This window comes from Reinekea marinisedimentorum, assembly GCF_004341165.1.
Classification (GTDB): Bacteria; Pseudomonadota; Gammaproteobacteria; order Pseudomonadales; family Natronospirillaceae; genus Reinekea; species Reinekea marinisedimentorum.
Window position 1 is genome coordinate 115,343 of sequence record NZ_SLZR01000003.1, and the last position, 57,671, is coordinate 173,013.

Below are 57,671 nucleotides of genomic sequence, written 5' to 3' on the forward strand. Positions count from 1 at the left end.
TCCATCAACTCATTGGTGGAGCTGCTGAAGGGTTGGGCAAAGGTTCTGATTGTGGCCGGTATTGCCATTCTGGTGTTGGTGGGGTTAAAGAACGACTTCCTTTCGATGATTTTTCAGCCCACTGAAAATGCCGTCAGCCACGCTGCGAAACTGATTGCCTGGTCTTTTCTGCTGATTGTCTCCAGTACGGTCTTGATTGCCATTGTTGATGTGCCTTTTCAGATACACAGCCATAAGAAGAAACTCCGCATGACCATGCAGGAGATTAAAGATGAATACAAAAATACTGAGGGTAAGCCCGAGGTAAAAGCCAAGGTTCGTCAGCTGCAGCGCGAGATGGCGAATCGCCGAATGATGAAAGATGTGCCGGAAGCCGATGTCATCATCACCAACCCAACTCACTATGCCGTTGCCCTGAAATACAAACCCAATGAAATGCCGGCCCCGATCATGGTGGCCAAGGGTGCTGACAATATTGCCTTTAAAATCCGGGAGATCGGTGAAGAATACAATGTGCCGGTATTACAGATTCCGTCGCTGGCGCGGTCTATTTACCACAACACTGAAATTGGTGCGGCAATCCCGGAAGGGCTTTATATCGCCGTAGCGCAGGTGCTTGCCTATATTTACCAGGTCGATCAATGGAAGCGTGGCCGGTCGAAAGAGCCGCCTAAGAAGCCTAACTATCCGATCCCTGAAGATCTGAGAGCGGATGAATAGGCGTGGCGCCGTAAGCAGGCCCTAATGAAAGACTTTGTTCAGTAGCCATGCCAGCGCAAACAGTGGTGGCTGGTGCACCAGATAAAATACAAAGGCGTGCCGGCTCAGCCAATTAATCATCGGATTAAAAACCGATAGTGGCAGGGCTTTTATGCCCCAGCACTTTTTATAGCCAACATAAATACCAATGTAGACCATGCCCAACCAGGGAATCAGCCGGGTTAAATCGACGGTGCCACGCGGCAGGTGCAGCACGGTTCGGTACTTCAAATACAGGAAGTGCAGGTTAAACCAGTCTGTCAGGTTGAACAGAACAAAGATGCTCACGCCAATAATCGCGGCAATAACGGGAAGCCTTAACAGCGGCAGGCTGAGCACAGACGCGACAAAAATGAAGTGCAGTACACCGAACCATACCCAGGTTTTAGGGTACATAAAGTAAGTTGAAAGGGTAATGAACAGGGCACCCGCGGCAATTTTCCCCAGCCGGATCGCAAACTTACGCCATTGTATTACCGGCGTATGGGCGGAATACAGGCCGGCACCGATGGCAATAAAAAACAATGTAACGATGACAAAGCGGTACCAGCTGAAGAAGCCGCCGTTTAATTTGAAGGTAATGAAGTCGAAAACGCTCAGGTCATAGCAGAAGTGGAAGACAGCCATTAAAAGCACGGCGATGCCGCGAAATTGATCAATAAGCTGCAGTCGGGTCTTTGGCTGGTTTTGCATCATGGCATGCCTGGCGGAAATCAGCGGGCTATTGTACTGGGTTTCGTGTGACAGTTGGTAGCTGCAGGGTGAACATGGTTTTAAAAAGACTGCAATGGCTGTGCAGGCTCGGTTGCCATGGTGGTGATTGATCGTGCAGGGATGTAATGAATCTGGTGATGCGGCTCGTTATTGTTCCAGGCCAGTTGATGAATCATAACCGAGGCATCGGTTTGCCACTGGGTTTTCAGTATCAGCCTGTCGGCAGCCAATTCATTAACCATCGGCGCGTTACTTTGCAGAGCGTTGTCAGGCGCGCGGTGAAGTTGCTGGTTCATGCTGGCGGGTCCGTATTGGCTGGTCATCAGGCTGACTATGGTCTGATACTGGCGCAGCGCCCGGGCAAAATCGAGCCGGTTTTGTGGTTTGAAGATAAACCGGCCTTTGGTCAACCGGTTATCTGAAAACTGGTAAACAATTCGGGCGGTATCGATACCGTTAATATTAACACTGTAGATGAGGTAATCAGCTTCGCCAAACGGCGTAAGATTGCTGCGTGTTTCCAGCTGTTTGATCTCGGTGGCGGTCATTCCCCAGTTGGCCACACCAAAGTCGGCTGAATAGGTTAGAGCGCTGGCCAAAAGGGCACTGAGGAAAACCAGTGGCTTGAGTATCAGCCACTGGTGAAGAGGTTTAGTTGAACATATCCAGTAATTCATCGCCACTCAACTGATTGAAGTCTTTTTTCTGCTTTTCTTTCTTTTCAGGCTTTATGTCGGCAGTCTGGTGGGTTTCTTCAGCCTTTTTCAGGCGTTCACGAATTTTATTTTGGCCTGAAGTGGTGTCTTTCAGGTTATTTTCTTCCAGATAGCGCTGATAAGCCGACTTCTGCTTCTTTTTGTGCTTTGCCAGGCGGTTATGGCTTGGAATTTTTCCAAGTTCCCCTTCTTTGATGAAGTCTTTCTTGGAGCCGGTTTTTATACCAGCTTTGCCTTTCATACGGCGGGATTTTTTTGAACGGGACATGGAGTGCCTATATTTCTGTATTTGAAAGTGCTTATTATAGCCAGATTCAATCAACAATCATCGGGGTTTAGTATGGAATATCGTCAGTTAGGGCGAACCAATCTGAAAGTTTCTAAGTTATGTCTGGGTACCATGACCTTTGGCGAGCAAAATACGGAAGCAGAAGCGCACGAGCAAATGGACTATGCGCTTGCCAATGGCATTAACTTCTTTGATGCCGCAGAGATGTACCCTGTTCCGCCAAAGCCTGAGACTCAGGGCCTGACGGAGCAATATATTGGTAGTTGGTTTGCCAAAACCGGCAACCGCGATAAGGTTGTTATGGCAACCAAGGTTGCTTCCAGCGGTATGAATCATATTCGCCCGAATGCCGATTTGCGTGCTGATGAGATCGTTGGCGCCGTTGAAAAAAGCCTGAAACGGCTGCAGACAGACTATATCGATCTTTACCAGATACACTGGCCAAGCCGCCCAACCAATTTCTTTGGCAAGCTGGGCTATGTTTACCCGGATGGAGATAACGGCGTTGCCATTGATGAAACGCTGGAGGCCTGTACCCGCCTGGTGCAATCCGGGAAGGTGCGCCATATTGGCGTTTCTAATGAAACCCCGTGGGGTGTTGCTGAATATTTACGCCTTTCCCGAGAACAGGATTTGGCCAGAGTCGCCTCCATTCAAAACCCTTACAACCTGCTTAACCGCACCTTCGAAATAGGCCTGGCAGAGTTCGCCCGTCAGGAACAGGTGGGGCTGTTGGCGTATTCGCCACTGGGAATGGGCTTGTTGACCGGAAAGTACCGACATGGCGCACGCCCGGCAAATGCGCGATTAACGCTCTTTACCCGCTTTCAGCGCTATATGACGGATCTGGCCGCGGAGGTGACCGAGCAATACCTGCAGCTGGCAGAGCAACATGAGCTCAACCCGGCACAGATGGCGTTGGCGTTTGTCAGTGACCGGCCGTTTGTCAGCAGTAACATCTTCGGTGCCACCACCATGGAGCAACTGAAATTGAACATCGCCAGTGCCGAGCTGAAGTTGAGTGATGAGGTGTTACAAGGGATTGAGGCCATCCATATGGCGCAGCCGAACCCGTGCCCTTAGTTGTTGTTCAGTTTTAAGCCTATGGTGTCACCGTCGATCCTGACCACATCCATAGTCAGTTCCGGGCTGTCGAAAGGCAGCCCAAGCACCTTGGTTTTCACAGACATTCCAATCTGCCATTCAATATTGCCCTGCAATGGCAGCTGAATACCTATGCCACCGTCAGAGATATCCCAGGTTTTTGTTTTGGTTTGCCGGCCATCTTCCAGTGTGACCTGTAATTCCATGGCAATGGCGGTACGCAGGTGCTTTCGTTTTTCATGAGTCATAGTTTAAATCTGTTTCCTGATCCCTTTGTTTACCACTGATCTCTGAGGTGACGGAGTTCAGTAAATCTGGCTTTTCGGTTTGGCGCGCATTTCGTCATTGAACACACTTCTTCTGAGTCTAGACGCAAAAACAGGTTGTATGCCATTTCCTGGTGCCAGGTCTGGACTGATCGGCTATCCGGGGTTTGCTTTGCAACGTTTAAGAGGGTGGTTTTTGCTTCTTCCAACTGCGGGCAATAGTGCAGGGTAAACTTAAGGTTGGTTTCAATGTAGTCGTGCCCGGTATATATCCGGCAGCCGGGTGTCAGCCACTTGTGCAGTTTTTCAATGCTGTCATAGAGTTCATCGACATTGCCGGATTTAATATTGCCGACGCCCGCATTAAACAGCGTATCCCCCGCAATAATAAAATCGCTCTCTGGTGCCTGCTTATTTAAATACAAATAAACGCCATGACCCGCAATATGGCCCGGCGTCAGTAAGTGGGTTATGGCTTGCTGGCCTATAAAAAGCTGTTGCTCATCCTCCAGCCAATGGTCCGCATCGACCTTGCCTTTACAGGTAACCGGTGCATATACCGGGGCCTGCGTTGCCGCTTTCAGTTTGGCAACATCTTTAATATGATCCCCATGTTCATGGGTAATCCAGATTTGTGTGATCTTCAGGTTGTTGCGTTCGGCAACATCGACGAGAAAGGCAGCGTCGAAGGGATCAACTGCTGCGGCTTCACCGGTCTGCTCGCTGTATACCAGATGGTTGTAGTTGGCGAAGGAGCCTGGCACAAAGGTTCGAATGACGTCCATAAGCTATCCGTGTATTGTGTTTATCATGTAATTTGTAATTGAGTTTAGAGGTTCTGTAACTAATGTTGAAGATGCTGGCAATTATCTCGCCTGCTAAAAAGCTGGATTTTGAAACTGAATCGCCCGTAAGCGATGCAACCGACTTTCGTTTTGCCGAAGAAGCACAAGCGCTGATTGCTCATCTGCGTGACTACAGTACAGATGAGATTAAAAAACTGATGAAGCTGAGTGATGCACTGGCAAGCCTGAACGCAGAGCGTTACGCCAGCTGGCACCCGGTGATGACCGAGCAGAACAGTAAGCAGGCGCTGTTTGCGTTTAAGGGCGATGTCTATACCGGTATGAGTGCCGATACCTTTACCCAACAGCAGATTACCGATGCTCAAAGTAAGCTGCGAATCCTTTCTGGCCTTTATGGTTTATTGCGCCCGCTGGACCGCATTCAGCCTTATCGCCTGGAGATGGGTACAAAATTAAAGACTGAGCAGGGTAGTAACCTGTATCAGTTCTGGGGCTCTAAGCTGACAGACCAGTTGAATCTGGATATCGACGAGGTTCAGGCAGACATGTTGATTAACCTGGCCTCTAATGAGTATTTCAGTGCGGTTCAGGCCGACAGGGTGAAGGTTCCTGTTATTACGCCGGTCTTCAAAGACGAGAAGAATGGCGAATACAAGATTCGTTCATTTTTTGCAAAGAAAGCGCGTGGCATGATGGTTCGTTATATATTGGATGAATCGCCAACCAGTGAAGAAGCACTGAAGAAGTTCAATTACGGGGGGTATCAGTTTGAGCCGGCTGAATCCAATGCAACGACCTGGGTGTTTAAGCGGCCAGAAAAAGCCTGATAACCCTGCGGCGGCCATTTCAGACAGGTAAATAGTTAAAGTCCTTAGGAGCGATACATGCATTCTGTTTTTAAACGCTGGCAGGAAGCAGCAGCACTTACTCTGGTGATCACCCTTGCCGGCTGTGCGCAGCTTTCACCGCAGTTGTTGACCTTTGAATCTACAGTCGGGGCTGAAGAGGTTGTGAATGCACCGGTTACCATGACCGTTGCGGTTGTTGATGATCGTGCAGAACAAGCGATTGGCTACCGTGGAGGCATCTATTCCGATACCTCGGTTATAGAATCCAAACAGCCACTGGCAGAGCAGATAAAAAAGATAGCATCCGAAGCCTTCAGGGCGGGCGGGGCGGAAATTACCAATGTCTTTCCGCAGTTTGATGTGCAGATTTCAATCGACGAGTTCAGTTATGTTTCTGAAGATGTTAAGACCGGTATAAAACGCTCTACCGGAGCGGCCAGGTTAGGCATTCTGGTAACCAGTGGGCAGGGAACATTCAGGAATAGCTTCAAAACCAGCGAATACATTGAAACGCTGGGTTACCCCAGTGAAGAGAAAAACGAAGAACTGCTGAAGAATATCTTTAATTCGGTTATGGAGCGCATGTTGAGCGACCCCGAATTAGAATTGTTTTTATCAGAGTATTAGTGGCGCATGGCCCACTAACGTTAACAAAAAAAGCCGGTTAACAAATAACCGGCTTTTTTTGGTTTTAAACCCCACTAGCCCCGGGCTTTGCTGGCCTGCAGGTCGTCCAGATTATTTTCTTCAAAATAACTCGCCATAAAGTCGACAAAGGCACGGCTCTTCGCTGAGAGATAGCGGTTTTCCGGGTAGACCACGTGGATGGTTCGAACCGGGAAGTTAATTTCCGGTAGAATCTGCACCAGCCTGCCGGAATCCAGATGTTCACGAATGAGATACAGTGGCAGAGCGGCGATACCCATGCCATTCAGCGCAGCTTCGCACAGAGTATCCAGATCGTTCACGGTAAAGCGGCGCTCTTTGTTTGCCAGCCCGGCTTCTTTGATGAAGCGTTTAATCCAGCGGGGTTCGGCGAAATCTATTCCGGATACCATCAGAATATGGTGGTTAACCAGCTCACTGAGTTCCTGTGGTGTTGAGTGAGCCTCAAGGTACTCTTTAGAGGCCGTCAAAATAACCTTTTGTCTGGCAACCGGGCGGGCGACCAGGCGGCTGTCCTGCAGAGAGCCGAGGTGAATGGCCAGATCGATACCTTCACGGACCAGATCGAGGCCCTTATCGGCCAGTGTCAGATCAAAGTTCACGTTCGGGTACTGCTGCAGAAATTCAGCAAATATCTTCATCATCATGGCCCGGCCGAAGGTCGGTGTTGCTGATATTTTCAGCGTTCCCTGCGGCGAGGTTTCCAGATCCTTCACCATATGTTCGGCTTCTTCCAGATCTTCAAGCAAGCGACTGCAGCGGTTATAGAACAGCTGGCCGGCTTCGGTTGGACTGACAGAGCGGGTTGTTCGGTTTAACAGCCGCACTCCCAGGCGATCTTCTAAGAGGCTGATCTGCTTACTGACCGCAGATGGCGTTAAACCCAATTGGTGGGCAGCGTTAGTGAAGTTATTGGCTTTAACCACTGTGGTGAAGATGATGAGGGAATCCAGGCGTGCCATTAATCCATTCCTGTTAGATGGTCTTTGATGAATCTGATCTATAAAACGTCTTCGAATGATAATGTCTATATTGGCGTTAATCTATAGGAATTGTTGAAAAATATTTAATAATCGAAAAGCAGAGTCTGTGTCTGTTTGAGCAGACGCCTGCAACGCCGGAATGTGTGCAAAATGAGGATCTTAGTTACAAAACGACACTAAACTGAGCTGTAGCAAATGAGTAGCGGGCCGCTAACACTCTTAACCATTATTGAGGCTTGCTGGAGTGCATGGTTGTTGGAGCATGCGGCGTATCTGAAGCGGCCTGGAGGAAAAACATGCACTCAAGTTCCATTGGATCTAATTCCAGCTTTGAAAGCTACAGCTATCAGTACCGCAGCCGTTCTGAGTCTACCAGTCAGCAGGTGTCGCAAAAGCGCGATGTGGCTGAAGCCAAAGAGGTAGAAAAAACCGAAGCAAGCTCGTCACGCGCCGAAAATTTCAATGTATCTCAGCTGGTCGATACCCTCTACAGCTTTACCTCATCACGGGTCACTGAAGCTCAGGCTAATGGTGCCAGTGAGGAGGAGATTTCAGCGCTTTGGGATGACGCACTGTCTGGCATAGAGAAGGGTTTTGGAGAAGCGAAAGATATTCTCGAAGACATGGATTTGCTGGACGAAGATCTGGAAATGAAAATCAACTCTGCCTATGGCCAGATTGTCGATAAAATTGAGCAGCAAAAATCCGGTGAAGCGGATGTTGCAGCCATGGTTAGCGACGCGATTGTTGATGAGACAGCGCCTGAAAGCACTGAGCCTGCGCAAGCTGCCGCAACACCGGTTGCCGCGGACAGCGATGACAATAACGGTATGCAGGCACTGAACGTCAATGAGCGACTGATTGATAAATTGTCTGACTTGCCCGTTGTTAATGGGCAGACGCTCAGCCGTGGCGGTCGGCTGGATATAAGCAGCAGCTACTATCAGAGCCAGACCTTCTCGCTGGATATTAAAACTAGCGAGGGCGATACCATTCAAATTCGCTCAGCGACAGAAGATTCCGGTTATTTCGAAAGTTTATCGCGAGGTCGTTCACTTTCTACCCAATGGACAACAGAATCTTCCAGTGGCTATAGCCTTTATATAGAAGGTGACCTGAACGAGCAGGAATTGGCCGATCTCGATGCACTGCTGGCAGATGTCAACAGCCTGGCAAATGAGTTCTATAACGGCAGCCTGGATACCGCCTTTGAAATGGCTTCTTCTATAGGCATCGATGGCAGCAGTTTAAGCAGCATGAACCTTTCAATGAGGGAGGTTGAGTCTTACGGCACGACAATGTACGAGTCGAATTCACCAAGATCATCGAGAGTGCCTCAGGGCCTTGAGCCGCTCAAAGAGTATGCTGAAAAGCTGATTGAACAGCAGCAGCAATGGCAGGAACGGTTGAATTCACGTGAAGGGTTATTGTCTGCGCTGATGAACCATCCGCGTGCCCAAAATGATTTGGGCGATTTCGCGAAACAAGTATTGGCGTGAACCCGTTCTCATTTTATGGATAATAAGCCGATCTTTCTGCGGCTTATTACCCATGTTTATTCTTTATTTTACCTCCGGATGTCACCTTTGCGATTTAGCTGAACAGCAGATCGCGCAATTCAATGGCACTCATCCCAATGCAATTTCCTACCGGAAAGTCGAAATTTCTGAAGACGACAGCCTCGTTAAAGAGTACGGCAGCAGGATCCCGGTTATTCAGCACCCGGCTATCCAGGCCACTCTGGATTGGCCTTTTAATCAACCGGATCTGGAAAATTTGCTAAAGCAAATTAAGCTAAAAGTAGAATGATGGTATTAAAAGCCCGCAGGCATCGTTAGCGCCTGAATTTTTTAAAAGGAATCTGCTGTGAAAAATCTGATTTTACTCCTGGTTGTTGTTGGTTTCGCTGGTTGCGCTTCGCTGCCACCCAAAACAGCGGCCATTCATGATGCACTGGTGACTGAATCTGCACTGAGACAGGCAACAGAAAGCTGTGCTTTTGTCGATTATGAAACCAAGCGCCTGGCCGAGCGCTCTCACGTTGAATGGTTGCAGCGTAACGAGGAATATATTGGTGCCGCCGATTGGGGTTTGCTGGAGCTGACCTGGGAAGATGTTCCAGAGGGTGTAGAAGATCAGCGTGCGGTATTGGCCATGCAAATGCTGGAGCTGATCCAGCAAGATGGCACATCCCAAAAGGCCAGCTGGCTCGGTGACAGCGCAGGTAAAAACGATTGCGAAAGCCTGTACGAAAAGGTGAATAAAGGTAAGCTGGACTTAAACGCAGATAAAGACAATGCCGCCTATTACAATGAAATGAGCGCTAAGCGCAAAGACTTATCGAAAGATGCCGACGCAGCCCGCAGTATTAATAATAAGTACCGTGGTTATGGTCGATCGCTCATTATTGCTGAAAAGGCGCTTAAGGCCCAAAGCTGTTCATCACCTAAGGTCTCTATGATCAGAAATTCCTGGCCGCTGGAGGTTTACGATGCTGTCTGCAGCGATTCAGAATATAAACTGGTGCAATGTGAGTGGGGCCGCTGCGTGGTCAAACAATAACCGGGGAGTATTCGTTTGAGGCTGAAAATTTGGTCAGCTGTTGTTTTTCTGCTCATTAGCCTGCCATTGGCAGGCTCTTATCTTTTCAATAAAACCCACGTTGGCTGGTTGATTGAATCGGTTCCGGACTCTATCGCCTATAAAGATAACTGGCAGACAATAATCAATAACCTCACTGAAGTAGAGCATCCGGCGGTGATTCACCTGTTGCCGGAGAATTGCCTGTGCCGGGTGTTGTCGGCAAAGCACGCCGGGCAAATCACTGTTCAGGCGCAGTCCGCCGGTTTTAATGTGTTTCAGCTGAACAGTGGTGACAGCAGCTTAGGGCAGCGGGTTTCCGCACCGGATATCAACACGCCATTCAGCCCGGCTATTGCAATAACAAGGGACGACGGCACTCTGGCTTATGTTGGCGCTTACAGTGATGGAATACGCTGTAACACCGGAACCAGCATGGTTGATCAGTTTCTGGAAAGCCCGGCCTCGCTGCCAGCCCGCACGGTGGTTGGCCTGGATGTGCAAACCTGCCGTTGCCTGAATTCTGCCGGCCATCTGTGACTGGTTGAATTTAAGCTACACTAGGGGCTACTGCTGTGTTGTTGTACAGCCTTTTAGCAATTAAGTGAGTTACCTGATGTCTGAAATTCTAAAAAATGTAGACAGCCGCACCAATCTGGTTGGGCAAAACCGGTTAGAGCTGTTGATGTTCAAACTGGCCGGCCGACAGATATTTGCCATCAACGTATTCAAGGTGCAGGAAGTTCTGACATTGCCGCAGCTGACTTTAATGCCGCACCGCAATGCCTCGGTTATCGGGGTTGTGCACTTGCGCGGGCGTTCTCTGCCGGTCATTGATTTAAGTCTGGCTATTGGTATGCGGCCTATTCAGTATGATGAAAACTCAACCATTATTGTTACCGAATACAATTCAACGGTTCAGGCCTTTCTGGTTGGCTCTGTCGACAGAATTGTCAATTTAAACTGGGAGCAGATAATGCCGCCGCCAAGCGGCGCCGGGCACCGGCACTACCTGACGGCTATCACTCAGTTGGAAGAAAAGATCATCGAAATTATCGATGTTGAGAAGGTACTGTCCGAAATTTCACCACTGAGCACTGAGCTGCCCGACCACATTTTAGAAGACGATTTTGTCGATAAACTGCACGGTAAAGAAGTCATTATGGTGGATGACTCTTTAACCGCTCATACGCAGGCCAAGGCTATTTTTGACAAGCTTGGCCTTAAGGTTCATCAGGCGATGGATGGTGAAGCCGGTTTAAGGTTGTTGAAAAAACTGGCGGAGCAAACCAGTGGGCCAATAACCGACAGGATATTACTGGTGGTGACCGATGCTGAAATGCCAAAGATGGATGGCTACAGGCTGACCACAGAGATCCGCTCTGATCCGGAGCTTAAAGATTTATATATCGTGTTGCATACGTCGCTGAGCGGAGCTTTTAACCAGGCGATGGTTGAAAAGGTTGGCTGTGATCAGTTCCTTTCCAAGTTCAAGCCCGAAGAGCTGGCAAGAATTGTCAAAGATCGGGTAGAGCAGGAGAGCTGAATTTTTTGCAGCGCCTCGTTTATGAATTAGATACTATTATCCGAAAACGAGGCTGCTTATGTCACCCATATACATTCAACAACTTTTTATCTATCCCATCAAATCCATGGGCGGTGTTGCGGTTCCTGCAATCGAATTTACTGAGTTCGGGCCAAAAAATGACCGCCGCTACATGCTGGTCGATTCCAAACACAGGTTCCTGACCCAACGTTCTCACCCGATCCTCGCCCAGTTTAAGCTGTCTGCAAAAGACGGGGGCTGGGTGGTTAAATTTGATAACAGAGAATCGCCGGTCATCTACCCAGAGCAGTGCTCTGACGATGTGTTTGAGACCAAAGTTTGGAAGACTCCTATTCAGGTACGAGAAAAATGCCAGGATATTTCCGGCTGGTTTTCTGAGCAGCTGGATGAGCTGGTCAAACTGGTTGAGTTTGATGATCTTGAATCCCGCTATCAGCAGATAGACGGGCACAAAGCACCGCTGGCTTTTGCCGATGGTTATCCTTTGCTGATATGCAACTCTGATTCCCTAACGGCTCTGTCTAAGCGAGTGAACTGCAACCTTTCTATGCGTCGTTTTCGCCCCAACGTTGTCGTTTCAATGCAGGCAAATGCCGAGTTTATTATCTCGTCCTTTACCACGGATGGCGGCGAATTGTTATTAGGCCCGCCTTGCGTACGCTGTAATATTCCGGCAATCGACCCTGAAACCTCGGTCTATCAAGCAGAATTGCACAAGCAAATGAAAGCCGAACTGCTGCGCGATGGCAGAGTGGTTTTTGGTGTGAATGCAGCAGCCAGTCACCTTAAAAAGCTAAGCGTCGGTGACGAGCTGACTCCGGTTATTGGTTAGCCGCGATAAGTTCATTCGGTGCAGTCCAGGCGGTAAGGTTCCAGCCTGTGTTTCTGGTTAAGGCGTATATCTGGCTGTACGCCAACACTGATTTAACGTAGTTGCGTGTCTCATCAAACGGAATGCTTTCAATCCAGATAACCATTTCGTGCGGAAATCTATCCTGCCACGCTTCTACACGGCTGGGCCCTGCATTATAAGCCGCGGTTGCGTAAACCGGGTGTTGAAACTCATCCAGCAGTTCGCGCAAATAATGGGTGCCAATGACTATGTTGGTGTAAGGGTCGAAGAGGTCTTCCGTACCGCTATAAGTCAGGCTGAATTTCTGTGAGGTGGCTTTTGCCGTGGCTGGCATAATTTGCATTAAACCCAGCGCACCTGCAGGGCTGACAGCCATGCTGTCAAACCGGCTTTCCTGGCGCATAACGCCATACACCCAATACTGCGGCAGCTGTAAGCTGTCGGCGTTGAACTCGACAATCGGTCCAAAGGCATCCGGGTAGCGTAAGTGGATGAGGTCGTAGCGACCGCTCCAGCCGGCAGACTGTGAAGCCTTGGCGTACCAGCCCCAACTTAACGCCAGTTCTCCGGCTGCGTGCTGGGTCTGGTCATTCTGATTTCTGACCCAAAGATTCCATTCAACCTGTGCGCGTAAAGTCTCCCCACTTAAATAGAGCGCCTTGGCACGCTTCAGAGAAGGTATTTTATTCAGGCTGGCAATATCGACCTCTGAATAGTTGTTAGATACCTCCAGCGTTGGCTGTGTACCTAATACCCCTGCGGCCAGGTAGCCGTAATAGAGGCGCTTTTTACTCAGCTCAATCAGCGGGTTATCGGGCTGCAGGGCTCCGCTGTTCTTATAGCGGGCAAAACCATACCAGTACTGCCATTGCGATGATGTTTTCAGGCTGGGGTGCAACTGATCATAAAGCTGTTCAACGCGCTGGTAGTCTTTGTCGCTCAGGGCAATCTGCAGTCGCCAGTGCTGCATTGTTTCGTCCGATTTTTCCGGGTCGGCAATGGTCAGCCAGTAGTCTGCCTCGGGCAGGGCCAGCTTGGCCATTGCGATGCCCAGGTACTCGGAAGCCTCCTGTACCTCGGCTGAGCCGATGTTTGGCGTTGCCTTAACAATCTGCAGCCACAGGTTTGAGGCAGAGCGAGGATCCTGATAGGCCATTCGGTTGACCGCTGCCAGCGCGAGCTCACGTTTTTGCCTGGAGTTGGGATCATAGTTTTTGTTGAGGATGTTTTTCGGCTCGTTATACACCTCAATTAAAAATTGACTGAGTGCCTGATAGTTTTCACTGGTGTAATACTGATCCAAATAGCGCAGCAGTGAGCCATTGCGCTGATAAAAAGCCAGAATCTGCCGGTGCCAGACTTTTTCTTCTTTGTCTGCCTGCTCATCTAACCAGGCGATAAAGAAAGGATCGCATTGCTCCGGTTGTGAATTGCCGGTGTCCCACAGCGTTTCAATTTTCTCTGCCGGGATGGATTTATTGAGTTGTTGCCGAGCCGCGAGGTAATAGCAGGAAAGGGCGGCGTCACTGCTGTTTTCAAAGGATTGTTCAATATGCTGCCAGTCTTCCCTCCGAATCAGCTCCTGCTGCCATGCCGGTAGAAACAGCCAGGCCGCGGCCGCGTTTTGTTTGCCATCAAGGAAGCTTTCAACCTTCTTTGTGGATACGGTTTCGATGTTCTTTTCTAGCCACATTCCGTAGATATGTGGATATAGGACATGACCTTGCCATTGCTTCAGCGCTTTTTCGCTGAGTTCATGGCCTTTGATGATCTCCTGTATGTCCTGAAAAGACTGTTCTGAGGTATAGGCAACAGGCTGAGCTGAGACCAGCAGTAAAAACAGAGTGCTTGCTAATAATTTCATTGGATGACGATGTTCGGTGACAAATATAGCTAAAGGCTAATAGTGGCCCGGAGGAAAGCAAGTAACTAAAGGTAGTAAGTGGCTAAATAGTCATAATTTACATTCAGACAGGCCGGATGAGTGTCCGGTGCCCGGAAGAGCCGGGTAAGGGCAAGGCCGGTGCCTTGCCCTTAGCGATTATCCGCGTTTGAACAGCCGGCGGAGCCAATTGAAGAAGCGACCGATGTCGCGGTCGATAAAGATCAGCATGCAGGGTGTCAGCACCAGTGTCAGTACCGTTGCAAAGGTGAGGCCGCCGGCAATGGCCGTTGACAGCTGTGTCCACCATTGTGCAGAAGGCGCGCCGACCGACATTTCCCTGCCCGGAATATCAATGGTCAACTGCATCACCATGGGCACCAAGCCAAGAATGGTGGTGATGGTCGTCAGCAGAACCGGCCGGGCCCGCTGGGCACAGGTGACCAGTGCCGCTTCAATCGGCTCAATGCCCTGGTTTCGGATAACATTGTAGGTATCAATCAAAACAATGTTGTTGTTCACCACTATTCCGGCCAGAGCGATAATGCCTACGCCACTCATAACAATGCCGAAAGGGTGGCCTGTGACCACAATGCCCACCAGAACACCAAAGGTGGATAAACCAACGGCAGAGAGGATCAGCGCGGTCTGCTTCAGGCTGTTAAATTGCGTAACCAGAATTATGATCATGACAAACAGTGCCACAAAGAAGGCCTGCATCAGGAAGAGCCCGGTTTCCTGCTGATCTTCCTGATCACCGACAAAACGGAAGCTGACATCTGCCGGCAACTCGTTGTTTTCATACATCTGCATCAGCTGCTTTTGTATATCGGCGATTACAAAGCCAACCTGCTCACCCGGCAAGAGGTTTGCCTCAACATCCAGTGTCAGCTTGCCATCTGTGCGGAAAATATCACCCTGCTGGTTTTGCGCCTTGCGCTCAATAAAGTTGCTGATTGGTACCTGCTGCCCCTGAACCGTTACGGTCAGACGGTCAATCTGATCCAGATCGCGGCCATTGAAGGGGTAGCGCGCGCGGATATCCACTTCATCATCAGCGTCATCGGGGCGGTAGGAGCCGATCTTCAGACCATTGGTAATCATTTGTATGGAGGAGCCAACGACTGAGATGTTGGTGCCAAACCGCGTTGCTTTTTCCCGGTCGACCTTGATTTCCCATTCCAGGCCATCCAGAGGACGGTTGTCTGCAACCTCTTTAAAACGTTCGTCTTTCTTCAGCAGGGAAACTACGGTTTCAACGGCGTCATACAGGTGTTCTGTGCTGTCTGAAATAAACTGCAGTTGAATATCGATGCCGGTTGTCGGCCCCATCTGCGCCTGCTTGGTTTCAACCACAATACCGCTGAGATCGGTCGTGGCATCAACGGCATTATTCAGGATGACCTCTGTGGGTGGCCGTTGCGGTGTCCAGTCGTCAAACTCGATAAAGAGAATGCCGATGGTGTCGGCTCGGTAGCTCATCATGCCGGATGATGACGCAGCCGTGGTCACCGTGGTGGTCACGGTTTTAATGTAATCCACATCCAGAATTCTGGACTCGACCCGTTTAACCAGCGTATCCCGCTCGGCCAGCGATAGATTGCCCCGCGCCCGAACAACGATTGAGCCGAAATCGGCGTCAACCTGCGGGAAGAACTCAACCCCTGGCTTGCGGGCCATAAAGGCAACCAGAATTATGAAAATGAGTACGGTTACCAGCACAATTGAGAGCCAGGAGCGCTTCAGAAGCCAGCCAATAAAGGCTACATAGCCACCCAGCAGACCGGGTATTTTATGGAATTCCCGATGTTCAATTGCGTCGATCGAGATCTGCTGTTTTTGGGTCACCGGTAGCGGTTTGCCAAACAGGAAGCCGAACGCGGGTATGGCGATCAGCGCCATTATCAGAGACGCAGACAGCGTAATTAATACTGTTTTTGGCAGGTAACCCATAAACTCGCCGGCAATGCCAGGCCAGAACAGCAGCGGCATAAATACCGCCAGCGTGGTGGCGGTGGAAGAGATGATCGGCCATGCCATGCGCGTGGCTGCCTCACGGTAGGCGGTTTTACGGTCTGCGCCTTCCGACATTCGGCGGTCTGCGTATTCAATAACAACGATAGCGCCATCTACCAGCATGCCGACTGACAGGATCAGCGCGAACAGCACCACGATATTCAGTGTAATGCCGAGGATCGACAGGGTAAGAATGGTCGCCAAAAAAGAAGACGGGATGGCAATGCCGACCAGCACGGCGCTGCGGAAGCCCAAAGCCCAGACAATCACCACAAATACCAGCAGGGTGGCCAGCATGACGGAGTTAAACAGGTCGCTCAGTTGCTGCTTAATGCTGACCGAGTTGTCTTGAGTATAGGCGATACTGATGCCTTCCGGCCAACCCGGAGAGGCCTGTTCAACAACCTCTTTTACTGCGTCGATGGTCTCAATAATGTTCTTGCCGACCCTTTTAGATACCTCCAGCGTTACTGCCGGCTGGCCGTTCACGCGGGAGAAGGTTTCCGCATCCTTATAGGTTCGTTGGGCGACGGCAATGTCTCTGAAATGGACGATGGTATCGCCATCGGTTTTCACCGGCAGGCTCAGGATATCTTCTTCGGTTTCAATTAATCCGGGAACTTTAAAGGCAAATCGACCGGCACCGGTATCCAGATTGCCGGCTGTAATCAGCTGGTTGTTGCTGGCCACCAGGCTGTACAGTTCGGCGTGAGAAATGTTGTAGCTGGCCATCAGCGCCGGGTCGATGATGATTTCTGCCACCTCGTCCCGCAGGCCGTTGATCGGCGCTTCCAGTACGCCGGGCAGAGCTTCGATACGCTCCTGTAAATCTTCAGCCACCCGGAACAGTATCCGTTCGTCGACATCACCGGCTAAAGAGATATTAATAACCGGGAATTCAGCGAGGTTAATTTCCTGGACTATGGGTTCATCGGCTTCGGTTGGCAGGCTGCCCTGAGCAGTGTCGACGGCCTCGCGTACGTCCACCAGAGCATCATCGATGTCGATGTCTACCTCGAACTCCAGTGTGATGGCGGCATGGCCTTCACTGGCGGTACTGACGATTTCTTTCACCCCGTCAATGCTGCTCAGCTCTTGCTCCAGTGGTCGTACCAGTAGCCGGTCTGAGTCTTCAGGTGAGATACCCTCCAGACTGGCACCCACATAGACGTAGGGTACGGTGATATCGGGCTGAGCCTCTTTGGGTATGGAAATGAGCGCTGAAATACCGGAGAGCAATACCAGTAAAAAGACCAGCAGAACGGTTCTTGATCGGCTCAGTGAGCCTTTGATGACTGAAACCACTGTGAAGGCTCCTTACAGACCGACGGCTTTTGACTGATCAAAATCGACAAGCGTGGGTGCTGTTTCGTCGTTTAAATTAACGAAGCCCTGACCAACCACGATAATGCGGGATTTCTGCGGCAAGCCCTGAACCCATACACCATCGGTACCTGAGCGGATGATGTCCACCTCGTAGAATTGAACGCGATTCTCGGCATCCAGTGTTTTCAAGCCCATCAGGCCATCTTCATTGATATAAAGCAGAGCAGGGCTGATGTAATGACCGGTCGAGTTTTCAAGTGTCACCTTGGCAACCGAGGTAACGCCGGAAATCTTCTTGCTGACTGCAGCAATCTTCATTTCGATGACAAAGGTGCGGGTGACCGGGTTTGCGACCGAGCCGATATAACTGACTACACCGGGGACTTTGTCGCCATTGATCAGTTCAACCGTACCGCGTTGGTTCAGCTTTAACTTGAGGATGTCCTTTTCGGAAACCGAGCCTTCAAACACCAGTTGTGAATAGTCGTAAACTTCGGCAACGGTATCGCCAACGCCGATATAGCTGCCTACTTCAAGATCACTGTTTTCTATCTGGCCGGTAATCGGTGAGCGTATGACGGTGTTTTCCAATTGAATCTGCAGCGAAGAGAGCGTTGCCTTGGCCTGCTGAAGCGCCGCATATAGGGCTGAAATTTGGGTTTCGTTGATTAAGCCTTTTCGCTTCAGTTCCAGTGCTGCTTCGTATTCCAGATTGGCCTGATTTTCAAAAGCTTCTGCCTGATTGATCTGAGCAGGAATGTTTTTGGTGTCCAGCCGTGCGATAATGCCGCCTTGCGTTACCGTGTCACCTTGCGATTTCAGTACGGCAACAACCTTTCCGGCACCCTCGCTAATAACGGTAATGTTACGCAAAGCTCTGGTGGTGCCATTAATCGTTAACTGCTGCTGAACCTCTCTGGCAATGCTGTCGACTGCCTGAACGGTTGGGATCAATGACTTTGCTTTAGGCTGCTGAGGTATTTGCTCAGGGGTTGTTTCTTCATGGCCAGACATCATCCATGCAGCAAAAGCGATTGTTATGATGACCGCAATGAGCGGCCCGGCAAATCTGGATTTAGACACGATTGAGACCTCTGTATAAACTTGCAGGCTTTCAGTGAATATTAAACGTGGCGTTATAATGCCACATGTGAAGTTAAATTTATGAGTCTAATTATTTTTGATGGTGTCCATTTTGCGATGGGCGCAGCAGCATTGCTTGATCAATGTTCATTTACGGTAGAAAAGGGCGAGCGGATCGCTTTGGTTGGCAGAAACGGCGTTGGCAAATCAACGCTGATGCGACTGATTCAGGGCGACTACGAGCCGGATGCCGGTGTTATCAAGTACGCTCAGGGCATGCGCATCGGACATTTGCAGCAGTCCTTACCGGAGGGCGATCAGCGCACAGTGCTGGAGGTTGTTCTGGATGGTGTGCCTGTAGTTGGCAGTGCCATTTATGAGTATCAGCGCATTGTGCTGCAATCCAACCCCGATATTCAGCGCATGGAGCAGCTGCAGAAAATCATTGAAGACGGCGATGGCTGGCACTATCAAACCCGCGCCGAGACCGTTATCAGCCGCTTGGGTCTGGATCAGAATAAGGTTTTCGGTGAGCTTTCCGGCGGTTGGCGTCGGCGCGTTTTGCTGGCTCAGGCCCTGGTGGATGAGCCCGATCTGCTCATTCTCGATGAGCCGACCAACCATCTGGATATTAAAATGGTTGAATGGCTGGAAGAGCTGCTGCTCGACTTCAACGGCACGCTGTTGTTTGTTTCCCACGACCGGTCATTTATCGATCATGTTGCCACCAAAATTATGGATCTGGATCGCGGCAAGATCGTGGCTTTCAGTGCCCCCTACGAAAAATACCTCACTGAAAAAGAACACGCACTGGAGGTGGAAACCGCCCAGCGTGCTCAGGAAGATAAGGTTCTCGCCCGTGAAGAAGCCTGGATCCGTCAGGGCATTAAAGCCCGCCGTACCCGTAATGAGGGGCGCGTGCGTGCGTTAAAAAGTATGCGTACCGAACTGGCAGGCCGGCGTACCCTGCAGGGTTCTGCCAAATTCGATATTAATCAGGATGAAGTCAGTGGCAAGCTGGTTGCTGAATTGACTGATGTCGCCTTTTCCTATGGCGACAGCCCAATTATTCGTGAGTTTTCGGATGTGGTTATGCGGGGTGATAAGATCGCGCTGATCGGCCCGAACGGGATTGGTAAATCGACGTTACTGAAAATTCTGCTGGGTGAATTAGAACCGCAGTCCGGGGTTTTGCGTCAGGGTACTAAGCTGAATGTCGCCTATTTCGATCAGGCCCGCATGGCGCTGGACCCGGAAAAGACGCTTATCGACAGCGTAGCCGAAGGCCGCGAATTCATCACCATCGGCGGTAAATCACGCCATGTCATTAGCTATCTGGAAGACTTTTTGTTCCAGCCTGAGCGTTGCCGGATGAAGGTCCGACAGTTGAGCGGTGGTGAAACCAACCGGCTGCTGCTGGCCCGGCTATTCAGTCAGCCGGCGAACCTGCTGGTGCTCGACGAACCGACCAACGACTTAGACATGGACACGTTGGAGCTGTTGATCGACCGGATCTCAGATTTCTCCGGTACGGTATTGCTGGTCAGCCATGACCGCTACTTTATTGATCAATTGGCAACCAAAACCTGGGCCTTTGAAGGGAATGGTGCCATCCGCATCTACCCCGGCGGTTATGAAGACTGGACCAATCAGGGGGGCAAATGGCCGGAAGAGGGTCAGGTCAACAATACGAAAAAAGAAAAACCAGTTGATAAAAAGGTGAATCAATCTCCATCCAAAACAAAAAAGTTAAGCTATAAAGACCAGCGTGAGTTTGATCAAATGCCGGAGAAAATAGAACAGCTGGAATCTGAAGTGATGACACTGGAAGAGCAGGTCTCCGATGCGAGCTTTTACAGCCAGCCACCGGAAGTGACCGGGCCGGTTCTGGAACGCTTGCTGGAAGTGCAGGAACAACTGAATAAAACCTACGACCGCTGGGTCGAGCTTGAAGGTTTACAGGAATAAAATAAAAGGGCGGGGGCCAAAACCACTATATGAGCATTACTTATCTTTTTAAATTTTTGGAAGATGGCTCTGAACTGAAAATTGAAACGGCGTCAGCGTCCGAGCAAAAGATCGAGCGCATCAACAGTTCGCCGGCTGAATGGACAAAGCTGGAGTACTGCCAGTGCTCAAATTGCCCGCTGAAGCGCAGTGAAGTAACCCATTGCCCCGCGGCATTGGATATTCAACCAATTGTCGAACATTTTCGAGAGCTACCGGGCTTTAAGAAGGTATCGGTGACGGTGATTTCGCACGAGCGTGAGTATCACAAAACAACCGGTCTTGAAGAGGGGTTACGTTCATTGATGGGGCTGATTATGGCGAACAGCGATTGCCCGATTCTGGCTAATCTGAAGCCGATGGCCTTTACCCACCTGCCGTTTGCCAGTCAGGATGAGTTTATTATTCGCAGTGCCGGCACTTATTTATTGCGTCAGTACTTTAATATGCGCGATAAAAAAGAGGCCGATTGGGAGTTAAGCGGCCTGGTGTCATTAAACCGGGAGTTACAGCTGGTGAATCAGGCCATCTGGCAGCGCGTGCACAGCGCCTGTCATGGCGATTCGAACCTGAAGGCGCTGCTCAGTTTCTTTACGCTGTCTTCCAGTGTTTCTTATTCTCTGCAAACCCAGCTGAACAAGCTGAAAAGCCACTTTCTGAACGAAACCGAGTCACTGGAGCTGTTCGAGACGAATATCACCGAGGAATCTAAATGGCGTCCATAATTGCCGTTTTATCGATATTGGTTGTCGCGGGTGCCTTCATGTGGATGCAGCCCTCCAAAAGGGATAAGCGCCTTGCAAAGCTTCGCTCCGGAGCGCTGACACAGGGTTTTCTCGTTGGCAGCGTTAAGTTACCGGATACCACGGAGCATGGCCGGGTAAATAACCGTTTTGAGATTCAGACGATCTATCAGATTGCTTTGAAACTGGAAGCCCAGAGCCAGCTTGAATTCACGGCCCTGCGTAGCACCGGTGAGAGCGGAATTTATCTGCCGGATGGCTGGGCATGGAATAAGCGCAGTAACGTGCCAGAGAGCATCTACACCGCGCTTTCAACCTTCTTAGCAGGCCTGCCGGAATCCGTAACGGCACTGGTTGTCAGTAAAACGGCAATTGGCCTGGTGTGGGATGAGAAAGACCCTCAGCTCACGCTGGAGCAAATAAAGTCGATGCTGCACAGCGTTGCCGGGTTGTGTGATTTAGAACCCCACAGCAGCTGATCACTGGTCAGTTACTTTAAATCCCTTCTAACGCCTCATTCCTGAGGCGTTTTTGCTGCTCAAATACCTTGCGAAAACAGTGTTCATCCGACCTTAGTCGAGTTGACATCACCCTGATTGGGTCTAATGTATTCAACAATCAAACGATTGTTTGAAACTTGTGTTTGATGATGATTTGAACTCATTAATCGATTACAGAGAGGGTCGATTAATGAAAGGCCTCGCGGCAAAACATCTTCAAATGGGTGCTCACATAAAGATAAGAATTGGAGACCATTTCATGATTTATCAGGGCGATGGAATCACTGTAAAAGAGCGTGATGACGGGCTTGCCGAACTGACATTTGACCTAAAGGGTGAGTCAGTTAATAAATTCAACCAGGCAACACTTCAGGAATTAAAGGAAGTAACGACTGAGCTGGCTTCCAGCAAGGTTAAAGGCTTACTGGTCACCAGTGCCAAAGAGGGCTTTATTGTCGGTGCAGACATTACCGAATTTCTGGGTTGGTTTGATCAGGAAGAAGAACAGATTGTTGCGGATATTCTCGATGCAAATGCGATATTCAGCGCATTTGAAGATTTGCCTTTCCCGACCGTCGTGGCCATCAACGGTATATGCCTTGGTGGTGGCTTTGAGATGGCGCTGGCCTGCGATTACCGGGTAATGTCTAAAACCGCAAAGGTTGGTTTACCCGAAGTTAAGCTTGGCATCTATCCGGGTTTTGGTGGCACGGTTCGTCTGTCCAGGGTGACAGGTGCCGATAATGCCATTGAGTGGATCGCATCCGGCTCGGAAAAATCGGCAGATCAGGCATTTAAAGATGGCGCAGTCGATGCGGTATCTGAGCTTGAAGCGGTTAATGAAGATGCATATCAGCTGCTTAAAAAAATCACATCCGGAGAGCTTGAATACGAACAAAAAAGAGCCGAGAAAAAGGCCAAACTAAAGCTCAGCCCAATTGAAAGCATGATGGCTTTTGAAACGGCCAAAGGTTTTGTTGCTGCCAAAGCCGGTAAGCACTACCCATCACCGGTTGAAGCTATCAAGTCTATGCAGAAGCATGCGAACTTTGAGCGGGACAAAGCGATTGCAGTCGAGGCTAAAGGCTTTGCGAAAATGGCCAAAACGCCGGTTGCAAAAAACCTTATCGGTCTGTTTTTGAACGACCAGAAAATTAAAAGAATTGCTAAACACCATACCAAAGACGCACCTGAAGTGAATCAGGCAGCGGTTCTTGGAGCCGGCATTATGGGCGGCGGTATTGCCTATCAAAGTGCGTACAAAGGTACGCCTATTTTAATGAAAGATATCAATGAAGACGGTATTCAACTCGGTTTAAAAGAAGCCTCTAAATTGTTGGTAAAGGCTGTGGAGCGGGGCAAGATTGATACCGCAAAAATGGCCGAAACGCTGTGTAAAATTCGCCCGGCTTTATCCTATGGCGAGTTTGAAAATGTCGATGTCTGTGTCGAAGCGGTTGTTGAAAACCCGGCCGTAAAAAAATCCGTGCTGGCCGAAGCAGAACAGCAACTTAAAGAAGGTGCGGTGCTGGCTTCCAATACCTCAACAATTTCTATTACAGAGCTTGCGACAGCACTGCAAAAACCAGAAAACTTTTGTGGTATGCACTTCTTCAATCCGGTTCACAGAATGCCGTTGGTTGAAGTGATTCGTGGCGAGAAAACCTCAGACAGAACAGTCGCAGCTGTGGTTTCGTATGCCCAGAAAATGGGGAAAACCCCAATCGTTGTCAACGACTGCCCTGGCTTTCTGGTGAACAGAATTCTGTTCCCTTATTTTGGAGGTTTTGCCGCACTGTTGAATGACGGTGTTGATTTTGAACGTATTGATAAGTTGATGGAAAAATTTGGCTGGCCTATGGGCCCGGCTTACCTGATGGATGTTGTAGGTATCGATACCGGCATTCATGCACAGAAAGTGATGGCGGCCGGCTTCCCGGACCGTATGACGCACGGCTATAAAACAGCTATGGATGTCATGTTTGAGCAGCAACGTTTCGGTCAGAAAAACGGTAAAGGTTTTTATCAGTATTCTGTCGATAAAAAAGGAAAGCCCAAGAAAGAAACGGACAGTGAAGCTCACGCATTGGTTCGTCAGGTTGCACAAAACTCCGTAGAAGTTTCCGATCAGGATATCGTCAATCGTCTGATGATTCCTATGTGTCTGGAAACCGTCCGTTGCCTGGAAGATGGCATTGTGGCGTCACCTGCTGAAGCCGATTTGGGGCTGATTTACGGCCTTGGTTTTCCACCATTCCTGGGCGGCGCATTAAAGTATATCGATGACACCGGTATTTCAGAATTTGTAGATCTGTGCAAACAGTTTGAGCATCTGGGCGCGTTGTATCAGCCGACAGAAAAATTGCTCGAAATGTCAGAAACAAACTCAACATTTTATGCGCAGTAGGAGAGGGTAATTATGAGTCTTAAAGATAACGATGCAGTCATTGTCGATTTTGCCCGTACGCCTATGGGGCGCAGTAAAGACGGTAGTTTCCGTTTTACCCGAGCGGAAAATCTGAGTGCCAACCTGGTTAACGGTTTGCTTGCGCGCAATGACGCTCTGCGGCCGGCAGATATTGAAGATATTATCTGGGGTTGCGTGAATCAAACCATGGAGCAGGGTTGGAATATTGCCCGCATGATGCAGTTGCTGACGGTCATTCCACATACAACGCCGGCGCAAACCGTCTCGCGTTTGTGTGGCTCTTCCATGTCTGCGTTGCACACGGCGACGGCAAACATTCAATCCGACAACGGTGATGTATTTTTGATCGGTGGTGTTGAGCATATGGGTCACGTAAGCATGATGCACGGAGTCGACCCTAACCCGGCGCTGTCAAAAAATGCGGCTAAGGCATCCGGAATGATGGGGGTGACTGCCGAGCTGCTGGCAAAAATGCATGGCATTTCCCGCGAGCAACAGGATGAATTTGGCGCTCGCTCTCATCAACTGGCACACAAGGCTACTCTGGAAGGAAATTTTGAATCTGAAATTATGCCAATGACCGGGCATGACGCGAACGGTGTGCCTTACCGGATGGTGCATGATGAAACCATCCGGCCGGAAACAACGGTAGAAGGTCTTGCTGGCCTGAGGCCGGTGTTTGACCCTAAAGCCGGCACCGTCACTGCAGGAACATCCAGCCAGATAACGGATGGTGCTTCGGCAATGCTGGTGATGTCTTACCGGAAGGCGAAGGACCTTGGCTTGAAGCCCAGGGCGGTTGTGCGCTCAATGGGGCTGGCCGGAGTGGAGCCGTCTATCATGGGCTATGGGCCCGTTCCGGCATCGCAGAAAGCACTGAAAAAGCTCGGCATGAGCATTCAGGATATTGACTACGTTGAGCTGAACGAGGCCTTTGCTGCTCAGGCGTTGCCCGTATTGAAAGACCTGAAACTGCTCGGACGTATGGATGAAAACGTCAACATTCACGGCGGTGCGATTGCTTTAGGCCATCCGTTTGGTTGTTCAGGTGCACGCATTACCGGAACATTGCTGAACGTACTGGAACAAAAAGATGCACAGTTTGGTTTGGCAACCATGTGTATTGGTTTAGGCCAGGGCATCAGTACGGTTATTGAAAGAATTTAAGTTGACATTGCTAAGCGGCTTCGGCCGCTTAATAAGGCTGTTTTTTAATCAGCCTGGCTTCTGCTTCGCTCTGTTTGTTTTCCGGATGGGTAACGTACAAATCAGAAATTTCACGTGATACCTGTTTGATCTGTTCTGTCTTTTCATCAAAAGTAAGATCAGACTTAATCAACAGTTCCTTAGCGTGTTTGAAAAAGTTTGCCGCATTACTGATTTCACCCTGGCTCCTGGCGATGGCGCCTTGGTGCCGATAGGCTTTCACTTCTAAAAGTAAGGCATTCTGGCTGAGTCGTTTGCTGTGAGTGCTGGCCGCGCCTGGGTCTATTTTTCCTGTGTTATGAAGTTCTCGCACCAGCTTTAAAGCGCGCGCGAAATGTTTTTTAACCAGGAAAATCTGTTGATCAGACGCTGGAATTTCCGGCTCTTTTGGTGTGGCTGCCAGCACCTGAACTTCCTGTTCAATAGCTCGAATATTAAGCAGATCGCTGCGCAATTCTTCACTGTCGGGCTTCAGTTTAATGCCTTGCTCGGCTGTGGCGGACATTTCTTTCAGCATCGATTCAAGCAGGCTGGTATTTCTGTCGTAAATAAGCAGTGTATGAATCAGCTCATCCAGATCGATTATTTTTCGGTGATGCAGCCTGGCTTTTCTGTTGAGCTCTTGTAAAGCAAGCTCTCGATCAGCGGCAAACTTCGATAAATACAGTGCGCCAGCCATAACTGCCAGTATCGCTAAAACGCCCAGAAAAGCCCAAAAGGACATAAATAATTCCTTTCACTACATTATTACTTGACGGATCAATTTAATTCTTTATAACCGTTGCCGCTTGCGGAAAGCGCAAAGCTGGGTTAATTATATTAAAAAGACATCATAAGCGGAAATGTAGCGCATGGGAAAATCACTGGTGATTGTGGAGTCGCCCGCCAAGGCGAAAACCATCAATAAATACTTAGGCTCAGACTTTATTGTGAAGTCGTCTGTGGGCCACATAAGAGACCTTCCAACCAGTGGTCAGAGTAAACCTGTTGATGCTAAAGCTCGGGCTAAGCAGGCTGCTCTCACAAGGAAAATGTCTGCTGAAGAAAAGGTTGTTTATAAAAAGAACAAGGCTCAGGAACAGCTTGTAGCCAGAATGGGTATCGACCCGGATCACGACTGGGCTGCCAATTACCAGATATTGCCTGGTAAGGAAAAGGTGGTCGATGAACTGCGCCGACTGGCCAAAGATGCCGACTGCATCTATCTCGCGACCGATTTGGACCGCGAGGGGGAAGCCATTGCATGGCATTTAAAAGAAGCGATCGGCATGGAGGATCAACGCTATAAGCGTGTGGTCTTCAACGAAATTACCAAAAAGGCGATCCAGGAGGCCTTTGAAAAACCCGGTATTCTGGAAATCGATCGCGTAAACGCTCAACAGGCTCGCCGTTTCCTTGATCGGGTTGTGGGCTTTATGGTCTCCCCTCTGCTTTGGGCTAAGGTTGCCCGGGGCCTGAGTGCGGGCCGTGTTCAGTCGGTGGCGGTGAAGCTGATTGTCGAGCGCGAGCGTGAAATTAGAGCCTTTATCCCGGAAGAGTACTGGGATTTGCATGCAGATACCCAAAAGGGCAGCAACGAAGTTCAGTTCGAGGTTACCCGGTACAAGGGCGAAAAATACCGTCCGACATCTGAAGCCGAATCCAACGAGCATGTGGCGCGGTTATCGAACGGTGTCTATCAGATCACCAATCGTGAAGATAAACCGACCAGCTCCAAGCCCGCTGCGCCATTTATTACCTCTACCTTGCAACAGGCAGCCAGCACGCGTTTAGGCTTCAGCGTTAAGAAAACCATGATGATGGCCCAGCGTTTGTACGAGGCGGGTCACATCACCTATATGCGTACCGACTCAACCAACTTAAGTGCTGAGGCGGTTGAAAGTGCCCGTACATTTATTGGCGAGAACTACGGTGCCAAGTATTTGCCGGATAATCCTGTCAGCTATGGTAGCCGGGAAGGTGCTCAAGAGGCGCACGAAGCCATCAGGCCGTCGAACGTCGAAATTTCGAGTACGGCATTGTCTGGAATGGAAAGAGACGCTCAGCGGCTTTATGAGCTGATCTGGCAGCGCTTCGTTGCCTGTCAGATGGTGGCGGCTAAGTACAAGAGCAGTACGCTGACGATCGATACTAACGGCTATGAATTGAAAGCGAAGGGTCGCGTTCTGGTCTTTGACGGCTTTACCCGCGTGATGCGACCGGGTAAGCGAGATGACATTGTTGAGTTGCCAGACCTGAAAGTGGGTGATGCGATGGAGCTCAAGCAGTTGAATCCAAAGCAGCACTTTACCAAACCCATTGCTCGCTTTACGGAAGCTTCGCTGGTTAAAGAGCTTGAAAAACTGGGCATCGGCCGGCCATCTACCTATGCCAGCATTATCTCGACCATTCAGGATCGGGGCTACGTTAAGCTGGAAAGCCGTCGTTTTTATGCCGAGAAAATGGGTGAGATTGTCACCGAACGCCTGGACAGCTCCTTCCATAACCTGATGGCCTATGAATTCACGGCTCAGCTGGAAGAGTACCTCGATGAGATTGCTAACGGTCATCGTAACTGGAAAGACGTACTGAATACCTTCTATACGGATTTCACGGCCAAGCTCGATAAGGCCGGAGAAGATGAAACTCACGGCGGTATGAAGCCTAATGAGCCGACCCTGACCGATATCGAGTGTCCGACTTGTTCGCGACCGATGATGATCAGAACCGGTACAACGGGCGTCTTCCTGGGCTGTTCAGGTTATAGCCTGCCGCCTAAAGAGCGCTGTAAGGGTACGCTGAACCTGGTTTCCGGTGACGAGGCCATTTCCGAAGACGACGACGAAGCTGAAGTGAACCAGCTGCGTCAGAAAGAGCGCTGTGATATTTGCGGTGCGGCTATGAACAGCTACCTGATTGATGAAGGTCGAAAGCTGCACATCTGCGGTAATAACCCTGAATGTTCCGGTTTCAAACTGGAGACCGGTTCGTTCAAGATTAAAGGTTACGACGGCCCTGTACTTGAATGCGATAAGTGCGGCGCTGATATGCAGTTGAAGAGCGGCCGCTTTGGTAAGTACTTCGGCTGTACTTCTGAAAGCTGTAAAAACACCCGTAAGTTGCTGCGCAATGGCGAAGCTGCGCCACCGAAGATGGACCCCATCCCAATGCCGGAGCTTCAGTGCCTTAAGGTAGAGGATACCTACGTTCTGCGTGACGGCGCTGCCGGAATGTTCTTGGCGGCCAGTCAGTTTCCTAAGAACAGAGAAACCCGACCGCCTTTGGTTCAGGAGCTGCTGCCGCATAAGGCTGAGCTGCCAGAGAAATATCACTACCTTTGTGATGCGCCGGTTGCTGATGATGAGGGCAGGCCTTCTGTGATTCGCTTCAGCCGTAAAACCAAAGAGCAGTATGTAATGAGTGAAGTCGACGGCAAAGCCTCAGGCTGGAGCGCTTACTTTGAGAATGGTAAGTGGGCTGTGAAGACCAAGGCCAAAGCTAAGCCGAAAAAAGCCACTAAGAAGAAGTAGTGGCGCGCTTTTCAAAACAATAAAAAACCGGCCTGAGCCGGTTTTTTTATGCCTGAAGATTAAGTTATTCCTTAACCTCGCGTGTAGGCTCGCCCGAGTAAAGCTGACGAGGACGGCCGATACGGTATGGCCCGGAGATCATTTCTTTCCAGTGCGCAATCCAGCCAGGAGTACGACCTACAGCAAACAGAACGGTAAACATGGAGGTAGGAATGCCAAGCGCCTTGAAGATAATGCCGGAGTAGAAATCGACGTTTGGATAGAGTTTTTTCTCTACGAAGTAAGGATCTTCCAGTGCGATTTGTTCCAGACGGCGGGCAACATTCAACAGCGGGTCGTCGGTAATGCCCAGTTCAGACAAAACTTCATCCGCAGTTTCTTTCATTACCTTGGCGCGAGGGTCGTAGTTTTTGTAAACACGGTGACCAAAGCCCATCAGGCGGAACGGGTCGTTCTTGTCTTTGGCGCGGGCAATGTATTCATCAATATTGCTGACATCGCCTATTTCCTCGAGCATGTTCAGTACGGCCTCGTTTGCACCGCCGTGAGCGGGGCCCCAGAGCGCAGCAATGCCAGAGGCAATACAGGCGAATGGGTTAGCACCGGAAGAGCCTGCAAGGCGCACGGTGGAGGTTGAGGCGTTTTGCTCGTGATCAGCATGCAAAATGAAAATCTTATCCATTGCGCGAGCCAGGGTAGGGCTGACGTAATATTTTTCACAAGGGTTACTGAACATCATGTGCAGGAAGTTACCACCGTAGGACAAATCATTCCGCGGGTAGGTGAAAGGCTGACCAATAGAATACTTATAGGCCATTGCCGCAAGCGTCGGCATCTTTGAAATCAGACGGGTCGCTGCAATTTCCCGGTGACGATCATTCGTGATGTCGAGGGAGTCGTGGTAGAAGGCAGACAGCGCACCTACAACACCGACCATAATAGCCATGGGGTGTGAGTCGCGACGGAAGCCTTTGAAGAAGTCGTGCATTTGTTCATGCACCATGGTGTGGCGCATGACGGTGCGATGAAAATCACGCTTCTCTATGTCGTTCGGAAGTTCTCCGTTAAGTAATAAATAGCAGACATCCAGATAGTCCCGCTTCTCAGCCAGTTCATCGATAGGGTAACCGCGATGAAGTAGCACACCTTTGGCACCATCAATATATGTGATGCTGGACTCGCATGAAGCTGTAGACATAAAGCCGGGGTCATATGTGAAGTAGCCTTCAGAAACAAGGCTGCGAACATCAATTACATCGGGTCCCATAGAGCCAGAGTAAATTGGCAGTTCGATTGGTTCTTGTCCTTCAATGACCAGCTTGGCGGTTTTATCAGCCATGAGGTCTCCTCTCTTTTAACGGTTTGTGCGTCGATATTGACGCTAGTTATTGAAAACTAGACATGGGCACTTTTTGGATTTTTACGTTTTATTTAAGTGCAATCTGAAAATCACTATAGGGTTTTAGGCTTGAATGTCAATTTAGTTGGGCGGTTTGAATTACTCAACAAATAGTCTGTTAGTCTAAAGTATTATTTTTTATGTCTCTTGTGGAAACCCTCGGAATATCGGGCTTTCAGGGAGTTTGGGGTGGCCCTTATACGACCTTGTTATGAATTGTAATAAGTATTTGTGCTGCCTATAATCTTTTTGGCATATAGCTGAAGGCTCGAAGGTTTTCAGTTATCGACTGAGCTTTCTTTAAAGCTATCAATAAGAACAACAGAGACTACGCCCGTGAAAAATAATCGCCCCGTAAACCTCGATCTGCGAACTATCCGTTTGCCCGTCTCAGCAGTTGCTTCCATCATCCACAGAATAACCGGCGTCGGTTTGTTCGTAGCGCTCGCTTTTTTAATGTGGGCTCTGAATTTGAGTTTAAGTTCAGAAGCTGGCTTTGAAAAGGTCGTGAGTGCCATGAATCACCCGCTGGCCAAGTTAGTTACGTGGGGAATCGTTTCTTTTTTTGCTTATCACCTAATCGCCGGAATAAAGCATTTGTTCATGGATATCGGTTACTTTGAGGAAAAAGAGTCAGGAGCGCTGGCTTCTAAATTCGTTTTGATTGCATCTGTAATCTGCATTTTATTGCTGGGAGTCTGGGTATGGTAAAAAGTATTACAAGCTTCTCACGAAGCGGGCTGTTGGATTGGTTGATGCAGCGTGTATCTGCCGTACTTTTGGGCAGCTACGTTATTTTTATGTTGGCTTATTTTCTTTTTAATGCCGATATCAGCTACCAGGAATGGCGCGGTCTGTTTTCTAACTTCTGGTTCAAAATCTATACGCTTTCCATCTTGCTGGCATTGGTCGGACACATTTGGGTAGGCATGTGGACGGTCGCTACTGATTATGTGAAAAATGCCTGGGCCAGATTTTTGGTACTTGCGGTTATTGCCCTGGCGAACTTCATCTATTTTGTGATCGGTTTTTCAGCAGTGTGGGGTGCATAAAAAATGACAAAAAATAAAACAATGAGCTTTGATGCAATTGTCATTGGTGGCGGTGGAGCCGGTTTGCGCGCAGCGCTGGAACTGGCTAAATCGGGTTTAAACACCGCGGTTGTCTCAAAGGTTTTTCCAACTCGGTCACACACAGTTTCTGCACAAGGCGGTATCACCTGTGCGATTGCCAGTGACGATCCAAATGACGACTGGCGCTGGCACATGTACGACACCGTTAAAGGGTCGGACTATATTGGTGATCAGGATGCCATCGAATATATGTGTTCTGTCGGTCCTCAGGCCGTATTTGAACTCGATCACATGGGGCTGCCATTTTCACGAACTAGCGAAGGGCGCATCTATCAGCGACCTTTCGGCGGCCAATCCAAAAACTTCGGCGAGGGTGGTCAGGCGGCAAGAACCTGTGCTGCGGCCGACCGAACCGGTCACGCACTGCTGCACACCCTTTACCAGGGCAACCTGAAAGCCGGCACCAGCTTCCTGAATGAATGGTATGCCGTAGATCTGGTTAAAAACAGCACTGGTGCGGTAACGGGCGTCGTCGCCATTGAAATTGAAACCGGTGATGTCGTTCATATCCGTTCGAAGGCTACCGTGCTGGCGACCGGTGGTGCCGGCCGTATTTATGCATCGACGACCAATGCACTGATCAATACCGGTGATGGTATTGGTATGGCGCTTAGAGCCGGCTTCCCGGTTCAGGATATGGAGATGTGGCAATTCCACCCAACCGGTATTTACGGAGCCGGTACTCTGGTCACGGAAGGCTGTCGGGGTGAGGGTGGTTACCTGATCAATAAAGATGGCGAGCGCTTCATGGAGCGATACGCTCCCAATGCGAAAGACCTGGCTGGCCGTGACGTTGTTGCCCGCTCTATGGTTATGGAGATTCTGGAAGGCCGGGGCGGCGGTCCGGAAAACGACCATGTATTCCTTAAGCTTGATCATTTAGGCGAGGCGCTGTTGAAAGAGCGTTTGCCGGGTATTCTCGAGCTTTCAAAAACCTTTGCTCATGTTGATCCAGCAAAAGAGCCGATTCCGGTGGTTCCAACCTGTCACTATATGATGGGCGGTATTCCGACCAATATTGGTGGCCAGGCAATTGCCATCGACGAAAACGGTCAGGACAAGATTATCGAAGGTCTGTATGCCTGCGGTGAAGCTGCTTGTGTTTCTGTACACGGCGCGAACCGATTGGGTGGTAACTCTCTGTTAGACCTGGTGGTATTTGGACGGGCGGCAGGTATCCAGATTGAAGATTCGTTGCGTCAGGGCTATGAAGTCAGCGCGGCAACGGAAAGCGATATCGAAGCGGCCATGTCGAAGTTAAATGCGTTGGATTCACGCAAGAAGGGTGAGTCCGTGGCAGAAGTTAAGAAAGATCTGCAAAACACCATGCAGCTGCACTTTGGCGTGTTCCGCGAAGGTGAAAAAATGGCTGAAGGGCGCAATAAGCTGCTTGAGCTGCGCGAACGAGTTAATAACGTCGTTCTGTCTGACCATTCTAAAACCTTCAACACTGCACGAATTGAAGCACTGGAGCTGGGCAACCTGATGGAGGTTGCCGAGGCTACGGCGATATCGGCCGATGTCCGTACGGAAAGTCGCGGTGCACATGCCCGCTATGACTACGAAGAGCGTGATGATGAGAACTGGTTGTGCCACTCAGTTTACGACCCTATCGAAAAGGCCGTTCTGAAGCGCGATGTAAACTTCAAGCCAAAAAGCGTTGAAACCTTTCAACCTAAAGTCCGTACATACTAAGGAGGCGATATGAAAGTCAGTGTTTATCGATATAATCCCGACGTTGATGAGCGTCCTTATATGCAGGACTACGAAGTCGAAATTCCCAGCGGAAAAGACCTGATGGTTCTGGACGTACTGAACTTGCTGAAAGAGCAGGATACAACGCTTTCCTACCGTCGCTCTTGTCGTGAAGGGGTTTGCGGTTCCGATGGCATGAACATTAATGGCACCAACGGCCTGGCCTGCATTACTTCCTTATCTGATGTTGGTGGCGCTGAAAGCACACTGGTGCTGAGGCCGCTGCCTGGTCTGCCGGTTATTCGTGATTTAGTCATCGATATGAGTACCTTTTACAAGCAGTACGAAAAGGTGCACCCATATTTGATCAACGATACGCCGGCACCGGCCATTGAGCGCCTGCAGTCACCGGAGGAGCGTGCCAAGTTAGACGGGCTCTACGAGTGTATTCTGTGTGCCTGTTGCTCTACATCCTGCCCATCTTTCTGGTGGAATCCGGATAAATTTATTGGTCCGGCGGGTTTACTGCAGGCTTATCGTTTCCTGGCCGACAGTCGCGATACAGCCACCGAAGAGCGCCTGGCAGAGCTTGATGATCCGTTCAGTGTGTTCAGATGCCGCGGTATTATGAATTGCGTTAATGTTTGTCCGAAAGGGCTGAATCCTACACGCGCAATTGGGCATATTCGCTCTATGCTGTTGAGTAGTGCAACATAAATGGAAAGAGGGGTTGCGCCATTAGCGTGGCGCAACCCACTATAAATAATGACAATAGGCCTCATAAGCTAAATTGAAACGATAGGGTTTTATATGCGAAACGCCTCCATGGAAGAACAATGGTTGTCTTCCCATTTTTCGGGTGGCAACCAAACCTACCTAGACGAAATGTACGAAGCCTATCTGGCTGATCCCAATTCCGTTCCTGAGCAATGGCGCTCAATATTCGACAAGCTGCCAACCGTTAACGAAGAAGTGACAACGGATACCCCACACAAACCGGTGCGTGACCATTATCTGTTAATGGGTAAAACGCCAAAGCTTGCCACCAATACCGTTGCCCCCAATCTGATTACTGAACATGAACGCAAGCAGGTTCGTGTGCACCAATTGGCTACCGCTTACCGGTTCCGTGGTCATCAGCGAGCAGATATTGACCCGTTAGGGTTGCGTAAAAAGGTATCAGTACCAGATTTAGAGCCCAAATATCACGGGCTTACACTTGCCGATATGGAATCGGTTTTTCAATGTTCCAATCTTTACATCGGCAAGAAAGAAGCGCCGCTGAAAGAAATTTTGGGCGCAATGGAATCCACCTACTGTTGCTCAATTGGCGCCGAATTCACGCACATCGTCAACACCGCTGAGCGCAGATGGATTGAGCAGCGCATGGAGTCTGTCCGCTCTGCACCTGAATATTCAATAGACGCGCGCAAACATATTCTGGAACGGCTGTGTGCCGGCGAAGGTATGGAAAAGTATCTGGGCTCTAAATACCCGGGCACCAAGCGCTTTGGTCTGGAAGGTGGCGAAGCCTTAATTCCACTGATGGATGAACTGATCCAGCGCAGTGGCTCTTACGGAGCCAAAGAAGTCGTGATCGGTATGGCACACCGCGGCCGGCTTAACATGCTGGTGAATATCCTCGGTAAGAATCCGGCAGATTTGTTTGACGAATTTGAGGGTAAGTCGTTCCTGAGTGAAGGCTCCGGCGACGTGAAGTATCACCAGGGCTTTTCTTCAAACGTAATGACGTCAGGTGGTGAAATTCATCTGGCTCTGGCGTTTAACCCATCGCACTTGGAAATTTCAGCGCCAGTTGTCGAAGGGTCAGTGAGAGCCCGTCAGGATCGTCGTAACGACCCGAAAGGCGATCTGGTTATTCCGGTCAATATCCATGGTGACGCAGCCTTCTCAGGGCAGGGTGTGGTGATGGAAACGTTCCAGATGTCGCAAACCCGCGCTTACGGAACCGGCGGCACCATTCACATTATCATCAACAATCAGGTTGGGTTTACCACCTCGCGGCGTGAAGATGCGCGCTCAACCGAATATCCGACCGATATTGCGAAAATGGTTCAGGCGCCGATCTTCCATGTAAACGGTGATGACCCGGAAGCGGTTGTTTTCGTTACGCAGCTGGCTGTCGATTACCGTCAACAGTTCAAGCGTGATGTGGTCATTGACCTGGTCTGTTACCGTCGTCGAGGTCATAACGAGGCCGATGAGCCTGCGATGACTCAGCCGATGATGTACCAGCAGATCCGTCAGCATAAGACGACCTTTGAACTCTACGCGAACAAACTTAAGCAGCAGGGTGTGGTTTCGGCCGAAGAAGTAACCGCTCTGGTTAACGGCTACCGCGATGCGCTGGCCAACGGCGAGCATGTTGCCAATGCATTGGTGAAAGAGCCAAACAGCGCGTTATTCGTTGACTGGAAACCCTACCTGAATCAACCGGTGGTGGATGAGTTTGACACCAGCTACGACCTGAAAGAACTTCAGGAGCTGGCTTTCAAGATCAATACACCGCATGAAGGCTTCCCGCTGCAACGCCAGGTCAATAAGATCATGGAAGACCGCGGCAAGATGGCGAAGGGCGCTTTACCAATCAACTGGGGCTTTGCTGAAACACTGGCCTATGCCACGATTTTACAGCAGGGCATGCCGGTACGAATTACCGGTCAGGATGTGGGTCGCGGCACCTTCGTTCACCGACATGCGGTCTGGCATAACCAGAACGATGGCAGCACCTTTGTCCCTCTGGCTCATATCGCGGAAGATCAGCCCAGCTTTGATATTTACGACTCATTCCTGTCTGAAGAAGCTGTGCTGGCGTTTGAGTATGGCTACGCGACGACGATGCCCAATGCATTGGTGGTCTGGGAAGCTCAGTTTGGTGATTTCGCCAATGGCGCTCAGGTGGTTATTGACCAGTTCATTACCTCCGGCGAACACAAGTGGGGTCGCCTGTGTGGCCTGACCATGCTGTTGCCGCACGGTTATGAAGGTCAGGGGCCAGAGCACTCCTCAGCCCGACTGGAGCGTTACCTGCAACTCTGCGCAGAGCAGAATATTCAGGTATGCGCCCCCACTACGCCGGCGCAGGTATTCCATATGCTGAGGCGACAAATTGTACGCAACTTGCGTAAACCTCTGGTGGTTATGTCGCCTAAGAGCCTGCTCAGACACAAAGACGCCGTGTCTACGTTGGAAGAACTGGCCGAAGGGCATTTCCACACGGTTTTGGATGAGTCTAATGCCGACATCGACAAGAAAAAGGTCGATCGCATTGTGCTGTGCTCCGGTAAGGTCTATTACGATTTGGCTGATAAGCGACAGAAAGAAGAAGCTACCAACGTCGCTATTATCCGTATCGAACAGCTGTACCCGTTCCCGGAAGAGCAGATGCTGGATGTACTGTCACAGTATAAGAAAGTTAAGGATATTGTTTGGTGCCAGGAAGAACCTATGAACCAGGGTGCCTGGTACTCAAGCCAGCATCACATGCGTCGCGTAATTCAGAGAGTCAGTGAAAAACTCTATCTGCGTTATGCCGGGCGCGATGCTTCCGCTTCACCTGCTGCGGGCTATATGTCGTTGCACTTAGAACAACTCGAACAATTTCTCAATGACGCGATCCTGAATATTCAGTGATCGATTGGGCGGAGAACTTAAGGAATTATTCATGTCTATAGAAATTAAAGCTCCACAATTTCCGGAATCAGTTGCGGACGGAACCATCGTTACCTGGCACAAGCAGCCCGGCGAATCTGTTTCACGTGATGAGTTAATTGTTGATATCGAAACAGATAAGGTCGTCCTGGAAATTGTTGCTCCGGCCGACGGTCAAGTCTCTGAAATTATTAAGAACGAAGGCGATGTTGTCGTTAGTCAGGAATTGATTGGCCACTTTGTCGAGGGCGATATCAGTCTAAATGAAGAGCCATCTACCTCTGAAGGTGTGGCAGTCAGCTCGCCGGCTGCAGGTAATCCAGAAACGCCCATGAGCCCGGCAGCACGCAAGCTTGCAGAAGAGAACAACCTGACAGCAGAGCAGATAGTTGGCACCGGTAAAGGCGGTCGTATTACCAAGGAAGATGTGGTTAAGAAGGCCAGTGAAGGTGCGAGCGCTGCGGCGCCTGCTGCAGCCGCTGCTCCTGCAGTTACAGCGCCGGCCGAAGAGCCATCGGCTGCTGAACACAGCATGCCGGGTATGATTCCGCAAATGACCGGCACCCCTGACTTTGCCTCTCAACAGCCGGCTCGTTCTGAAAAGCGTGTTCCGATGACCCGTTTACGAAAGCGGATTGCAGAGCGCCTGCTGGAAGCCAAAAACAGCACCGCAATGCTGACCACCTTTAACGAGGTGAACATGGCACCGGTGATGGAACTGCGCAAAAAGTATAAAGACCAGTTCGAAAAAACACACAATGGTACCCGCTTAGGCTTTATGTCTTTCTTTGTGAAAGCCGCGACTGAGGCGTTAAGACGTCATCCGGAAGTAAATGCTTCGCTAGATGTCGATGATGTTGTGTACCATGGCTATTATGATATTGGCGTGGCGGTTTCAAGCGACCGTGGTCTGGTTGTTCCTATCTTAAGGGATACCGACCAAATGAGCCTAGCGGGCGTTGAAAGCACGATCCGTAACTTCAGTGAACGGGCGCAGGCCGGTCAGCTGGGTATCGACGAAATGCAGGGCGGTACCTTCACCATTACTAATGGCGGCGTTTTTGGTTCATTAATGTCGACCCCGATTCTGAACCCACCGCAAACAGCCATTCTGGGTATGCACAAAATTCAGGAAAGGCCAATGGCCGTTAATGGTGAGGTAAAGATCTTACCAATGATGTATCTTGCGCTCTCCTACGACCATCGGCTGATTGATGGGAAAGAAGCAGTTCAATTTTTAGTCGCAATTAAAGATATGCTTGAAGACCCAGCACGAATTTTGTTAGAACTGTAAAAAAGCGTACATACAAACTCGACACAAGTATGGGGCAGAAGAGTATCTGCCCTTTGATATCTCATTTAACTCAAGGGTAAAAGTTTCCATGGCACATCAATTTGAAGTGGTTGTGATAGGTTCTGGTCCTGCCGGTTATGTTGCTGCGATCAAAGCTGCACAACTGGGCAAGAAAACCGCTATCATCGAAAAGTGGGTGAAAGAAGACGGCAAAACAACATGGGGCGGTACCTGCCTGAATGTTGGCTGTATTCCATCGAAAGCCCTTTTGGAATCTTCTGAGAAGTATTCCGAAACTCTTCATGAGTTCGAAACGCATGGTATTTCTGTTAAATCGCCTAAAATTGATGTTGCAAAAATGCTTGAGCGTAAAGACGGCATTGTTAACCAATTGACGGGCGGTGTAGCCGGTCTGTTGAAGGGCAATGGCGTTGTTAGCTTTGAAGGTAAAGGTAAGCTGAAAGCCAACAAGGTTGTTGAAGTTACCAAGAACGATGGCTCTGTCGAAAGCATTCAGGCAGAAAACGTGATTCTGGCAATGGGTTCTATTCCGGTTGAAATTCCACCAACGCCTACCGATGGTGATGTCATTGTTGACTCCACCGGTGCATTGGAGTTCCCGGAAGTGCCTAAAAAGTTGGGTGTTATCGGTGCCGGTGTTATTGGCCTGGAGCTGGGTTCTGTTTGGGGTCGCCTGGGTTCTGAAGTTGTGGTTCTGGAAGCTATGGATTCGTTCCTTGCAGCTGCAGACGGCGCAATCTCTAAAGATGCTTATAAGTACTTCAACAAACCTGGCTTTGAGATCCGTTTAGGCGCTCGTGTAACCGGCTCAACGCGGAAAGGTAAAAAGGTAGAAGTTACCTATGTTGATGCTGAAGGTGAAAAGCAGGAAACCTTCGATAAACTGGTTGTGGCTGTGGGTCGCCGTCCTTATACCGAAGGCTGCCTGGCCGACGACAGTGGCGTGAAACTGGATGAGCGTGGCTTTATCTTCGTTGACGATCAGTGCCGCACAACCGTTCCTGGTGTTTATGCCATTGGTGACGTTGTTCGTGGCCCAATGCTGGCGCACAAAGGCTCTGAAGAAGGCATTATGGTTGCTGAAATTATAGCCGGCCATAACGCTAAAATGAATTACGACGCTATTCCAAGTGTTATTTATACGCATCCGGAAATAGCCTGGGTCGGTAAAACCGAAGAGCAACTGAAAGCCGAAGGCGTTGACTACAAAGCCGGTGCTTTCCCGTTTGCCGCTATCGGTCGTGCTATGGCAGCGAACAGTACTGCTGGTCAGGTTAAGATCCTGGCTGATGCTAAAACGGATCGCGTACTGGGTGTTCACATCTTCGGTATTGGCGCTTCTGAGATGATTGCTCAGGGCGTTATTGCACTTGAGTTTGCCTCCAGTGCGGAAGATCTGCAGTTAACCTGCTTCGCTCACCCAACCCTGTCTGAAGCGGTTCATGAGGCAGCACTGGCTGTCGACAACATCGCAATTCACAAAGTGAATCGGAAAAAGCGTAAGTAGTTAGACTAAGAACGGAGCCTAACGGCTTCGTTTTTGTTTGTATAATCCTTACTCGGCGCTTCAATTTCACAATTTAAATAAAAATTTAATAAAGAAGGCGGACCAAAAAAAATGAACCTTCATGAATATCAAGGCAAACAGCTTTTTAAGCAATACGGGCTTCCCGTATCCGAGGGCTACGCATGTGATACGTTAGAGCAGGTATCTGACGCCATTGCTCGTATTCCTGGTGACAAGTGGGTCGTTAAAACTCAGGTGCATGCCGGCGGACGCGGTAAAGCAGGCGGCGTTAAGCTGGTTACTTCAGCCGATGAGGCAAAAGAATTTGCCGCTCACTGGCTGGGTAAAAATCTGGTTACTTTCCAGACCGATGAAAAGGGTCAACCCGTCAGCAAAATTTTAGTTGAATCCTGCACCGATATTGAGAATGAACTCTACCTGGGTGCTGTGGTCGATCGTTCATCACGACGTATTGTATTTATGGCGTCCACAGAAGGCGGTGTTGAAATTGAGACAGTTGCCGAAGAAACGCCAGAGAAGATTCTAAAGGTAGAGATTGACCCTCTGGTCGGGCCTCAACCTTATCAGGGCCGTGAGCTTGCGTTTAAGCTGGGCTTGCAGGGCGCACAAATTCGTCAATTCGCGACTATCTTCATGGGTCTGGCCAAGCTGTTCCTGGATAAAGATCTTGCGTTAATTGAGATCAACCCGCTGGTTATTACCACGGCCGGAGACCTTCACTGCCTGGACGCAAAGATAGGTATTGATGGTAATGCTTTGTATCGCCACAAAGATTTACAAGCAATGCGTGACCCTAGCCAGGAAGACCCGCGTGAGTCGGAAGCGGCAGAATGGGAGCTCAACTACGTTGCTCTCGACGGTAACATCGGCTGCATGGTAAACGGTGCCGGTCTTGCAATGGGCACCATGGACATCGTTAACCTTTACGGTGGTTCTCCGGCCAACTTCCTGGATGTTGGTGGTGGTGCAACCAAAGAGCGTGTTGCTGAAGCCTTCAAAATTATCCTTTCCGATGAAAACGTGAAAGCCGTGTTCGTTAATATTTTTGGTGGCATCGTCCGTTGCGACATGATTGCTGAAGGTATTATCGGTGCAGTGGAAGAGGTGGGTGTGAAAGTCCCTGTCGTGGTTCGCCTAGAAGGCAATAACGCAGAACTGGGCTCTAAAAAACTGGCAGAAAGTGGCTTGAATATTATTGCAGCCAGCTCGCTGAGCGATGGGGCTGAACGTGTAGTTGCAGCGGCAGGGGGTGCATAATGAGTATTTTAATCAATAAAGATACCAAGGTTATTTGCCAGGGCTTTACCGGTTCACAGGGTACTTTCCACAGTGAACAGGCGATTGAATACGGCACTCAAATGGTGGGTGGTGTTTCTCCGGGTAAGGGTGGCACTAAGCATCTGGGGCTGCCGGTATTCAATACCGTGCGTGAGGCTGTTGAAGCAACCGGTGCCCAGGCAACCGTTATTTATGTGCCGGCCCCGTTCTGTAAAGATGCCATTATTGAAGCCGCTGACAGCGGTCTTGAGCTCATCGTTTGTATTACTGAAGGTATCCCGACTCTGGACATGCTGTTCGCTAAAGAGTACGTAGACCGCAAAGGCGTTCGCATGATCGGCCCTAACTGCCCGGGCCTGATTACGCCGGATGAATGTAAAATCGGTATTATGCCGGGCCACATTCATAAAGCCGGCAAGGTGGGTATTGTCTCCCGTTCCGGTACTTTGACCTATGAAGCGGTTAAACAAACCACCGATTACGGCTTTGGTCAGTCGACCTGCGTTGGTATTGGTGGTGACCCGATTCCGGGTTCTAACTTCATCGATATCCTAAAGCTCTTCCAGGAAGACCCAGCGACTGAAGCAATTGTTATGATTGGTGAGATCGGCGGTACTGCTGAAGAAGAAGCCGCTGCATTTATTAAAGAAAACGTCACTAAACCCGTCGTTTCTTACATTGCAGGTGTTACAGCGCCTCCGGGTAAGCGTATGGGCCATGCCGGTGCGATTATCTCTGGTGGTAAGGGTACGGCAGATGAGAAGTTTGCTGCACTCAACGATGCTGGCGTGAAAACCGTAAGGTCGCTTGCTGAGATCGGCAGTGCACTGAAAGAGATTACTGGCTGGGAATAACCCGGCCAGGTACAGAAAAGCGGCTTATTAGCCGCTTCAGGTTGTCGATAAACCCCTCCGCCGAAAAGGTATCACTTAAATGGACCGCTGCAAGTATCGTCCTGATACGCTCGACGAAAACATCCATGTTTTCGACGTCCATTTAATTGATACCTTTTCACCGTCTCGAAGGCTGTGGAAACTTTGTCATCAGTCTGAAACGGCTTATTAGCCGTTTTTTAAGTGTTACTTGTTTTCATCATCTTTATGCGGCTCAACCAGCTCGCCTTCAATCACATTCGTTTGCCTAAACTGAGATTGATATCGATGGAAGTGCTTCGGCCCGGAAAACAGAGGGCGGCCGGTCAGCTTCACCTTAATGGTGTTAATCAGGGCAACCACGAATGCGAGAATGGCGAATCCTATAAAAAACACCATGCCAATCCAGAACAGCGCGATCATGAACATGATAGACAGAGCAAATATAAGATACCGCTGCCAGGCTGGTCGGTTGTTTAAGTACTGGAAACGAATATTCACTTAGTTACCTCAGGTTAAATTTTCTTAGCTAAATAGTGCAGGCGGTTGGGTTATTTTCAAGTAATGTTAATTTAATCGAACACTTTGATCCGTTTTATTTACAGGAACCCGCATTAACATAACCCCGCCCAATACAAAGTAAACCAAAATCAGCAAAAGTCCGTTTTTTCGGCCCACTAAATCGCTCAATGGGCCAAAGGCCATCGCCAGAATAATGGATAGCCTCGCAAAAGTGCCCCAAAGCCCAAACATCAGGGATGAATCCTCGGGGCTGGTAAGCCTGCCAACCAACGCCCGGCTGCAAGACTGAGTCGCGCCCAGTGCTGAACCGGCTATAAAGGCAATAATTAGAAAGCTGGTTGTCAGAGAAGTTCCGAGTAGCAGGCTGATTTTGTCCAGAAAATAGATCCCGATGATGCCGCCAATCCATAATGCCAAAGAATAGAGAATGGCTGGTTTTGAGCCTATTTTGTCCTCAAGGAAGCCAAAGCCGATGGCACCCACCATCGAGCTGATCTGCAAAGTTGCGCCTACATAAATCAGTTCTGTGCCGGTAATGCCGACATCTTCACTGGCGTAAATTCCAAGAAACTTAATAACTACGGATATGCCGGCACTGTATACCAGAAAGGCCATAAAGAAATGGAAAAGCACTGGGTATTGGCGGGTCAGCACCCTGAACTGGATCAGTCGCTGAAAGGCCAGCTTTGCGAGCTCAGTCGCTCTAAGCTGACTGAATTCGCTGTTCTCGGGCTTTCGTGTTTTAACGAAAGCAAACAGGGGTAGTGAGGCCAGCAGGTAAAACAACGCTATAAAAAGCATCGCCATCTGGTTTTCATTTATATAGGCCGCATAACTGTCGTGCGGAGACGATTTTATGATCAGCGATACAATAATGAGGCTGAGCAGCCCGCCGATATAGCCAACACCCCAGCCAATCCCGGATATTCTGCCGATGTTCTGCTTGTTGGATATATCGGTAAGCAGGCTGGCATTGAACGATTCAGACAGCATCCAGGCGGTATTGCTGATCACCAGGAATATCAGCCCCAGAGCAATGTTCCCCGGGCCTACAAAATACAGGCAGGCAGTACCGATCACTGAGCCCAGGGTGCAGACAGCCAAATAAGCCTTTTTATTACCGTTCAGATCGCAGATCACGCCCACGAAGGGGGCTGCAAAGATACTGATGAGGGTGGAGATCGTGATCGCCGCCGCCCAAAGCGAATTGCGCATGTGGCTGAGTTCTTCCGGGACAATGTGAGCGATGAAAAAGGCAGAATAGATAAAGGTGATAACGACCGTGGTGTAGCTGCTGTTCGCAAAATCGTACATTGCCCAGCCAAACACTTCTCTTTTGCTGAAGCGCTTACTGTTCATGCTCGATTGGCTGACTGGCATTGGTCTCTCCTTATTTTAATTGAGCGGAAGTTTGCCGTATTCGCCCCGGCCTGCAAAGGTAAACCGGAAAACTTTAGCTGTGTTCAAAGAGGAATTTTAAAAAAACGCCATCAGTTATTGCCATAAACCCTTGAATTAACAGTCATTATCCCCACTTTTAACTCCGACTTATTGGAATAACTAGATCGTAAGAGGCTTTATGTCTGATACCAAACAGGAATCACTTAGTTTTCAAACAGAAGTAAAACAGCTTCTGCATTTAATGATTCATTCTCTTTACTCGAACAAAGAGATTTTCCTTCGCGAGCTGGTCTCAAACGCATCGGACGCATGTGACAAGTTGCGTTTTCAGTCGTTAAAAGATGACAGCCTGATGGCTGAAAACAATGACCTGCGTATCCGTATCAGCGTCGATAAAGATGCGAACACTGTATCGATCGAAGATACCGGCATTGGCATGACGCGGGATGAAGTCGTACAGAACTTAGGGACTATTGCGCGCTCCGGTACGGCCGACTTCCTGAAAAACCTGACCGGTGATGAACGCAAAGACAGTCAGCTTATCGGCCAGTTCGGTGTTGGTTTCTATTCTTCCTTTATTGTTGCTAAAGCGGTTGATGTGTATACCCGTAAAGCCGGCCATGCTGCCGAGGAAGGCGTTCACTGGCACAGTGAAGGCGAAGGTGAGTTCACCATTGCCGATGCAATTCTGCCAGCGCGTGGTACCAAGATTGTTCTGCACCTGAAGGCTGATGAAAGCGAGTTTTCCGACAGCTGGCGCCTGAAGAACCTGGTTAAAAAGTATTCCGATCATATTTCAGTTCCGGTACAGATGCTTGAAGAAAGCTATGCAGCGGCTGAAGGTGAGGAAGAAGAAGCTGAAAAGCAGGATCCGACCTGGGAAAACGTGAACAGTGCCAAGGCGCTGTGGACCCGCCCCAGAAGCGAGGTAAACGACGAAGAATATCAGGAGCTCTACCACCATATCTCTCATGACTATGGTGATGCGCTAACATGGAGCCACAACCGGGTCGAAGGTAAGCTTGATTACACCAGCTTGCTCTATATCCCTAAGAAAGCACCTTACGACCTTTGGAACCGCGAACGTGTGCGTGGCCTGAAGCTGTACGTTAACCGTGTCTTTATCATGGATGATGTAGAACAGTTCCTGCCAATGTACCTGCGTTTTGTTAAGGGTATTGTCGATTCCAACGACTTACCGCTGAACGTCAGCCGTGAAATTCTGCAGAACGACTCCACCATCGACAGCATCAAGTCGGCACTGGTTAAGCGTGTTTTGGATATGCTGGGTAAACTGGCTAAGAAGCAGCCGGAAGACTATCAGGCATTCTGGGAAGAGTTCGGCCAGGTACTGAAAGAAGGCCCGGCTGAAGACATGGGCAACAAAGACAAGATTGCCGGTCTGCTGCGCTTTGCCAGCAGTCATACGGGTGACGCTAAGCAGAATGTTTCGTTGAAAGATTACCTGGAGCGCATGAAAGAGGGTCAGGATAAGATCTACTACGTCAGCGCGGATAACCACCAAACGGCCAAGAACAGCCCGCACCTGGAAGTATTCCGCAAGAAGGGCATCGAGGTTCTGCTGCTTTCCGACCGTATCGATGAGTGGCTGATGAGCTACCTGAACGAGTTTGAAGGTAAGTCCTTTGTGGATGTGGCCCGTGGCGGTCTGGATTTAGGCGATATTGAGTCTGAAGAAGAGAAGCAGGCCCAGGAAAAAGCCAACGACGAGCACAAAGACCTGCTGACCCGAATTCATGAGCAATTCAAAGATGAACTCGAAAACGTTCGTATGACGCATCGTCTGGTTGAATCACCGGCCTGTATCGTTGTTGGTGACAATGACATGGGTGCCCAAATGCGCCGTATCATGGAGGCTGCAGGTCAGGCTGTCCCAGATTCCAAGCCGATTCTGGAGCTTAACCCTGAGCACCCTCTGGTTCAGCGACTGGAAAAAGAAGAGAACGAAACCCGCTTTAACGACCTGGCCAGCATTCTGCTTGAACAGGCGCGACTGTCGGAAGGCTCAACCCTGAAAGACGCGGCCGGTTTTGTTTCACGGTTGAACAAACTGCTGCTTGAAATGCTTGCCTGATAAACGGTTTAGCAGCTGTTAAAGCCACCCAAAGGGTGGCTTTTCTTTGTAAATTTAAAAGTGTTCAAGGCTAATATTGATGCTGTAGTTTGCAAATTCCGGCTAACTTAGGCTTTATATAGCGCAGTTCAAATTTGGAGATTTACCCCGATGATTAAAAAAATCATTGTACCTGCAATACTGATGGCTCATTCCATGACGGCTTATGCAGGAGGCGCGATTGATTTTTCTCTATCTAATGACTCTATTCGGGTAGAGCATGACGCCGTGCTGGTTGGTACCGGTGCGCACCTGACCACCGGCTTCCTCTATAACGAAGAGGAATCGAACTGGGCTGTTACTGCCGGTTTCAATGCTGTGGATGCCACAATGGCTAATCAGGAGTTGATAGGTGGTGTGGGCTTTAAAGGCATGGTGCTGTCTACAGACGTGGAAGACCTGACCTTTGCCGCGGGTGTGGGTGGTTTTTTACGCTGGCAGCCTGATTTTATGAACGGCTTAGGCCTGGAAGGTGAAGCCTACCTGGCACCGAGCATTCTGAGCTTCGGCGAATTAACCTACGCTCATGAACTGGTTGGCCGAATAACCTATAAGGTGCTTCCTCAGGCCCGCATCTTCGTTGGCTACCATGATGTCAGCGCCAGTTATGAAGACGTAAACGATGTGGAAATTGATTCGACCTTCCACTTAGGCTTTAGAATGACTTATTAAGTGGTATTAATCTGTTTTAATAGGGTTAAAGTTACATAGATTGCGCTGTAGCCAAAAGCTGCAGCGTTTTTTTTAAGCGAGGTTTTTTATGGTTAAGTATTGGGAAATTTTACAGGTGTCCGACAATACTTTTGTCCTGCAGAATTCAGATGAATCGGACAACCCGGTGGTTAAGATTGAGTTTTCAGAAGAAGCTAAAAACGCCTTACAGGAGCAGCTGCCAGACGTTGCACGCGCCATGATCAGCGCCGGAATGGAATCCTCCGGAATGCTAGTGGATGGCATTGCAGAAGAGGCCAACCCAGAGGAAGATCACGTTTTCCACTGATATCCACTCATCAACCTAGTTTCGATACGCCTGATACCAGCCCATAACCTTGGCAACGTAATTTATCGTTTCAGGGTAGGGCGGTACACCCCCAAATCGGGCCACGGCGCCTTCACCCGCGTTATAGGCCGCCAGTGCCAGTTTTAAATCATCATACTGATACAGCAAGTACCTCAGGTGCTGAGTGCCTGCGTAGATGTTTTGTTTCGGATCGTACAGGTCTTTGACCTTATATCGCGCTGCAGTAGCGGGCATCAACTGCATCAGTCCCGTTGCGCCTTTGTTTGAGCGCGCCCTGATATTAAAGGCGGACTCCTGCTTAATCACAGCTTTGATCAACGCAGAGTCCATATCATACAGATAAGCAGCATTACGGATGTGGCGGTCAATCAACTGGCGATTTTTATCGTTGTCCTGATACCTTAAGGCGGTGCCGGCTTTGCCGGCGCTTATCTTGCTTTCTTCCAGCTCATACCCGGCCAGGTTTATGGGCCTGTCTGTCACGACCCGCTCGCCGGTTGGGGCGGTATAAATGAACAGTTCCGTTGCTAAGCAAGCGGAAGGTAAGACGAGCAGTGCCGAGAAAGCGGTAGTGGCGACTTTTTTAAACATCAAAGAATACAACACCTGCAGTTAGCAGCTGCCACATCAGGTTATGAGCCCTGACATCGCTGAAATCTTTTGCTGCGGAGTAATGAAGGGTGTCCAGCTGGCAAATGAGATTGAGAGTTTCAAAACTGAGTGTAGTTTCAAAATCCTGACCATCGGCAAACAACATGCCTTCGCAATAGGCCATCCTGCTGGAAGGGTTTTTGTAGAGAGTGTTTGCCTGCCACTGGCGAACAAACTGCGCCATCTCCATGTTTTCGTTTTCAGTCGCGGTGTCATCGTACTTGGGTTCGGTCATGTATTGGCCGAGCCATGAAGCCAGCAGTTCATCTGAATCCTGGTAGCGCAGCATTATTTGCTTCAGGCGGTCAACGTCTTCCTGCCTGATCTGATAAGGAGACGCCGAGCGGTCTTTAATCTTTTGATCGCTGTAGCGGCTGAATTCGCTGACTTTCTCGCTCAGGAAGTAACCGAAATCAGTAATAAACTCGCTGTCTGACGGCGCTCTGAAGCCTACCGACAGCGTTATTGATTCGGTTAACGACTCACCCCAGTGGGCAATGCCCGGCGGTAAATACAGCATATCTCCGGGTGACATCTCCCAGCTGTCCTGTTCCTGGAAATCGGAAATAACCTTAACCGGAAGGCCGTCTATCACATCGGTTTCATCATCACACAGTTGGCCGGCGCGCCAGATGCGATTGCCCTGAAGCTGAATCAGGAAGACGTCGTAAAGATCGTAGTGGGGGCCAACACCGCCATGCTGCGGCGAGTATGAGATCATAATGTCATCGACACGCCAGCGCGGTAAGAAGCTGAAGCTCTGCAAAACCTCGCGGATATTTTCCAGCCAATGATCCACTGCCTGAACGAGCAACGTCCAATGGGTTTCCGGCAGATCATCGTAGGTATCCTGATCAAACGGGCCGTGCTGAAGATCCCAGTTATCTGCTTTTGGGTCGCCGATGATGATTCGGGATTCCACTTCCGCTTCCTGAGCAAGGCTGAACAGGTCTTCTTTGCTGATCAGGTTGTCTACGGTCAATGCCTGTCTGACCAGCAGAGGCGACTGCTGCCAGTGGTTATTCAGGAAACTCTTGGTGTCGAAGTGCTTTAAGGGGCTGCTCATTGAATCACCTGCCTATTGCAGAAAGCGTTTAATTGGAAAGTCTAGCAGAGAAGGCGAACGAAACATCAAACAAGCTAAAGGCCGCGAAAGCGGCCTTTGAGGGTTGGGCAGAATATCCGGGTTTAAATCGCCTTGGCCTGAGCGACAGCGTTACCGATATAAAGTGCCGGTGTCATCGCCAGCAGAGCATTTTTAGCCTCAGCCGGCAGATCGAGCTGCTGAACAAATTCAATCATCATGGCTTCCGTTATAGCACGGCCTCGGGTGAAGGCTTTCAGCTTTTCATAAGGTTCTTCGATGGCGTAGCGGCGCATGACGGTTTGAATCGGTTCCGCCATGACTTCCCAGGCGTTGTTTAAATCTTCCGCCAGACGGTCGGCATTGACCTGCAGCTTGCTGATGCCTTTCAGGCTCGCCTGATAAGCAATCAGGCTGTGCGACAGACCCATGCCCATAGAGCGCAATACGGTTGAGTCTGTCAGGTCTCGCTGCCAGCGGGAGATCGGTAGTTTTTCAGCCAGGTGGCCCATAATCGCGTTAGCGATACCCAGGTTACCCTCTGAGTTTTCGAAATCGATCGGGTTAACCTTGTGCGGCATCGTTGAAGAACCCACTTCACCGGCAATGGTTTTCTGCTTGAAGTATCCCTGCGAAATATAACCCCAGATGTCACGGTCGAAATCGATCAGAATCGTATTGAAGCGGGCTACAGCATTAAACAGCTCTGCGATGTAATCGTGAGGCTCAATCTGAGTGGTGTAAGGGTTCCAGGTTAAGCCCAGAGATTCAACGAAGACCTGAGCATTCTGCTGCCAGTCTACATCCGGGTAGGCGGAAAGATGGGCGTTGTAGTTACCCACGGCGCCGTTGATTTTGCCCAGGTACTCGATGCTCTCAACCTGTTGGATCTGACGCTTCAGGCGGTAGGCAACGTTCGCAAACTCTTTACCGACGGTTGTCGGTGAGGCTGTTTGGCCATGGGTACGGGAAAGCATAGGTATGTCAGCCAGATCGTGGCTGATTGTCTGTATGGCTTCAAAGACGCTGTTCAGTGACGGCAAAATCACTTCTTTAATGCCGTTGCTCAGCATGAGAGCGTGAGACAGGTTGTTGATGTCTTCAGATGTGCAGGCAAAGTGGACAAACTCCAGGACCTTGGCCAGTTCAGGCTGGTCATTGAATTTATCTTTCAGGAAATACTCGACCGCTTTTACATCATGGTTGGTCGTTGCTTCGATCTTCTTGATGGCCTGTGCGTCTTCAACAGAGAAGTTAGCAACCAGCGCATCCAGGAATTTATGGGTTTGCTCAGAGAATGCCGGGCATTCAGCGATAGCGTCCATGCGTGACAACTGCTGTAACCAGCGAACTTCCACTTCGACACGGTAACGAATTAAGCCGAATTCACTGAAGTATTCACGTAGTGGGGCGGTTTTGCTGCCGTAACGTCCATCAACGGGAGAAATGGCAGTAAGCGAGGTGAGTTCCATAATTAAAAGCCTATTTAGATGCGATCGATTTTAAAGCGCGGGGATTATACCGAAATGTCAGCATTAGACCACGCTAAGAAGCCCGTCAGCACAGTCTTTAATAGCTTTCCGACTGGTCAGGAAATGCCAGCGGTGACCGCCCGCCTGACGCCACAGCATGGCGCAGCGAACGCCAAACAATAAAATCGTTCTGATCTTTTCAGCAACCTTAGGGTTCTGCAGGTGAGAAGGGTTGCCGGTTACCCGTATGCGAAAGCTCAGTTTGCTGACGGAGCTCTCATAACACTGGGCTGCCGAGGCAATTACCGCCTCGTGGCTGAAGCTGCCAAAGTATTTTTGCTGGTCGACTGTGCGATCTAATGAGTTAGAAAGCGCCTCCATCAGATCCGGCCGCTTCTGCAGCTTGTTCTGCACCGCGATAATACCCATCGCGTACTGCAGTACCTCGCGGTTCACACCACGACCATTCTTAGCCATGGCTTCTTTCAGCGTGTTCAAACCAATGGCGACGTTTTCAGTACCCTTGAATACATCCTCATAGGATGACGGGTTTAAATTGAGAATGCTTTCGATGGTTGATTCAATCTGCTGAAGCTCAATCATGCCGGATTTGGCCAGCCTGTCGACCAGCTTGGCTGCCTGAAATACGCCGGCCAGCGCCAGGGTTTGTCGATTGATGGTTGAATCCATATCTAATCCTTAGTTCCAGGTTTGCTCAATAACGCCGCCGCCAAGGCAGACTTCATCGCTGTAAAACACAGCGGATTGCCCAGGGGTGATGGCTCTTTGAGGCTCATCAAACTCGACAAGCGTTGATCCATCTTCGTTCCGTGTCAGCAGACAATGCTGGTCCGGCTGACGATAACGGTGTTTGCAGGTAACGCGCACAGGCATTTCCTGCCCCTGATCGTCTACCCAGAAAATATTGTTTACCGTCAGGCTTTTGGTGAACAGCGCCGGGTTGTCTGTGCCCTGAACGACAACAAGGCGATTGTTTTCTAAATCTTTTTTAGCCACAAACCACGGTGCTTCACCATATTTAGTGCCGCCAATGCCCAAGCCCTGACGCTGACCGATGGTGTAGTACATCAGGCCCTGATGGTCGCCCAGAATATCGCCGCTCTCGGTGATGATCTTGCCAGGCTGGGCAGGCAAATATTGCTTCAGGAAGTCTGAAAAGCGTCGTTCACCAATAAAACAGATGCCAGTGCTGTCTTTCTTTTTGGCGGTTGCCAACTGGTACTTCTCTGCAACTTCGCGGACCAGTGGTTTTTCCATTTCGCCAACAGGGAACAACGTCTTTTCAAACTGCTCGTGCCCGACGGCATGCAGGAAGTAGCTCTGATCTTTGTTGTTATCCAGGCCGCGCAGCAATGCGGCTTTACCATTTATAACTTTGGTTCGGGTGTAGTGGCCGGTCGCGATTTTGTCGGCACCGAGCATCAGGGCGTAGTCCAGAAAGGCTTTAAATTTGATTTCTCTGTTGCAGAGAATATCCGGGTTGGGTGTGCGCCCGGCCTTGTATTCGCTTAAAAAATGCTCAAATACGTTATCCCAGTATTCGGCTGCAAAATTAGCCGTGTGTAGCTTGATGCCTAGTCTGTCGGCAACCGCTTGAGCGTCAGCGAGATCTTCCTTGGCTGTGCAGTATTCGGTGCCGTCATCTTCGTCCCAGTTTTTCATGAACAGACCTTCCACCTGATAACCGGCTTCAATTAGTAGGGCGGCCGTTACCGATGAGTCGACACCACCAGACATGCCGACTATAACTTTTGTGGAAGAATGAGGGTTCATGTACTGCTCCGGTCTGAAAATACTAAAGGCCCTTAAATGGGCATGGTTAGATGGTTATTCAAGTAAATTGTATCCTTTTAAGCACTTTCAAGATATTAGCTGGTTTAACAGGTAGAATTTGCGGTGACCAAGCTGAATAGGCAGTTAATTCACAACTCTTATTCAAGTATCAAAATAATGGGGTGCTGGCACTCTATTAAACTAGCGACCAAATTGCTGTCAGGTGATTAACACAGTTGCCTGAAGCACACTTAATATAGTTGAGAAGGATAATTTTCATGGTTATTAAGCCTAAAATTCGCGGATTCATCTGTACCACGGCCCATCCGGTTGGCTGCGCACAGAACGTTCAGGAACAGATTGAATATGTAAAAGCCAACAAAACTGAACTGGAAGGCCCTAAGAATGTTCTGGTTATCGGTTGCTCTAACGGTTATGGCCTGGCCTCCCGCATTACGGCGGCATTTGGCTTTAAAGCGAATACATTAGGTGTCATGTTTGAAAAAGAACCGACCGAGCGCCGCACCGCGTCAGCTGGCTGGTACAACACTGCAGCCTTTGAAAAGGCAGCTAAGGCTGAAGGCCTGTATGCAGAATCGCTGAATGCAGATGCCTTTTCCAATGAAGCTAAAGAAGAAGCAATTGCCAAGATCAAAGAAAACATGGGTACGGTTGATCTGGTTGTTTACAGTTTAGGAGCGCCACGCCGTAAAGACCCAAACACGGGTGAAGTTTATTCCTCAACCCTGAAGCCGATTGGTGAAGCGGTTACCCGTAAGAACCTGAATACCGATTCCCGTGAGGTTTCAGAAATTACGCTTGAGCCAGCCAATGACGACGAAATCTTCAACACAGTGAAGGTTATGGGTGGTGAAGACTGGGAAATGTGGATGGATGCCCTGGCTGAAGCCGGTGTTCTTGCTGAGGGTGTAAAAACTACCGCCTATACCTACATTGGCAAAGATCTGACCTGGCCTATCTACGGTGGCGCAACCATCGGTAAAGCTAAAGAAGACCTCGACCGGGCGGCAAAAGCCATATCTGAGAAGCTAGAAAGCTCTTTAAAAGGCAAGGGCTATGTTTCTGTTTTAAAAGCACTTGTTACCCAATCCAGCAGCGCAATTCCAGTGATGCCGCTGTATATCTCTGCACTCTATAAAGTGATGAAAGAAAACGGCACGCACGAAGGCTGTATCGAGCAGATCTTTGGCCTGTTCTACAAAGAGATGTATGCCGACGGCACCATGAACCTGGATGACAGCGGTCGTATTCGCATGGAAGACAACGAGTTGGACGAAGGCGTGCAGTCTAAGGTGGCTGAAATCTGGTCGCAGGTAAATTCCGATAACCTGGACGAACTTACCGATTTCGCCGGCTACCAGAACGAGTTTTACCGCCTGTTCGGTTTTGGCTACGACTCTGTTGATTACGATGCAGACGTGGACCCGATCGTTTAAGCCTTGCTTTATCGGCCACCTCTTTGCTTAAGGGGTGGCTGATAGATTTCAGCCCAAGCTGGCTACACAGCTCCGCCTCTGTCACCTCAATAAATTCACCGCAAGCCAGGCTATTCACCGCAAGCCCGCCAATCGATTGCCGCACCAGCCGCAGAGTAGGGTGGCCAATAGCGGCCGTCATGCGTCTCACCTGACGATTTTTACCTTCACTGATAGAAATAGACAGCCAGGTTGTTGGAATTTCCTTACGCTCGCGAATGGGTGGATTTCTGGGCCACAGCCAGTCAGGCTCGGGTATAACTTCTACTTGTGCCGGTGCCGTAATGCCATCTTTTAATTCAACTCCCCGGCGAAGCCTTTCGATCTGTTCAGGCTCTGGCGAGCCCTCAACCTGCACGTAGTAGGTTTTAAAAACCTTGAACTTAGGGTTCATTAGCTGATGAATAAACTGGCCGTTATCGGTCAGCAGTAGTAGTCCTTCAGAGTCGTAATCCAGGCGACCGGCACCGTAAATTCCCGGAATATCAATGAAATCGGCAAGCGTCGATTTACCGGAATCATCTGTGAACTGTGTTAAAACCCGGTAGGGTTTGTTGAATAAAACGTACCGAAACATCGCAACCTGAACTGTATTAGTAGTGAGTCTGGCATTATATTTAGTCTAAAGTTCGATTACATCCGCCAGTGCAACTGATAACATCGGCGGTTGATTTGTATTTGCATCGACAGATATCCAGCACTGACTGGCAGGCTGCTGCCTGTTCTTTCCTTTTCAAAATTAGGGATTCTTATGACTGATAATCAAGCGAAAATTATTTATACCGAAACGGACGAAGCTCCTGCGTTGGCAACCTATTCATTTCTGCCAATCGTACAGGCGTTCACCAGCGCAGCGGATGTGCAGGTTGAAACCCGGGATATTTCCTTATCCGGTCGAGTCATTGCAAGCTTCCCAGAATTCCTGAAAGAAGATCAAAAAATCGCCGATGCACTGGCCGAGCTGGGTGAACTGGCAACCAAGCCAGAAGCCAACATTATTAAACTCCCTAATATTTCTGCCTCTGTTCCTCAGCTGCTGGCAACAATCAAAGAGCTGCAGGAAAAGGGCTACGATCTGCCGGATTACCCAGATGAGCCTGCCAATGAGCAGGAAGCGGATATAAAAGCACGCTACGACCGCATCAAAGGCAGCGCCGTAAACCCGGTGTTGCGTGAAGGCAACTCAGACCGCCGCGCTCCGGGCTCTGTTAAGCAGTACGCGAAGAATAACCCGCACAGCATGGGTGCATGGTCATCAGACTCCAAGTCTCACGTATCCAATATGACCGACGGCGATTTTTACGGCAGTGAAAAATCGGTCACTCTGACTGAAGCAACCGAATTTAAAATTGAACTGCACAAAGAAGACGGCAGCATTGATGAACTGAAAAGCTTCGCGCCACTGTTGGCCGGTGAGGTTATCGACAGCTCAGTCATGAACGTAGCCGCGCTGAAAACCTTTTTTGCAGAGCAGATTCAGGATGCTAAAGCGAAAGGGGTTTTGTTCTCTCTGCATATGAAGGCCACTATGATGAAAGTCAGTGACCCGATTATTTTTGGCCATGCGGTCAGTGTTTTCTATAAAGATGTACTGACTAAATATGCCGATGAGTTTGCCGCGATTGGCTTGGATGTAAACAACGGCATTGGCGATCTGTATTCTAAAATAGGTCAGTTGCCGGCGGATGTGCAGGCGCAAATTAACAAAGATATCGACGCGGTATATCAGGCTTCTCCTGAGCTCGCCATGGTTAACTCGGACAAGGGCATCACCAACCTGCACGTGCCCAGCGACGTAATTATTGATGCCTCCATGCCTGCTATGATTCGTACCTCCGGCCAAATGTGGGGTCCGGATGGCCAGCCACAAGATACTAAAGCTGTGATACCGGATCGTTGCTATGCAGGGGTTTATCAGGCCACCATTGAGTTCTGCAAAGAGCACGGAGCATTTGACCCCCGCACTATGGGTACCGTGCCAAACGTGGGTTTAATGGCTCAGAAGGCTGAAGAATACGGTTCGCACGATAAAACTTTTGAAGTCTCTGCTGCCGGTGCAGTTAAGGTTGTTGATAAATCGGGTAATGTTTTACTTGAGCAGCCAGTTCAGGCGGGCGACATCTTCCGTATGTGTCAGGTAAAAGATGCTCCAATTCAGGATTGGGTAAAACTGGCTGTAAACCGTGCAAAAGATACCGGCTGGCCGACAGTGTTCTGGCTCGACAGTGAGCGCGCGCACGACAGAGAGCTGATCAAGAAGGTAAGCACCTATCTGAAAGATTACGACACCAACGGCCTGGATATTCAGATTCTAAGCCCTGTTGAAGCCACCAAGCATGCCCTGGCGCGTATGAAGGCGGGTGAGAACACCATCTCTGTTACCGGCAACGTACTGCGTGATTATCTTACCGATCTGTTCCCAATTCTTGAGCTGGGAACCTCTGCAAAAATGCTTTCTATTGTGCCGCTGATGAACGGTGGTGGCTTGTTTGAAACCGGCGCCGGCGGTTCTGCACCAAAGCACGTTCAGCAGTTCAATGCTGAAAACCATCTGCGCTGGGATTCACTGGGCGAGTTTTTGGCGCTGGCGGTCTCTCTGGAGCATCTGGGTAAGCGCTTCAATAACGACAAGGCGCTGGTGCTGGCTAAAACTCTCGATGATGCCACCGCTGCATTCCTCGAGAACAACAAAAGCCCATCGCGTAAGGTGGGTGAGCTGGATAATCGCGGAAGCCACTACTATCTGGCAATGTATTGGGCAGAGGCGCTGGCTGCGCAAACAGACAGTGCAGAGCTTAAAGCTGCCTTTGAATCCGTTGCTGCTGAGTTAAAAGCCAAAGAAGATAAAATTTTGAAAGAGCTTAATGAAGTGCAGGGCGAGGCCGTCGACATCGGTGGTTACTACCGTCCGGATGCCAAGCTTGCTGCAGAAGCAATGCGTCCAAGCAAAACACTGAACAGTGCTTTAAGCCTGATTAAGTAAAAATTGCGGTCACTAAAAAGCCCGGTCTTATGCCGGGCTTTTTATTTTCTCACGACGTTCAGTTCAGGCCTGAGTGGGCTCTTCGGTGAATGCCGGAGAAGTTTCAGTAACAGGTGATTCAGCATCTACCAGCCGTATATTGACTGCATGAATTCCCCGCTCAGACTTAACGGTGTCGAATTCAACAGGCTGTCCTGCTTTGAGTGTTTTGTAACCTTCCATTTGAATTGAGGAGAAGTGCGCAAACAGATCTTCCTTATGTTCTTCGCTAACAATAAAGCCAAAACCTTTGGCATTGTTGAACCATTTAACGTTCCCTACTGGCATAGCATACCCCTTAAAACCATTATTACTTTTCTTCTGTTAATAGCGAAAAAGAATAAATAAACAACGCTACCAACGACTGCGCGCGAGTGATATAAACTATTGGTTCACAAACTTTCGCCACGTTTTTGTATGGAATACCGTTGAAACGACCAAGTCAACCCCCACTTAAACTTAATATGATGCAGTAGACGTTAGCTGTGTTGGTTGGATCGAAAAAACGAAAAGCCGTACGGAAACTGCGTTTTAAAATGAATCAGAAAATTAAGTTCTCGCTAATGAATAAGTATGAGTTTTTGCCTTCTTTTAACGTTGGCTCAAATTTTGAAGTTATATTGTCAGGTGGTGATTCGTTGCCTGATAACTCAGGTGATGTGGCCATTCAGACTGCCGACCCGGAACTAAAGCGTCCTTCTTTGTTCCAAGTGGTATTGATGAATGATGACTTCACCCCCATGGAGTTCGTAGTGTATGTACTTGAGCAGTTTTTTGCGATGAACCGTGAAAAGGCAACTCAGGTAATGCTAAATGTACATACAAAAGGCAAAGGAATCTGCGGTGTCTATACTAAAGATATTGCTGAAACGAAGGCGGCTCTGGTAAATGATTTTTCAAGAGAGAATCAACATCCGCTACTTTGTGAAGTCGAAGAGATAGGTGACGAGTAGTCACTGAGGAAAGGTGGAATATATGCTAAGCAAAGATTTAGAGTTAACGCTCAATAGTGCCTTTAAAGAAGCGCGTGCTAAACGTCATGAATTTATGACCGTAGAGCACCTGCTGCTTGCACTATTAGATAACCATGCGGCGGCCGATGTGCTAGTTGCTTGTGCAGCAGATATTCCACAGCTGCGACGCGACTTAATTGAATTTATTGATTCAACGACGCCGTTAATTGCCATTGAAGATGAAGATCGGGAAACGCAACCGACGTTAGGTTTTCAGCGGGTGCTGCAGCGTGCGGTTTTTCATGTTCAGTCTTCCGGTAAAAAAGAAGTTACCGGCGCCAATGTTCTTGTTGCGATTTTTTCAGAGCAGGAAAGTCA

The 57,671-nt window shown here is 49.5% G+C and carries 53 protein-coding genes (2 of these 53 running past the window's edge); 32 read left to right on the top strand and 21 right to left on the bottom strand.

Translation table 11 applies throughout. From position 1 onward, the window contains the following. Positions 1–720, top strand: the 3' portion of a protein-coding gene (flhB, locus tag BCF53_RS04660) for a flagellar biosynthesis protein FlhB (RefSeq protein WP_132700350.1). It extends 414 nt beyond the left edge of the window; only the last 720 of its 1,134 coding nucleotides appear in the window; the start codon falls outside the window, past its left edge; its stop codon occupies positions 718–720. Between the two features lie 21 nt (positions 721–741). Here flhB and BCF53_RS04665 read toward each other — a convergent pair whose 3' ends face one another. The 3 genes from BCF53_RS04665 to BCF53_RS04675 all read right to left on the bottom strand — a co-directional run bounded on the left by BCF53_RS04665 (position 742) and on the right by BCF53_RS04675 (position 2,457). Next, complete coding sequence (locus BCF53_RS04665; protein ID WP_165901809.1) at positions 742–1,452, bottom strand: heparan-alpha-glucosaminide N-acetyltransferase; 711 nt, start codon at positions 1,450–1,452, stop codon at positions 742–744. 80 nt (positions 1,453–1,532) lie between these two features. Continuing rightward, on the bottom strand, positions 1,533–2,150 hold the full coding sequence (locus BCF53_RS04670) for a hypothetical protein (protein ID WP_132700352.1): 618 nt from the start codon (positions 2,148–2,150) through the stop codon (positions 1,533–1,535). Next, positions 2,125–2,457, bottom strand: a complete 333-nt coding sequence (locus tag BCF53_RS04675; RefSeq protein ID WP_132700353.1) for a hypothetical protein — start codon at positions 2,455–2,457, stop codon at positions 2,125–2,127. Before BCF53_RS04675 ends, BCF53_RS04670 begins: the two co-directional genes overlap by 26 nt. 72 nt (positions 2,458–2,529) lie before the next feature. Between BCF53_RS04675 and BCF53_RS04680 the strand changes: the two genes are divergently transcribed. Then, positions 2,530–3,561, top strand: coding sequence for an NADP(H)-dependent aldo-keto reductase (locus BCF53_RS04680; RefSeq protein ID WP_132700354.1), 1,032 nt, complete (start codon positions 2,530–2,532; stop codon positions 3,559–3,561). Here BCF53_RS04680 and BCF53_RS04685 read toward each other — a convergent pair. Next, positions 3,558–3,830, bottom strand: coding sequence for a PilZ domain-containing protein (locus BCF53_RS04685; protein ID WP_132700355.1), 273 nt, complete (start codon positions 3,828–3,830; stop codon positions 3,558–3,560). The genes BCF53_RS04680 and BCF53_RS04685 overlap by 4 nt on opposite strands. A 29-nt stretch (positions 3,831–3,859) precedes the next feature. Next, positions 3,860–4,633 carry an MBL fold metallo-hydrolase gene (locus BCF53_RS04690; protein WP_132700356.1) on the bottom strand — a complete coding sequence of 258 codons (774 nt, stop codon included), beginning with the start codon at positions 4,631–4,633 and terminating at the stop codon, positions 3,860–3,862. Between the two features lie 62 nt (positions 4,634–4,695). Here BCF53_RS04690 and yaaA point away from each other — a divergent pair, with 62 nt between their 5' ends. Both yaaA and BCF53_RS04700 read left to right on the top strand, forming a co-directional pair. After that, the gene (yaaA, locus tag BCF53_RS04695; protein ID WP_341539405.1) at positions 4,696–5,481 is read left to right on the top strand and encodes a peroxide stress protein YaaA; all 786 of its coding nucleotides are present in this window, start codon (positions 4,696–4,698) and stop codon (positions 5,479–5,481) included. Positions 5,482–5,538: 57 nt separating this feature from the next. Beyond that, positions 5,539–6,129: a YajG family lipoprotein gene (locus BCF53_RS04700; RefSeq protein WP_132700357.1), complete on the top strand. Its 591-nt coding sequence runs from the start codon at positions 5,539–5,541 to the stop codon at positions 6,127–6,129. A 74-nt stretch (positions 6,130–6,203) separates the two neighbouring features. On the opposite strand, the gene BCF53_RS04705 is transcribed toward BCF53_RS04700, so the two are convergent. After that, on the bottom strand, positions 6,204–7,130 hold the full coding sequence (locus tag BCF53_RS04705) for a LysR family transcriptional regulator (protein WP_132700358.1): 927 nt from the start codon (positions 7,128–7,130) through the stop codon (positions 6,204–6,206). A 317-nt stretch (positions 7,131–7,447) separates the two neighbouring features. Between BCF53_RS04705 and BCF53_RS04710 the strand changes: the two genes are divergently transcribed. From BCF53_RS04710 to BCF53_RS04735, 6 genes are all read left to right on the top strand, one after another. Then, positions 7,448–8,650 (top strand): DUF5610 domain-containing protein, encoded by a 1,203-nt coding sequence (locus BCF53_RS04710; protein WP_132700359.1) that lies wholly within the window; start codon positions 7,448–7,450, stop codon positions 8,648–8,650. Positions 8,651–8,702: 52 nt separating this feature from the next. Then, positions 8,703–8,960 carry a glutaredoxin family protein gene (locus BCF53_RS04715; protein ID WP_132700360.1) on the top strand — a complete coding sequence of 86 codons (258 nt, stop codon included), beginning with the start codon at positions 8,703–8,705 and terminating at the stop codon, positions 8,958–8,960. 57 nt (positions 8,961–9,017) lie between these two features. Further along, on the top strand, positions 9,018–9,713 hold the full coding sequence (locus BCF53_RS04720; protein WP_132700361.1) for a hypothetical protein: 696 nt from the start codon (positions 9,018–9,020) through the stop codon (positions 9,711–9,713). 15 nt (positions 9,714–9,728) lie between these two features. Then, positions 9,729–10,271, top strand: a complete 543-nt coding sequence (locus tag BCF53_RS04725) for a DUF6436 domain-containing protein (protein ID WP_132700362.1) — start codon at positions 9,729–9,731, stop codon at positions 10,269–10,271. Between the two features lie 76 nt (positions 10,272–10,347). After that, a complete protein-coding gene (locus BCF53_RS04730) occupies positions 10,348–11,277 on the top strand; it encodes a chemotaxis protein (protein ID WP_132700363.1) in 930 nt (309 codons plus the stop codon). A gap of 58 nt (positions 11,278–11,335) precedes the next feature. Further along, complete coding sequence (locus tag BCF53_RS04735; protein WP_132700364.1) at positions 11,336–12,130, top strand: MOSC domain-containing protein; 795 nt, start codon at positions 11,336–11,338, stop codon at positions 12,128–12,130. Here BCF53_RS04735 and BCF53_RS04740 read toward each other — a convergent pair. The 3 genes from BCF53_RS04740 to BCF53_RS04750 form a co-directional block, all read right to left on the bottom strand. Further along, complete coding sequence (locus BCF53_RS04740; protein ID WP_132700365.1) at positions 12,120–14,015, bottom strand: lytic transglycosylase domain-containing protein; 1,896 nt, start codon at positions 14,013–14,015, stop codon at positions 12,120–12,122. The genes BCF53_RS04735 and BCF53_RS04740 overlap by 11 nt on opposite strands. A 177-nt stretch (positions 14,016–14,192) precedes the next feature. After that, positions 14,193–17,354: an efflux RND transporter permease subunit gene (locus tag BCF53_RS04745; protein ID WP_132700366.1), complete on the bottom strand. Its 3,162-nt coding sequence runs from the start codon at positions 17,352–17,354 to the stop codon at positions 14,193–14,195. A gap of 12 nt (positions 17,355–17,366) precedes the next feature. Beyond that, positions 17,367–18,458, bottom strand: a complete 1,092-nt coding sequence (locus tag BCF53_RS04750) for an efflux RND transporter periplasmic adaptor subunit (protein WP_132700367.1) — start codon at positions 18,456–18,458, stop codon at positions 17,367–17,369. Between the two features lie 81 nt (positions 18,459–18,539). On the opposite strand from BCF53_RS04750, the gene BCF53_RS04755 reads away from it, so the two are divergent. From BCF53_RS04755 to fadA, 5 genes are all read left to right on the top strand, one after another. Continuing rightward, positions 18,540–20,426: an ATP-binding cassette domain-containing protein gene (locus BCF53_RS04755; protein ID WP_132700368.1), complete on the top strand. Its 1,887-nt coding sequence runs from the start codon at positions 18,540–18,542 to the stop codon at positions 20,424–20,426. Positions 20,427–20,455: 29 nt separating this feature from the next. Continuing rightward, on the top strand, positions 20,456–21,190 hold the full coding sequence (locus BCF53_RS04760) for a DUF6901 family protein (RefSeq protein ID WP_132700369.1): 735 nt from the start codon (positions 20,456–20,458) through the stop codon (positions 21,188–21,190). Further along, positions 21,178–21,687 (top strand): hypothetical protein, encoded by a 510-nt coding sequence (locus tag BCF53_RS04765; RefSeq protein WP_132700370.1) that lies wholly within the window; start codon positions 21,178–21,180, stop codon positions 21,685–21,687. The genes BCF53_RS04760 and BCF53_RS04765 overlap by 13 nt, the downstream gene beginning before the upstream one ends. Before the next feature lie 280 nt (positions 21,688–21,967). After that, positions 21,968–24,115 carry a fatty acid oxidation complex subunit alpha FadB gene (gene fadB / locus BCF53_RS04770; protein WP_132700371.1) on the top strand — a complete coding sequence of 716 codons (2,148 nt, stop codon included), beginning with the start codon at positions 21,968–21,970 and terminating at the stop codon, positions 24,113–24,115. A gap of 12 nt (positions 24,116–24,127) precedes the next feature. Then, entirely contained in the window at positions 24,128–25,303 is a 1,176-nt protein-coding gene (fadA, locus tag BCF53_RS04775) for an acetyl-CoA C-acyltransferase FadA (RefSeq protein ID WP_132700372.1), read from the top strand. A 28-nt stretch (positions 25,304–25,331) separates the two neighbouring features. On the opposite strand, the gene BCF53_RS04780 is transcribed toward fadA, so the two are convergent. Beyond that, entirely contained in the window at positions 25,332–26,066 is a 735-nt protein-coding gene (locus tag BCF53_RS04780; RefSeq protein WP_132700373.1) for a hypothetical protein, read from the bottom strand. A gap of 127 nt (positions 26,067–26,193) precedes the next feature. Between BCF53_RS04780 and topA the strand changes: the two genes are divergently transcribed. Continuing rightward, a complete protein-coding gene (gene topA / locus BCF53_RS04785) occupies positions 26,194–28,851 on the top strand; it encodes a type I DNA topoisomerase (protein ID WP_132700374.1) in 2,658 nt (885 codons plus the stop codon). 64 nt (positions 28,852–28,915) lie between these two features. Here the strand turns inward: topA and gltA are convergent, their stop codons facing one another. Next, positions 28,916–30,190, bottom strand: coding sequence for a citrate synthase (gene gltA / locus BCF53_RS04790; protein WP_132700375.1), 1,275 nt, complete (start codon positions 30,188–30,190; stop codon positions 28,916–28,918). Positions 30,191–30,586: 396 nt separating this feature from the next. Between gltA and sdhC the strand changes: the two genes are divergently transcribed. The 9 genes from sdhC to sucD all read left to right on the top strand — a co-directional run bounded on the left by sdhC (position 30,587) and on the right by sucD (position 41,725). Continuing rightward, positions 30,587–30,961: a succinate dehydrogenase, cytochrome b556 subunit gene (gene sdhC / locus BCF53_RS04795; protein ID WP_132700376.1), complete on the top strand. Its 375-nt coding sequence runs from the start codon at positions 30,587–30,589 to the stop codon at positions 30,959–30,961. Beyond that, positions 30,955–31,302, top strand: coding sequence for a succinate dehydrogenase, hydrophobic membrane anchor protein (sdhD, locus tag BCF53_RS04800; protein WP_165901810.1), 348 nt, complete (start codon positions 30,955–30,957; stop codon positions 31,300–31,302). The genes sdhC and sdhD overlap by 7 nt, the downstream gene beginning before the upstream one ends. A gap of 3 nt (positions 31,303–31,305) precedes the next feature. Further along, complete coding sequence (sdhA, locus tag BCF53_RS04805) at positions 31,306–33,078, top strand: succinate dehydrogenase flavoprotein subunit (protein ID WP_132700377.1); 1,773 nt, start codon at positions 31,306–31,308, stop codon at positions 33,076–33,078. A gap of 9 nt (positions 33,079–33,087) precedes the next feature. After that, positions 33,088–33,795 carry a succinate dehydrogenase iron-sulfur subunit gene (locus BCF53_RS04810; protein WP_132700378.1) on the top strand — a complete coding sequence of 236 codons (708 nt, stop codon included), beginning with the start codon at positions 33,088–33,090 and terminating at the stop codon, positions 33,793–33,795. Between the two features lie 93 nt (positions 33,796–33,888). Beyond that, positions 33,889–36,732 carry a 2-oxoglutarate dehydrogenase E1 component gene (locus BCF53_RS04815; RefSeq protein WP_132700379.1) on the top strand — a complete coding sequence of 948 codons (2,844 nt, stop codon included), beginning with the start codon at positions 33,889–33,891 and terminating at the stop codon, positions 36,730–36,732. 31 nt (positions 36,733–36,763) lie between these two features. Next, entirely contained in the window at positions 36,764–38,044 is a 1,281-nt protein-coding gene (gene odhB / locus BCF53_RS04820) for a 2-oxoglutarate dehydrogenase complex dihydrolipoyllysine-residue succinyltransferase (protein ID WP_132700380.1), read from the top strand. An 88-nt stretch (positions 38,045–38,132) separates the two neighbouring features. After that, a complete protein-coding gene (gene lpdA / locus BCF53_RS04825; RefSeq protein ID WP_132700381.1) occupies positions 38,133–39,572 on the top strand; it encodes a dihydrolipoyl dehydrogenase in 1,440 nt (479 codons plus the stop codon). Positions 39,573–39,683: 111 nt separating this feature from the next. Then, on the top strand, positions 39,684–40,850 hold the full coding sequence (gene sucC, locus BCF53_RS04830) for an ADP-forming succinate--CoA ligase subunit beta (RefSeq protein WP_132700382.1): 1,167 nt from the start codon (positions 39,684–39,686) through the stop codon (positions 40,848–40,850). Further along, positions 40,850–41,725, top strand: coding sequence for a succinate--CoA ligase subunit alpha (sucD, locus tag BCF53_RS04835; protein ID WP_132700383.1), 876 nt, complete (start codon positions 40,850–40,852; stop codon positions 41,723–41,725). Before sucC ends, sucD begins: the two co-directional genes overlap by 1 nt. Here the strand turns inward: sucD and BCF53_RS19185 are convergent. The 3 genes from BCF53_RS19185 to BCF53_RS04845 all read right to left on the bottom strand — a co-directional run bounded on the left by BCF53_RS19185 (position 41,709) and on the right by BCF53_RS04845 (position 43,645). Continuing rightward, complete coding sequence (locus BCF53_RS19185; protein WP_165901811.1) at positions 41,709–41,867, bottom strand: hypothetical protein; 159 nt, start codon at positions 41,865–41,867, stop codon at positions 41,709–41,711. The genes sucD and BCF53_RS19185 overlap by 17 nt on opposite strands. A gap of 83 nt (positions 41,868–41,950) precedes the next feature. Next, the gene (locus BCF53_RS04840) at positions 41,951–42,244 is read right to left on the bottom strand and encodes a hypothetical protein (RefSeq protein ID WP_132700384.1); all 294 of its coding nucleotides are present in this window, start codon (positions 42,242–42,244) and stop codon (positions 41,951–41,953) included. A 66-nt stretch (positions 42,245–42,310) separates the two neighbouring features. After that, positions 42,311–43,645: an MFS transporter gene (locus tag BCF53_RS04845; RefSeq protein WP_132700385.1), complete on the bottom strand. Its 1,335-nt coding sequence runs from the start codon at positions 43,643–43,645 to the stop codon at positions 42,311–42,313. A gap of 199 nt (positions 43,646–43,844) precedes the next feature. On the opposite strand from BCF53_RS04845, the gene htpG reads away from it, so the two are divergent. The 3 genes from htpG to BCF53_RS04860 all read left to right on the top strand — a co-directional run bounded on the left by htpG (position 43,845) and on the right by BCF53_RS04860 (position 46,800). Next, positions 43,845–45,761 carry a molecular chaperone HtpG gene (gene htpG / locus BCF53_RS04850; protein ID WP_132700386.1) on the top strand — a complete coding sequence of 639 codons (1,917 nt, stop codon included), beginning with the start codon at positions 43,845–43,847 and terminating at the stop codon, positions 45,759–45,761. Positions 45,762–45,911: 150 nt separating this feature from the next. Next, complete coding sequence (locus BCF53_RS04855) at positions 45,912–46,472, top strand: YfaZ family outer membrane protein (protein WP_132700387.1); 561 nt, start codon at positions 45,912–45,914, stop codon at positions 46,470–46,472. Between the two features lie 115 nt (positions 46,473–46,587). Continuing rightward, positions 46,588–46,800: a hypothetical protein gene (locus BCF53_RS04860; RefSeq protein WP_132700388.1), complete on the top strand. Its 213-nt coding sequence runs from the start codon at positions 46,588–46,590 to the stop codon at positions 46,798–46,800. Between the two features lie 15 nt (positions 46,801–46,815). On the opposite strand, the gene BCF53_RS04865 is transcribed toward BCF53_RS04860, so the two are convergent. The 5 genes from BCF53_RS04865 to mnmA form a co-directional block, all read right to left on the bottom strand. Continuing rightward, a complete protein-coding gene (locus tag BCF53_RS04865; protein WP_132700625.1) occupies positions 46,816–47,412 on the bottom strand; it encodes a lytic transglycosylase domain-containing protein in 597 nt (198 codons plus the stop codon). Beyond that, the gene (locus tag BCF53_RS04870) at positions 47,405–48,538 is read right to left on the bottom strand and encodes a cupin domain-containing protein (protein ID WP_132700389.1); all 1,134 of its coding nucleotides are present in this window, start codon (positions 48,536–48,538) and stop codon (positions 47,405–47,407) included. Before BCF53_RS04870 ends, BCF53_RS04865 begins: the two co-directional genes overlap by 8 nt. Positions 48,539–48,660: 122 nt before the next feature. Beyond that, a complete protein-coding gene (purB, locus tag BCF53_RS04875; protein WP_132700390.1) occupies positions 48,661–50,028 on the bottom strand; it encodes an adenylosuccinate lyase in 1,368 nt (455 codons plus the stop codon). A gap of 63 nt (positions 50,029–50,091) precedes the next feature. Beyond that, positions 50,092–50,718, bottom strand: coding sequence for a high frequency lysogenization protein HflD (gene hflD, locus BCF53_RS04880; RefSeq protein WP_132700391.1), 627 nt, complete (start codon positions 50,716–50,718; stop codon positions 50,092–50,094). 9 nt (positions 50,719–50,727) lie between these two features. Then, positions 50,728–51,822 carry a tRNA 2-thiouridine(34) synthase MnmA gene (gene mnmA, locus BCF53_RS04885; RefSeq protein WP_132700392.1) on the bottom strand — a complete coding sequence of 365 codons (1,095 nt, stop codon included), beginning with the start codon at positions 51,820–51,822 and terminating at the stop codon, positions 50,728–50,730. A gap of 278 nt (positions 51,823–52,100) precedes the next feature. On the opposite strand from mnmA, the gene fabV reads away from it, so the two are divergent. Beyond that, entirely contained in the window at positions 52,101–53,279 is a 1,179-nt protein-coding gene (fabV, locus tag BCF53_RS04890; protein WP_132700393.1) for an enoyl-ACP reductase FabV, read from the top strand. Here the strand turns inward: fabV and BCF53_RS04895 are convergent. After that, the gene (locus BCF53_RS04895) at positions 53,182–53,895 is read right to left on the bottom strand and encodes a pseudouridine synthase (RefSeq protein ID WP_132700394.1); all 714 of its coding nucleotides are present in this window, start codon (positions 53,893–53,895) and stop codon (positions 53,182–53,184) included. The two genes, fabV and BCF53_RS04895, sit on opposite strands and share 98 nt — an antisense overlap. Positions 53,896–54,069: 174 nt before the next feature. Here BCF53_RS04895 and BCF53_RS04900 point away from each other — a divergent pair, with 174 nt between their 5' ends. After that, positions 54,070–56,301, top strand: coding sequence for an NADP-dependent isocitrate dehydrogenase (locus tag BCF53_RS04900; protein WP_132700395.1), 2,232 nt, complete (start codon positions 54,070–54,072; stop codon positions 56,299–56,301). A gap of 63 nt (positions 56,302–56,364) precedes the next feature. Here the strand turns inward: BCF53_RS04900 and BCF53_RS04905 are convergent, their stop codons facing one another. Beyond that, entirely contained in the window at positions 56,365–56,628 is a 264-nt protein-coding gene (locus BCF53_RS04905; RefSeq protein WP_132700396.1) for a cold shock domain-containing protein, read from the bottom strand. A gap of 248 nt (positions 56,629–56,876) precedes the next feature. On the opposite strand from BCF53_RS04905, the gene clpS reads away from it, so the two are divergent. Both clpS and clpA read left to right on the top strand, forming a co-directional pair. Next, complete coding sequence (gene clpS, locus BCF53_RS04910) at positions 56,877–57,293, top strand: ATP-dependent Clp protease adapter ClpS (RefSeq protein WP_243645770.1); 417 nt, start codon at positions 56,877–56,879, stop codon at positions 57,291–57,293. A 22-nt stretch (positions 57,294–57,315) separates the two neighbouring features. Continuing rightward, on the top strand, positions 57,316–57,671 hold the 5' portion of the coding sequence (gene clpA / locus BCF53_RS04915; RefSeq protein WP_132700397.1) for an ATP-dependent Clp protease ATP-binding subunit ClpA. Its footprint extends 1,912 nt past the window's final position; the window shows 356 of its 2,268 coding nt (coding positions 1–356); its start codon is at positions 57,316–57,318; the stop codon falls past the right edge of the window.

Coding starts and splice junctions, on each gene's coding strand:
- BCF53_RS04665 (WP_165901809.1), bottom strand. CDS start 1,452: ATGCAAAACCAGCCAAAGACCCGACTGCAGCTTATTGATCAATTTCGC.
- BCF53_RS04670 (WP_132700352.1), bottom strand. CDS start 2,150: ATGAATTACTGGATATGTTCAACTAAACCTCTTCACCAGTGGCTGATA.
- BCF53_RS04675 (WP_132700353.1), bottom strand. CDS start 2,457: ATGTCCCGTTCAAAAAAATCCCGCCGTATGAAAGGCAAAGCTGGTATA.
- BCF53_RS04680 (WP_132700354.1), top strand. CDS start 2,530: ATGGAATATCGTCAGTTAGGGCGAACCAATCTGAAAGTTTCTAAGTTA.
- BCF53_RS04685 (WP_132700355.1), bottom strand. CDS start 3,830: ATGACTCATGAAAAACGAAAGCACCTGCGTACCGCCATTGCCATGGAA.
- BCF53_RS04690 (WP_132700356.1), bottom strand. CDS start 4,633: ATGGACGTCATTCGAACCTTTGTGCCAGGCTCCTTCGCCAACTACAAC.
- yaaA (WP_341539405.1), top strand. CDS start 4,696: ATGTTGAAGATGCTGGCAATTATCTCGCCTGCTAAAAAGCTGGATTTT.
- BCF53_RS04700 (WP_132700357.1), top strand. CDS start 5,539: ATGCATTCTGTTTTTAAACGCTGGCAGGAAGCAGCAGCACTTACTCTG.
- BCF53_RS04705 (WP_132700358.1), bottom strand. CDS start 7,130: ATGGCACGCCTGGATTCCCTCATCATCTTCACCACAGTGGTTAAAGCC.
- BCF53_RS04710 (WP_132700359.1), top strand. CDS start 7,448: ATGCACTCAAGTTCCATTGGATCTAATTCCAGCTTTGAAAGCTACAGC.
- BCF53_RS04715 (WP_132700360.1), top strand. CDS start 8,703: ATGTTTATTCTTTATTTTACCTCCGGATGTCACCTTTGCGATTTAGCT.
- BCF53_RS04730 (WP_132700363.1), top strand. CDS start 10,348: ATGTCTGAAATTCTAAAAAATGTAGACAGCCGCACCAATCTGGTTGGG.
- BCF53_RS04735 (WP_132700364.1), top strand. CDS start 11,336: ATGTCACCCATATACATTCAACAACTTTTTATCTATCCCATCAAATCC.
- BCF53_RS04740 (WP_132700365.1), bottom strand. CDS start 14,015: ATGAAATTATTAGCAAGCACTCTGTTTTTACTGCTGGTCTCAGCTCAG.
- BCF53_RS04755 (WP_132700368.1), top strand. CDS start 18,540: ATGAGTCTAATTATTTTTGATGGTGTCCATTTTGCGATGGGCGCAGCA.
- BCF53_RS04760 (WP_132700369.1), top strand. CDS start 20,456: ATGAGCATTACTTATCTTTTTAAATTTTTGGAAGATGGCTCTGAACTG.
- BCF53_RS04765 (WP_132700370.1), top strand. CDS start 21,178: ATGGCGTCCATAATTGCCGTTTTATCGATATTGGTTGTCGCGGGTGCC.
- fadB (WP_132700371.1), top strand. CDS start 21,968: ATGATTTATCAGGGCGATGGAATCACTGTAAAAGAGCGTGATGACGGG.
- fadA (WP_132700372.1), top strand. CDS start 24,128: ATGAGTCTTAAAGATAACGATGCAGTCATTGTCGATTTTGCCCGTACG.
- BCF53_RS04780 (WP_132700373.1), bottom strand. CDS start 26,066: ATGTCCTTTTGGGCTTTTCTGGGCGTTTTAGCGATACTGGCAGTTATG.
- topA (WP_132700374.1), top strand. CDS start 26,194: ATGGGAAAATCACTGGTGATTGTGGAGTCGCCCGCCAAGGCGAAAACC.
- gltA (WP_132700375.1), bottom strand. CDS start 30,190: ATGGCTGATAAAACCGCCAAGCTGGTCATTGAAGGACAAGAACCAATC.
- sdhD (WP_165901810.1), top strand. CDS start 30,955: ATGGTAAAAAGTATTACAAGCTTCTCACGAAGCGGGCTGTTGGATTGG.
- sdhA (WP_132700377.1), top strand. CDS start 31,306: ATGACAAAAAATAAAACAATGAGCTTTGATGCAATTGTCATTGGTGGC.
- BCF53_RS04810 (WP_132700378.1), top strand. CDS start 33,088: ATGAAAGTCAGTGTTTATCGATATAATCCCGACGTTGATGAGCGTCCT.
- BCF53_RS04815 (WP_132700379.1), top strand. CDS start 33,889: ATGCGAAACGCCTCCATGGAAGAACAATGGTTGTCTTCCCATTTTTCG.
- odhB (WP_132700380.1), top strand. CDS start 36,764: ATGTCTATAGAAATTAAAGCTCCACAATTTCCGGAATCAGTTGCGGAC.
- lpdA (WP_132700381.1), top strand. CDS start 38,133: ATGGCACATCAATTTGAAGTGGTTGTGATAGGTTCTGGTCCTGCCGGT.
- sucC (WP_132700382.1), top strand. CDS start 39,684: ATGAACCTTCATGAATATCAAGGCAAACAGCTTTTTAAGCAATACGGG.
- sucD (WP_132700383.1), top strand. CDS start 40,850: ATGAGTATTTTAATCAATAAAGATACCAAGGTTATTTGCCAGGGCTTT.
- BCF53_RS19185 (WP_165901811.1), bottom strand. CDS start 41,867: ATGGACGTCGAAAACATGGATGTTTTCGTCGAGCGTATCAGGACGATA.
- BCF53_RS04845 (WP_132700385.1), bottom strand. CDS start 43,645: ATGCCAGTCAGCCAATCGAGCATGAACAGTAAGCGCTTCAGCAAAAGA.
- htpG (WP_132700386.1), top strand. CDS start 43,845: ATGTCTGATACCAAACAGGAATCACTTAGTTTTCAAACAGAAGTAAAA.
- BCF53_RS04855 (WP_132700387.1), top strand. CDS start 45,912: ATGATTAAAAAAATCATTGTACCTGCAATACTGATGGCTCATTCCATG.
- BCF53_RS04865 (WP_132700625.1), bottom strand. CDS start 47,412: ATGTTTAAAAAAGTCGCCACTACCGCTTTCTCGGCACTGCTCGTCTTA.
- BCF53_RS04870 (WP_132700389.1), bottom strand. CDS start 48,538: ATGAGCAGCCCCTTAAAGCACTTCGACACCAAGAGTTTCCTGAATAAC.
- purB (WP_132700390.1), bottom strand. CDS start 50,028: ATGGAACTCACCTCGCTTACTGCCATTTCTCCCGTTGATGGACGTTAC.
- hflD (WP_132700391.1), bottom strand. CDS start 50,718: ATGGATTCAACCATCAATCGACAAACCCTGGCGCTGGCCGGCGTATTT.
- mnmA (WP_132700392.1), bottom strand. CDS start 51,822: ATGAACCCTCATTCTTCCACAAAAGTTATAGTCGGCATGTCTGGTGGT.
- fabV (WP_132700393.1), top strand. CDS start 52,101: ATGGTTATTAAGCCTAAAATTCGCGGATTCATCTGTACCACGGCCCAT.
- BCF53_RS04895 (WP_132700394.1), bottom strand. CDS start 53,895: ATGTTTCGGTACGTTTTATTCAACAAACCCTACCGGGTTTTAACACAG.
- BCF53_RS04900 (WP_132700395.1), top strand. CDS start 54,070: ATGACTGATAATCAAGCGAAAATTATTTATACCGAAACGGACGAAGCT.
- BCF53_RS04905 (WP_132700396.1), bottom strand. CDS start 56,628: ATGCCAGTAGGGAACGTTAAATGGTTCAACAATGCCAAAGGTTTTGGC.
- clpS (WP_243645770.1), top strand. CDS start 56,877: ATGAATCAGAAAATTAAGTTCTCGCTAATGAATAAGTATGAGTTTTTG.